General features: G+C 42.3%; 28 protein-coding genes (1 of these 28 running past the window's edge). 22 read left to right on the top strand and 6 right to left on the bottom strand.

Going from position 1 to position 40,914, the window contains the following annotated elements:
- The first annotated feature begins 368 nt into the window (after positions 1 to 368).
- The 5 genes from BUB11_RS17265 to BUB11_RS17245 all read left to right on the top strand — a co-directional run bounded on the left by BUB11_RS17265 (position 369) and on the right by BUB11_RS17245 (position 6,605).
- A complete protein-coding gene (locus BUB11_RS17265) occupies positions 369 to 752 on the top strand; it encodes a DUF302 domain-containing protein (RefSeq protein ID WP_073031001.1) in 384 nt (127 codons plus the stop codon).
- 17 nt (positions 753 to 769) lie between these two features.
- The gene (locus BUB11_RS17260; protein ID WP_073031000.1) at positions 770 to 1,342 is read left to right on the top strand and encodes a class I SAM-dependent methyltransferase; all 573 of its coding nucleotides are present in this window, start codon (positions 770 to 772) and stop codon (positions 1,340 to 1,342) included.
- Between the two features lie 544 nt (positions 1,343 to 1,886).
- Positions 1,887 to 2,438, top strand: a complete 552-nt coding sequence (locus BUB11_RS17255) for a TetR/AcrR family transcriptional regulator (protein ID WP_073030999.1) — start codon at positions 1,887 to 1,889, stop codon at positions 2,436 to 2,438.
- A 16-nt stretch (positions 2,439 to 2,454) separates the two neighbouring features.
- A complete protein-coding gene (locus BUB11_RS17250) occupies positions 2,455 to 3,540 on the top strand; it encodes an efflux RND transporter periplasmic adaptor subunit (protein WP_073030998.1) in 1,086 nt (361 codons plus the stop codon).
- Entirely contained in the window at positions 3,540 to 6,605 is a 3,066-nt protein-coding gene (locus tag BUB11_RS17245; protein ID WP_073030997.1) for an efflux RND transporter permease subunit, read from the top strand. Before BUB11_RS17250 ends, BUB11_RS17245 begins: the two co-directional genes overlap by 1 nt.
- Before the next feature lie 96 nt (positions 6,606 to 6,701).
- On the opposite strand, the gene BUB11_RS17240 is transcribed toward BUB11_RS17245, so the two are convergent.
- Positions 6,702 to 7,544 carry a patatin-like phospholipase family protein gene (locus tag BUB11_RS17240; RefSeq protein ID WP_073030996.1) on the bottom strand — a complete coding sequence of 281 codons (843 nt, stop codon included), beginning with the start codon at positions 7,542 to 7,544 and terminating at the stop codon, positions 6,702 to 6,704.
- Positions 7,545 to 8,052: 508 nt separating this feature from the next.
- Positions 8,053 to 8,823, bottom strand: a complete 771-nt coding sequence (locus BUB11_RS17235; RefSeq protein WP_073030995.1) for an IclR family transcriptional regulator — start codon at positions 8,821 to 8,823, stop codon at positions 8,053 to 8,055.
- Positions 8,824 to 9,285: 462 nt separating this feature from the next.
- On the opposite strand from BUB11_RS17235, the gene BUB11_RS17230 reads away from it, so the two are divergent.
- The 5 genes from BUB11_RS17230 to BUB11_RS28950 all read left to right on the top strand — a co-directional run bounded on the left by BUB11_RS17230 (position 9,286) and on the right by BUB11_RS28950 (position 17,844).
- Positions 9,286 to 10,155: an FAD binding domain-containing protein gene (locus tag BUB11_RS17230; protein WP_073030994.1), complete on the top strand. Its 870-nt coding sequence runs from the start codon at positions 9,286 to 9,288 to the stop codon at positions 10,153 to 10,155.
- Positions 10,156 to 10,171: 16 nt separating this feature from the next.
- Positions 10,172 to 10,696, top strand: a complete 525-nt coding sequence (locus tag BUB11_RS17225) for a (2Fe-2S)-binding protein (protein ID WP_073030993.1) — start codon at positions 10,172 to 10,174, stop codon at positions 10,694 to 10,696.
- Complete coding sequence (hcrA, locus tag BUB11_RS17220; RefSeq protein WP_073030992.1) at positions 10,689 to 12,992, top strand: 4-hydroxybenzoyl-CoA reductase subunit alpha; 2,304 nt, start codon at positions 10,689 to 10,691, stop codon at positions 12,990 to 12,992. Before BUB11_RS17225 ends, hcrA begins: the two co-directional genes overlap by 8 nt.
- Positions 12,993 to 13,225: 233 nt before the next feature.
- Complete coding sequence (locus tag BUB11_RS17215) at positions 13,226 to 15,652, top strand: cyclic nucleotide-binding domain-containing protein (RefSeq protein WP_084110362.1); 2,427 nt, start codon at positions 13,226 to 13,228, stop codon at positions 15,650 to 15,652.
- Positions 15,653 to 15,927: 275 nt separating this feature from the next.
- Complete coding sequence (locus BUB11_RS28950; RefSeq protein ID WP_073030991.1) at positions 15,928 to 17,844, top strand: cell wall-binding repeat-containing protein; 1,917 nt, start codon at positions 15,928 to 15,930, stop codon at positions 17,842 to 17,844.
- A gap of 185 nt (positions 17,845 to 18,029) precedes the next feature.
- On the opposite strand, the gene BUB11_RS17205 is transcribed toward BUB11_RS28950, so the two are convergent.
- The 4 genes from BUB11_RS17205 to BUB11_RS17190 form a co-directional block, all read right to left on the bottom strand.
- Positions 18,030 to 19,814: a carbohydrate-binding domain-containing protein gene (locus BUB11_RS17205; protein WP_073030990.1), complete on the bottom strand. Its 1,785-nt coding sequence runs from the start codon at positions 19,812 to 19,814 to the stop codon at positions 18,030 to 18,032.
- A gap of 13 nt (positions 19,815 to 19,827) precedes the next feature.
- On the bottom strand, positions 19,828 to 20,517 hold the full coding sequence (locus tag BUB11_RS17200) for a DUF4956 domain-containing protein (RefSeq protein WP_073030989.1): 690 nt from the start codon (positions 20,515 to 20,517) through the stop codon (positions 19,828 to 19,830).
- 24 nt (positions 20,518 to 20,541) lie between these two features.
- The gene (locus BUB11_RS17195; RefSeq protein ID WP_073030988.1) at positions 20,542 to 21,282 is read right to left on the bottom strand and encodes a polyphosphate polymerase domain-containing protein; all 741 of its coding nucleotides are present in this window, start codon (positions 21,280 to 21,282) and stop codon (positions 20,542 to 20,544) included.
- A gap of 338 nt (positions 21,283 to 21,620) precedes the next feature.
- Entirely contained in the window at positions 21,621 to 22,853 is a 1,233-nt protein-coding gene (locus BUB11_RS17190; RefSeq protein WP_073030987.1) for a M48 family metallopeptidase, read from the bottom strand.
- Between the two features lie 189 nt (positions 22,854 to 23,042).
- Between BUB11_RS17190 and nifJ the strand changes: the two genes are divergently transcribed.
- From nifJ to BUB11_RS17130, 12 genes are all read left to right on the top strand, one after another.
- On the top strand, positions 23,043 to 26,570 hold the full coding sequence (nifJ, locus tag BUB11_RS17185; protein WP_073030986.1) for a pyruvate:ferredoxin (flavodoxin) oxidoreductase: 3,528 nt from the start codon (positions 23,043 to 23,045) through the stop codon (positions 26,568 to 26,570).
- A 500-nt stretch (positions 26,571 to 27,070) separates the two neighbouring features.
- Positions 27,071 to 28,483 (top strand): FAD-binding oxidoreductase, encoded by a 1,413-nt coding sequence (locus BUB11_RS17180; RefSeq protein WP_073030985.1) that lies wholly within the window; start codon positions 27,071 to 27,073, stop codon positions 28,481 to 28,483.
- Positions 28,449 to 29,705, top strand: coding sequence for a (Fe-S)-binding protein (locus BUB11_RS17175; protein WP_073030984.1), 1,257 nt, complete (start codon positions 28,449 to 28,451; stop codon positions 29,703 to 29,705). Before BUB11_RS17180 ends, BUB11_RS17175 begins: the two co-directional genes overlap by 35 nt.
- Positions 29,706 to 29,984: 279 nt before the next feature.
- Entirely contained in the window at positions 29,985 to 30,896 is a 912-nt protein-coding gene (locus BUB11_RS17170; RefSeq protein WP_073030983.1) for an efflux RND transporter periplasmic adaptor subunit, read from the top strand.
- On the top strand, positions 30,893 to 31,576 hold the full coding sequence (locus BUB11_RS17165; RefSeq protein ID WP_073030982.1) for an ABC transporter ATP-binding protein: 684 nt from the start codon (positions 30,893 to 30,895) through the stop codon (positions 31,574 to 31,576). Before BUB11_RS17170 ends, BUB11_RS17165 begins: the two co-directional genes overlap by 4 nt.
- Positions 31,576 to 32,748: an ABC transporter permease gene (locus BUB11_RS17160; RefSeq protein ID WP_073030981.1), complete on the top strand. Its 1,173-nt coding sequence runs from the start codon at positions 31,576 to 31,578 to the stop codon at positions 32,746 to 32,748. The genes BUB11_RS17165 and BUB11_RS17160 overlap by 1 nt, the downstream gene beginning before the upstream one ends.
- A 146-nt stretch (positions 32,749 to 32,894) precedes the next feature.
- A complete protein-coding gene (locus tag BUB11_RS17155) occupies positions 32,895 to 34,592 on the top strand; it encodes a DNA repair helicase XPB (protein WP_073030980.1) in 1,698 nt (565 codons plus the stop codon).
- Between the two features lie 15 nt (positions 34,593 to 34,607).
- Complete coding sequence (locus BUB11_RS17150) at positions 34,608 to 36,302, top strand: helicase-associated domain-containing protein (protein ID WP_073030979.1); 1,695 nt, start codon at positions 34,608 to 34,610, stop codon at positions 36,300 to 36,302.
- A gap of 56 nt (positions 36,303 to 36,358) precedes the next feature.
- Positions 36,359 to 36,787 (top strand): acyl-CoA thioesterase, encoded by a 429-nt coding sequence (locus tag BUB11_RS17145; RefSeq protein ID WP_073030978.1) that lies wholly within the window; start codon positions 36,359 to 36,361, stop codon positions 36,785 to 36,787.
- A gap of 224 nt (positions 36,788 to 37,011) precedes the next feature.
- Positions 37,012 to 38,712, top strand: a complete 1,701-nt coding sequence (locus BUB11_RS17140) for a LytS/YhcK type 5TM receptor domain-containing protein (protein WP_073030977.1) — start codon at positions 37,012 to 37,014, stop codon at positions 38,710 to 38,712.
- Between the two features lie 12 nt (positions 38,713 to 38,724).
- The gene (locus tag BUB11_RS17135; RefSeq protein ID WP_073030976.1) at positions 38,725 to 39,516 is read left to right on the top strand and encodes a LytR/AlgR family response regulator transcription factor; all 792 of its coding nucleotides are present in this window, start codon (positions 38,725 to 38,727) and stop codon (positions 39,514 to 39,516) included.
- A 197-nt stretch (positions 39,517 to 39,713) separates the two neighbouring features.
- Positions 39,714 to 40,914, top strand: the 5' portion of a protein-coding gene (locus tag BUB11_RS17130; protein WP_073030975.1) for an L-lactate permease. It continues 461 nt past the right edge of the window; the window shows 1,201 of its 1,662 coding nt (coding positions 1–1,201); it begins with the start codon at positions 39,714 to 39,716; its stop codon lies off the right edge, out of view.

The raw sequence follows: 40,914 nt of genomic DNA, 5'->3' as shown, positions 1-40,914 counted from the left end.
CATGGTTGCAGCCTTAATTGACAGAGTAACGTTCCGATCGCACGTATTGAATATGAATGTGAAGGATTCCTATCGATTAGAACAGACACTAGCAAGAGCAACTTAAGTGATGGAACCTTGCCGTGCGCGCCTGTAAAATCTCCATTCGGGCTACGCCCTCCTTCCGATTTTACAGGCGCATATCTATACCAATAAGTGGCTCAATATTCTTCCAGCGTTTTCACCAACATGGCTCACTATTTTACTGGCGTTAGTGGATCAACTTTTTTCTGGCGAGTGGCTCACTATTTTCTTGACATTCGCATGATTGAAGGGTTTATAACGATCAATATTAGGTTATCTACTTAATGAAAGGTGTATGGTGTATTATGGAACCAATTTATTCAGTAACTACGACTAAATCGTTTGAAGAAGCGGTGAAATCAGTTGGAGAACAGACTGAGGCAAATGGATTTCGAGTATTGTATGTACACGATGTCCAGGAAACTCTTGCAGAGAAAAACTTTAAAATTCAACCTTTAAAGATATTAGAAGTATGTAATGCCAAGTTTGCATCGAATGCATTGGAAATAGATTTAGTTGTAAGTCTCTTAATGCCTTGTAAAATTAATGTTTACTCTGAAGAGGGGAAAATAATAATAAGCACAATCCGACCGACTAGCTTAGCAACCATTTTTAATAAACAGGAACTCAGAAGCTTTGCTGAAGATGTTGAAAAGGTCCTTATATCAATTATTGATCAAAGTAAATAGTTTTTGAGGAGGGCACTGTGACAGTACACAAATTTGATCCTGAAAATCGTAAAAAGCTTAATAGCAAGCAACGTCAGGCTATATTGCCGCCTACTCAGGTTTTAATGGACATTGGACTTGGATCACACGATGTATGGGCAGACATTGGTTGTGGCACAGGTTTTTTCACGATACCGCTTGCTAATGAGGTGAAGCAAGTGTACGCACTCGACATTCGTTCTGAAATGCTTAGTGATCTCAGTGAAAGTCTTAATCAACTCGAAATTCATAATGTAGAGGTCCTTCAATCCGAAGAAAGCCGCTTTCCTTTACCCAATCATTTGATAGACGGAGTTTTAACTTCGCTTGTTTTACACGAAGTGGATCAACCCATTGAATTTTTTCGTGAATTAAATAGAATTCTTCAAATGGAGGGCAGATTGGTGGTGATCGAGTGGGCCAAAGCTTCTACGAAAATGGGGCCACCCCTTGACCACCGATTGTCCATTCAACAGTTGGATGATTGGGCACTTGAAACAGGTTTTATAAAAGTAAAGTCTTGGCAGTGGTCGGAAAATTTCATTGGGATTGAGTATTGCAAAGAACGTTGAGGGACTGGACTTTTTACGGGGGCAATTGATAGTTAGCGTTCATTCTAAGCCCTTAGTACTATGAAGATACATCAATAAAAGGTACCGGATATTAGTCCGGTGCCTTTTATTAATTCCGAGACTCCCACTCTTCAAGTGGGTGTTCCTTATACTACTTCGGTGACGATAGTCTCCAGAGGAGAGTATCGCCGAGTGCCTTTCCCAATAGGAACACTTGGCACGAAGGAGGTAGACTCCACCACTGAAGTCTCGATTTTCAGCTTTAGCTGAACGAGTTCACTGATGTACCATGCATGTGAATTATGAAGTAGTGCATTTAAATAAACTTGGCCCAGCCTCTTGATCTCATAAATAATTAGTAGTAAACTCTGGATACTGATATAGTTTCCTGTGAATCCGTTAACTATCCCAGACCTACAAGTGTTATTCCAACTGTCTAAGAAGTCCCCAGAGGGGGACTAAATGAGAAGAATGTAAAAGGTTTTCTAAGTTTGCCATTTATGAAGAATCAAAGTATAAATATGGGAAATTCAGGAGGTTCACCATGCGCGAGAGAATTATTGAGGTTGCTACTGAGTTTATTAAACAATATGGATTAAGAGGGTTCACCTTGGATGACATCACCGGTGAACTGAGCATGAGTAAAAAAACTCTCTATAAGTATTTTGCCTCCAAAAACGAACTGATCTCAGAAATCGTACAAAGGGCAGCTGAAATCGAAAAACAACGTGTGTTGCAAGAAATCGATCGTTGCTCCACCTGGTTTGAAAAGCTCAATGCCATTTTGTATGTTTATTCCTTTCCGGGAATTCCCTTCCGCGTTGTCAATGAGCTGCAACGTTTTTTTCCCTCTGAACAGGAGACGATTGCAGAAATCCGCCGTTTCCGAGAACAGATAGCTATGACCGTTTTAGAGGAGGGCATAGCCAGAGGGGATATCCGGGATGACCTTGACCCGGCCATCATGCTGCTGACGTTTACTAAGACGGTTCTGTCACCCTCGGAAGACCAATTTTTAAATGCCAATGACATCACCATTAATCAACTTCTAGAACAGATGAAAAAGCTCTTGTTTTACGGCATCCTAAAACGTTGAGGAGGTATTTTAGAGAATGATCAAAATCAAACAGGTGTCTGGTGCCTTAATAACCTTACTTCTGCTTCCCGCCTTTTTAATCGGCTGCAGTTCCCAACCGACAGTCACCACCCCGATGGAGGTTGCTAAACCAGTCACGGTTTCGTCTATAACAGAGCAGTCCCAGTCAGTCCAATTGGAGTATTTAGGCATCATCGGTTCTGGTGAATTAAAGAAATACAGTTTTAAGGTCCCAGGGAAACTGGCCCACCTGAATGTACATAAAGGGGAGGCTATTCATCAGGGAGAACTGCTCGCCGACCTGGATCAGATTGATCTATCCCTTGCCCTTCGCAATTCGCAGCTCAACCTTACACAGGCTGAGCAAGTCTATCAGGATGCCCAAACTCAATATACCAAATACCAGGAACTCATCAAGGGTGGAGCCATGGCCCAGACTGATCTGGACAAGGCTAAATTAGACATGGATGTTAAAGGGTCTAATTACCAGAGAGCTCAAGTGGATCTAGAAGCCAAACAAAATGCTTTGGCTGATACCGAACTTTATTCTGATATGGCCGGTTATGTGACAGATATCCTCTATAAGGAAGGGGAAAACTTAGCCGCCGGATATCCCGTCATTGTTGTCCGTAACCAAGAACAGGTGATTGATGTCGGACTCGGTCAGACCGATGCCGCGAAGGTTAAGCCAGGGACAAAAGCTGTGGTCAAAGTCGGTGACTTTACCGGAGAGGGAGAAGTAACCCGCATCGATCAAGTACCGGATACAGAAACCCGCACTTATAATACTGAGATTAAATTGACGAAAGAAATTCCGCCTGAAGCCTATTTTATTGGTGCCACTGCGAGTGTTTCCCTGGCTTCCGGCGCAGAGAAAGGCATCTGGATCCCTATCTCTGCCGTGATGAATGATGGAGAAGATTATGTTTTCCTTGTCCAAACCGACCGAGCTGTCAAAAAGAATATTAGCCTTAAAAACACTCAGGGCTTTAATGTCCGGGTCGAAGGGCTTAATTCGGGAGACATATTGGTAACCTCCGGTATGAAAGAATTAAGTGAGGGCATGAAAGTGACTATCGCTCCGACAGCAGGAGGACAATGATGAAAAAAGGTCTAATTTATCAAGTCATCCATAATCGCCGTTTTACCCTTTTCTTCACTTTCATCGCAATCTTGCTCGGACTTTACAGTTACTATGTTATACCCAAACAGGAAAGCCCAAATGTGAATGCTCCTTTTGCCATCATTAAGACCATCTATCCTGGAGCCGAACCCGCGGATGTGGAAAAATTAGTTACCAAAGTTATCGAAGATAAAACCATCGAAGTCACAGGCTACAAAACTTCCACCTCATATTCCCGAAACAGTATTTCTATAGTTGTTTTAGAACTGCAAAATGATGCCGATGTCGATAAAGCTTGGACCGATCTGCGGCGCTATATGAACGATCTCCAAAGCAGTCTGCCCTCAGAATGCCAAAAGATTGAGATTGATACCGAATTAGCGGATACTCCCGGCATGATCCTCAGCCTTTCCGGCGATGAGTATTCTTATGAACAGCTTTCCGACTTCGCCGATCAGTATAAAAATGAATTAAGCAAAGTCGACGGCATATCTCGCTTTAAAGTGAGCGGGGTACAAGAAAAGGAAGCCCAAGTTGAAGTCAATACTGCCCGGATGAACCAATATGCTCTATCCTTGGAGGACATCGTCAATGCCTTGAAAATCCAAAATGTGGATATTCCTGCGGGCTCACTGAGTAATGGAACGACCAAAATAAATGTCAGCATCCCAGGCAGTTTCGACTCTCTCCAGGATATTGAAAATTGCGTCGTTTCCGTTTCTAGAAATACCGGAGCTATCCTGCATTTAAAAGATATCGCTAAAGTATCTTGGGAATTGGCAGATTCCACGACCCGGATTAGAGAAAACGGACATAACGCCATCTTGCTGAGCGCATTTTTTTCCGATAATAAAAATATTGTCCTAATTGGCCACGACGTCCAGACTAAACTTAATCAGCTCAAAGAGCAAATGCCGCCCGGCTTAGAAGTATACGAGGTCACTTACCAGCCGGCTAACGTTGATCAAAGTGTGACAAATTTCTTCAAAAACCTGCTTGAAGGTATAGCTCTGGTTCTGGTGGTCGTTTTCCTTGGGATGGGTCTAAAGAACGCTATTGTCGCTTCTACAGCCGTACCCATCTCTATCCTGATCGCTTTCTGCGCCATGTACCTCTTTAAGATCCGAGTGCATGAGATCTCCATCGCCGCCCTGATCATCTCTTTGGGCATGCTAGTCGATGATGCCATTGTCATCATTGATTCGATTCAGGTCCAGATCGATCAGGGAGTAGAGAAAATGTCTGCCTGTATACTCGGTACAAAGCAGGCTGTCTTACCGGTATTCACGGCAACATTAACCACTGGAGCTGCTTTTGCCCCTATGCTCTTCGTACCCGGTCCGGCCGGAGAGTTCCTGCATGCCTTGCCTGAGGTTGTGATTCTGGCTGTCGCTGCCTCGTTTATAGTTGCTATCTTTGTCACCCCGGCCTTGGCCTATATCTTTTTAGATCAACTCAAACCAGGGAAAATTCATAAGCGGTCTCCTGTGAAAAGCTTCTACTTGGGCTTTCTGGCGATTGGCATGAAATATAAGAAAATGACCCTTGTATTAGCTATGGCCTTGTTTGCTCTTACAATGCTCTTGGCCTTTAAATTACCAGTTATGTTTTTTCCCAAAGCGGACGTCAACATGTTCTATATTAATATTCATGCCGAAACCTCTGCTGACCTAGACAATACCGACCGCGTAGCTCAGCAAGTAGAAAAGCTTGTCTCTGCCCAAAAAGAAGTCCTGGCGTATACTATCTCAGTAGGGGAAGGACTTCCTAAATTCTATTTAACTGTAGAAAAATCCTCTCAGTCTCTGGATTATGCCCAAGTTCTGCTAAAAGTAGACTTGTCAAAAGGCGGCAGATTTAATTCTAACCAAGAAATGGCTGTCTATATGCAAGCGTTGTTGGACAAAAGCTTGGTCGGTGGGACAGCCCGGGCCGAGTTGTTGGAAAAGGCCTTCCCTGGAACCCCTATCGGAATTCAAGTCAATAGCAGTGATCAGCAGGCCTTGACCAAGGGTGTCAACTATATCCATGATCAATTGGCCGCCATCCCCGGCACATTGAATGTTGATGACGACCTTGACAGTGCCGAATACCAGTTTAGCGTCAATGTCGATAATGACAAAGCTTCCCAACTTGGCATTACCAAATATGATATTGAGCGCCAGATCAACATTGCTTTAAAGGGAGCAGAGGCGACAATTTTCCGCAAAGCGGGCAATGAATATCCTGTCATCGTCACCAGTGATATCCACTCCAAAGAAGCCTTGGAAAACCTGGCCATCAAAGCCTCTCTTTCCGAACAGAAAGCCCTGCTCAAACAATTAGCCACTCTAAGACTGGAAGCAGCTATTCCCACGATCCGCAAATATGATCGGGAGTTGGCCGTTACTGTATCTTCCCAAGTCAAACCAGGCTACAGTGCCATAACGATCGAAAACAACCTCAAACAAATACTCGCCCAACATCCTGACGAGTTAAAAGGGGTTACCCTCTCTTATAAAGGGGAGGCGAAAGATATCAAGGATAATTTTGGCGATCTGGGTACAGCTGCACTATTTGCACTCTTGGCTATTTATCTCATTCTCATGCTCCAGTTCCGTTCCTTCTTGCAACCCTTCGTCATTTTTATCACGATTCCGCTCTCACTTTTCGGAGTCATTATCGGTCTGCTTACTTTCGGCCAGCCCCTATCCTTTACTGCTATGGTAGGGGTTGTCAGCCTAATGGGAGTAGTGATTAAAAATGCCATCCTTCTCATTGAATTTATCAACAGCGCCCGCCAAGGGGGTATGTCGGTCACGGATGCCTGCTTCGATGCTGTCGGCAAACGCTACAGGCCAATTTTTCTAAGTGCCATGACCACGGTTATCGGCCTGGTTCCCTTAGCTCTCTCAGGCAGTGACCTGTTCGAACCGTTGTCTGTGGCGATTATGTGCGGGTTAACAGTCTCAACATTACTGACCTTAGTGATTATACCGGTAATCTATAGTCTTTGGTTTTCAGATGGAACACTTACCACTGAGAAAAATAATTTGACAATTTAGCGAGAAATCACAACAAAAGAGACCTTATGAATTTTAAACGTCATAAAGGTCTCTTTTGTCTTTAACTAATAATAGTAAAGGAAGATTCTGAGAATGTTAGATAAATTCCCTAATTCTTTCATAGGAACGTTTAGTATCCTCATATCCTTGCTGAAGCAGTCTGTGGAGCTTTTGGGGATCTTTTTCCAATCGACCGACCTCTAATTCCTTTGTAGGTCTTATGACAACCGCCTTGCCTTCCTTTTCAAGGTGGTCGATATAATCCAGAGTTTCATTATAGTTCTTATAACGGTTTAGCATGGTTTCAATTAATTGGGGGTAATTTCGATATTTCAGTTTTAGCAGAGTGTTGAATTTGCCAGGACTCTTTTTATAGCCTTTGTTTCTGGTTAAAACAATTATATTCTTGGTGTTACCATCTTTAATCGATTTTTTAATGGGTATAGAATCGGAAATACCGCCATCTAATAGTTCATGACCCTTATAGTTTATGATAGGGGATAACATTGGCAGGGAAGCGGAGGCCCTTAAAGCCTGGAATTGCTCACCTAGATCGTTCTTATTCAGATACATCGGTTGACCAGATCGGCAGTCGGTTGCTCCGACTAAAAAAACACCTGGAGAATTATAAAAGGTCTCAAAATCAAACAAAACATGCTTATTGGGAATCTCATCAAAAATAAAATTCATACCGAAGTATGATTTGCTTAAGATTAGATTTCTTAGACTCATGTATCTCCAATCCTTAACGAACCCAATAATAACCTTTTCATTTCTTCTCTGTTGCCTGGAAATATAGGAAACAGCATTGCATGCTCCGGCTGAGACTCCTATTACATAATTGAAATATAAATCGTTTTCCATGAAATACTCCAAGACACCACAGGTATATAGTCCACGCATACCTCCGCCTTCAAGTACAAGTCCTACATTTTCCATATTGAACACCCCATCATTTTATCCTCTCCTAAAGCCAAAGGAGCAGGGTAGTGAAATATAACACATATTAAAGTCATCCTCTTTGAAAGATAACATTAAACTGTGCTATTGCCTCAAGCGAAGCAGAAGCTTCGGCCAAAAATATTAGGAGCCCCGAAACCTAGAATAACTATAGCATGGCAACTTTTAACATTCAACTATAGGTTCGGTAGGAGACAAAAAGCAATACTAAAAGCACATTTAAAAATAAACCACTTAACCTAAAAAAGCAAGGTGAACGTTGTATCTACAGCGGTTGAGGCCATCTAGAACAAAACTCCCGTTGCATTACGGCAAAAGGGGAGAGTCTGAGGGTTAACAATTTACCAATGTGAACACTTAGGAAGTTCTAAAATTTGGAACAAAATATTTGGAAAAATATGAATATTTTGAAGGGTTTATCGGGTGAAATATAGAAATTATGATAGTCATAACAAATGGAGCCATTCAACAGTTTTCATATTTTTGACTAACCCACAAATTCGGTTATTTCCTTAGAGAAATTTTTGGCAACCTCTGCGGCAAGTTGCATCTTATCACCAGTGAAAGAATTACTAAATCCTACAATATATATCGATGCTAAAAATAGACCGCTTTTATCAAGCAGTGCTACACTCACAGCGTTAACCCCATGGAGATATTCTTGAAAATCAGTGGCATATCCTTGTTGGCGTACCTTTTGAAGCTCAATCAAATATTCATCAACATTAGTAATCGTTTTTTCTGTAAATTTAGGCAAGCCTCTCTCCATAATTATCCTTTTTTGAGCATCGTCCTCTAAATTTGCTAAAAAGGTCTTGGCAGATGATCCGGCAAAGAAAGGAAGTCTAGTCCCAATAGGAGCAGATATTTTTAATTCTGATGAGCTTTCAGCCTTTTCGATGATTGTTAGACCGTCCTCATCAAAACGACCTAAGAAGACCGTCTCAGCAAAATCGTGTGCCAATTGGATCATATACGGACGCGCTATGCTCCTTAAACTAACTGAAGCTAGGGATTGATTACTTAGTTGGATCAAAGCAGGCCCCAGCCTGAATTTTTTGTTTGATTCGTCTTGGCGTAAAACACCCAAATCAAGAAATGCTTGAGTAACTCCATATACGGTACTTTTATTAAAATTTAATTGCCGTGAAATATCGCTTACACCCAATGTTCCTTGGGCTTTAGCAATTTCCTTCAAAATAGCAAATGATTTATATACCATGGGTGCGCTGTAATTGTTACTCTCTTTTGGAGCCATATTTATCACCAGTTGACCTTTCGTTAGAATATTTTCGTATATTCAATACTCTGGGAGTTAGTTAAAATTCTATACAATAGGTATATATTATAATCACATAAATTACAATTAAGCAATAACTGATAACAAAAAATAGGATTACATATAAATTAATCCAATTTGGCTTAACTATTTCATATAAACAGGCTATAGCAAAATTTTTTGCGGAGTCAGGTAGGATAGAACTGAATTGAACGGTATTCAAATAAAAATCATTGTCAGAAAAGTATGATATTTTCCTTTTGGAAGGTAACTTTAAGCTGATCACCGATAAATTTCTACCGTTCGGCGCGGTCTGCTTTTTTAAAATCTGACTGCATGATAAAATTAAACCACTATAGGAAATGGTGTTTCTCATGGGAAACGAAGATTTTTTAGTCATCAAAGGCCTAATACTAATCTTTATTTGAGGAGGGGATTAATATGTATCTACCTGATTTTGACTATTATGCGCCAGATAGTTTAGCGGAGACCTGTGAAGCGCTTGAACGTTTTGGTGCCAAAGCCAAGGTCCTATCCGGCGGTACCGACATAATTGCAAAAATGAAAAGTGGACTTTTAAGCCCTGGAGTTCTAATTTCCCTAAAAAAATTAGAGGATCTTAAAAAGATCGACTACGTTAGTGGGAAAGGTGTTGTTATCGGGGCTCTATCAACGCACAATGATTTAGTTAATTCTAAAATATTAAATGATAAATATCTGTCTGTTTCCGAAGCTGCACATAATATGGCCTCTAACCAGATTCGAAATATAGGGACTGTAGGAGGTAATCTTTGCAATGCAGTTCCTTCAGCAGATCTTCCCCCAATTCTTATAGCTTTGGGAGCTACAATTAAGCTCGTTGGAACCAAAGGTGAAAGAGTGATGTTATTAGAGGATTTGTTTACTGGTCCTATGAAGACTGTAATCGCCGAAAATGAAATTTTAACAGAAATCGTTATACCTGATCAATTGTCAACTGGGAGTAACTACATCAAGTTCGGACTCCGTCGGTCGGGAGCACTGGCGGTAGTTGGTATTGCAGTGGCAGTAACCGTAAACGGAGGAACAATTACGGAAGCTAAGATTGCAATTGGCGCTGCAGCTCCAACACCTATTCGGGCCCGTGAAGCAGAAAAATTCTTGCAGGGAAAAACTATTAGTGATGATCTGTTGGCCGAGGCAGGGGTGATTGCTTCCGGCGAAAGCAAACCTATTTCAGATATCAGGGGTTCAGCTGAATATCGACGTGACTTGATTCGAGTGCTTACCAGGCGGGCATTGCACAAGGCTATTAACGAGGGGCATGTATAAGGAAGGGGGGAGAAAAATGTCACAGGTAATAACCGACAAACATGGTATTCAACACTATATGATTACAATTAACGTCAACGGGGATGATTATACACGGGTCGTTAAAGCGAACACTTTGCTTGTTAATGTTTTACGAGATGAGTTAGATCTTACAGGGACAAAAAAAGGGTGCGAACTTGGTGATTGCGGCTCATGTACTATTTTGTTAGAGAATAAACCGGTAGATTCATGCATGATTTTAGCCATTGAAGCTGATGGGAAAAAAATCACGACCATTGAAGGAATTGCCGAGAGTTCTGAGTTGGATAAAGTCCAAGAAGCGTTTATTAATAATGGTGCTATACAGTGCGGATATTGTACACCAGGGATGATTATTTCAGCCAAGGCTTTGTTAACCAGAAATCCCCATCCTAATGAGAAGGAGGTTCGTGAAGCCATTGCCGGTAATTTATGCAGGTGTACTGGATTTGTGAACATTGTCAAGGCCGTCCTCAAAGTGTCAGAAGAGACTAACGATAAAGAGGTGATAAGCAATGAGTAAGGATTATGCAGTAATTGGCAAAAATGTCCCGAAAATTGATGGTCGAGAAAAAGCAACTGGTGCTGCAAAATATGCGGGTGACTTAAAATTTCCCAATATGCTTTTTGGTAAAATTTTAACTAGTCCCCATGCTCATGCTAAGATCTTGAGTATCGACACGTCGGAGGCGGAAAAGCTTCCTGGTGTAAAAGCCGTAATTACCCATAAGGACGTACCCGCTCTCAAATATGGCATTAGTCCAGCCCGATGGGATGAAAATATCTTTTGCATTGATAAGGTTCGTTTTGTCGGTGACAAAGTGGCTGCCGTAGCATGTATCGATGAAGAAACTTGTTATAAGGCCTTAAAATTGATTAAAGTTGAGTACGAGGTTCTTCCTGCGGTGCTTGATGCACTTCATGCCATGGACGAAGGGGCTCCTCAAGTTCACGATGAATATCCTCGCAATATTAACACTGAGATTCATCAAAACTTCGGCGATTTGGATAAAGCTATGGCTGAGGCACACTATATCCGAAAGGATTACTTTGTGGGACAGCGCACTTACCAGTCGCCCATTGAACCTCATTCTGCTGTTTCTATCTGGAAAGATAATAAGCTGACAATTTATTCGAGCACCCAGTCTCCCCATTATTTTCAATATTACATTGCTCGGGAGTTTGGGCTAAAAATGGGTGACGTCCGGATTATTAAACCTTTCGTAGGCGGCGGTTTTGGAGGTAAGCTAGAACCTACCGGACTGGAATTTGCGGGGTCTGTGCTCTCTAAACTAACTGGTCGTCCAGTCAGAACCTTCTATGACAGGCATGAAATGTTTGCCCATAATCGTGGCCGCCATAAGGTGTACATGGAACTGACAACTGGGGTTGACAAAGAAGGTAAAATTCTTGGCGTTCATGCCAACTTCGTTTCAGACGGCGGGGCTTACACCAGCTTAGGGGTAGCTACCTCTTACTATGCCGGTGGACTCCTTACCCTGACTTATGAATTCGAAAATTATAAGTTTGACATGATTAGAGTTTATACTAACTTACCAGCCTGCGGAGCCCAGCGCGGTCATGGAGCTCCCCAACCCAAGTACGCCTTTGAAAGTCATTTGGATAACATTGCCAAAGATCTGGGAATAGATCCTTTGGAGATACGACTTCGCAACGCCCGTCAGCCTAATACAGTTACTATTAACGATTTTGGCATAAATTCTTGTGAGCTAACAGCGTGTTTGGAAAAAGCGGCCGATATATCAGGTTGGCGTGAGAAAAAAGGTAATCTCCCTAAGGGTAGGGGTATCGGAATTGCCACTGGAAGTTTTGTCTCGGGGGCAGGCTACCCCATTTATCGAAATGACCTGCCTCAATCCGCTGCGATGATTAAAGTGCATGAGGATGGGACGGCTGCTACTCTTTATACAGGTGCAGTTGATATCGGACAAGGCTCAGATACTGCTCTCTGTCAAATGGCAGCAGAAGCTATGGGTTACCGATATGAAAACATGAAAATAATCGCTGCCGACACAGAAACAACTCCCCATGATTTTGGTGCGTATTCCAGTCGTCAGACCTTAATGTCTGGTTCAGCATGTAAGCAGGCTGGTGAGGAAATCAAAAAACAGATTCTTGATATCGCTTCCACTATTATGAGCTTGCCCCCTGATGATTTAGATTGTCGTTTGGGAATTATTTTCTCTAAATCCCGTCCTACAGCCAAAACGATTACCTTTGAGGAAGCGGCCCGTCGTTTCTTTGTCCTGCGTGGCCCGCTTTTGGGACGTGGAGTTTACCATGTTCCCCGCCTTGGTGGAACTTTTAAAGGAGCAGCTGTTGCTACTTCGCCGGCTTATAGCTTCTGTGCTCAGATTAGTGAGGTTCAAATCGACGAGGAAACAGGTGAAGTCGATGTTTGCGAAGTTTGGGATGTCCACGATTGCGGGCAGGTGATCAACCCCATGCAGCTTCACGGTCAAGTACACGGAGCACTGTATATGGGTGTGGGAGAAGCCATTTGGGAAGAAGTTCTGTTTGATGATCAAGGAAAGATCCTAAATCCAAATCTAGGTGGATACATGTTACCGACCGCCCTCGACATGCCAATAGTTCATTCTGAGCTAGTTGAAAGCTATGAACCAGCTGGTCCATGGGGAGTGAAGGAGGTTGGTGAAGGAGCAACCAATCCGACGATGGGGTGCTTCAACAACGCGATTTATGACGCTATGGGGGTAAGGATCGATAGTTTACCACTCACTTATGAAAAAGTATGGCGTGCTATGAAAGAAAAACGTGAGGGAAAAAAGGAAGTCTAAGCTAGCACTCACCCAGAAAAATAAGGCCTCTGTTGAAATCTCAGCAGAGGTCTTTGCTATTTTCTGGATATCGCCAAAATCATTTGCTTAGGCGATTTTTCTAACCTTTGCACACAAACGTTTTAATTTCTGAAGATGGAAAGAATTTTGTATTGTCAGAAAGATTCGGATAAGTTATAGTTTATGGACTAAAACTATTTTAGGTTAGTCATTTAAAACATGATGGAGGACGTATGATTGACGATAAAGCTTATAGTCTATCAAATGTTGAGTTACTTTCAGATTTATCATCTGGCGAATTAGCAGAGCTGGCTAGCGAGTTTCAATGGGAGAACTATGCTTTGGGCTCTGAGATTATTAAGCAGGGTCAAGAAGAACATGCCTTTTATATTCTGATCAAGGGAAAAGCGGATATTATGATTAGAAAAGAAGGACATCGCATGAGGCGTGTCAGATCACTGAGTCCAGGAGATACCTTTGGTGAATTCTCGTTGCTTAACGGCATGGCCGCCGCATCGACAATTCTTTGCTTAGAAGAATGCCAGGTTTTAGCGCTGGATTCGGAAGGATTTGCACGTATGCTTTTGCGATGGCCGAAGCTTTACCAAACGTTTATCGGCCGCTTAACTCAAAATCTGAATGAAGCAAACCTCACCTTATCTGAAGCAAATTATAAGGAGATTCTACGTTCTGCTTTGCAACTTAACCAATATAAAGATAAATTTTATGGACTTTGGGGAGGTGCCCGAACGACTGCTGAGGTCGAACGCAAACTGGAAGAACTTGCTCAACCCAAAGGGCACTTGCTATTAACCGGAGAACGGGGTACCGGTCGCCAGATGATGGCGTGGTATGTTCATCAACGCCAATCCGGTACAGAAGCCCCTTTTGTGGTTGTGGACGGACGACGTTTCGATCAACAGTGGAAGGACCTAATCATGGAGCCCGCCAGTCAAGAGGAGTCCTCAGTCGTTTATAATTCCAATCTTTTTGATATTGCTGAGGGCGGAACCTTGTTCATACGAGAAATAAACCTAATTTCCCCCCATACTCAGCTTAAACTCGCCCAGTCCATAAATTCCCAAAGAAATAAATGTTTCATTATTGGCGGTTTGGACTCGGAACCGGATGATTTAGAAAGAATTATTATTCCAGAACTGAGGAAATGTTTTGCTCATACGTATGAAATAACTCCTTTGCGTAAGCGGAAACGAGATATTCCTATATTGGCTCAAGGTTTTCTGGAGAAACTGGCCCAGAAGAACCAGCGAAATGTCCCTGTTCTGAATCAGGAAGCGACTCAATTATTGCTCTCCCATCATTACCAACAGGGAAATGTCTCAGAATTAATCCAAGTCATCGAAAGAGCTTTTTATATTGCGGAACAGGATGTTATTGGCTTAGAACAGATCTTTTTTGGTCCTACAGCGGAACAAAACGGGCATACGATTAACCTTTTAGCCTCACCGACGTTAAAAGGGCTGCTGAAGAAGGGAGAGTTGATTAGCTGGATAAGGCGGGTAGCTGCAGCTCTGTTTATCGGTTTGGTCTTATTGTTGCTTTTTAATCCTCAAGTTGCAGTTTCCACCAAGGTCTTTGCATTAGTTTGGGGATTATGGTGGCCAGCTCTGGCTCTAATTTCTCCTTTCTTAGGCAGACTATGGTGTACGGTCTGTCCGTTTTCAACAATCATGGAATTTGTGCAGAAAAGGGTCCATATGAACCGGGCGATTCCCGAGTTTGTCATAAAATATGATTACATTCTTGTTAGTTTTCTATTTCTGACAATCTTCTGGGTCGAAGTGATTACCGACATGCGCTTTAACCCAAGTTACACGGCTGTCTTGTTAATATCTATCCAAGTTTGTGCGATTATTATCGCGGTCCTCTATCCACGCCATACCTGGTGTAAGCACTTTTGCCCGTTGGGAGGATTTATTGGTACTGCTTCCGTAGGCTCGATGTTGGAGGTACGCGCGGATCCCTCAGTTTGCCTGAATAAGTGCACTACGTTTGAATGCTATGTCGGAACGGAAAACGTTCCAGGCTGTCCAATGTCACAACATCTTCCGTTCTTGGATAATAATTTAGATTGTAAACTGTGCTTCAACTGTGTGCGAAATTGTCCGAATGGTTCTGTACAGGTTAATTTAAGGCTTGTAGGCCGAGAGGTGTGGCATTTGGTTCGCGTTAACCAGGGATTTGCAGTGTTTATTGGGGTGATGTTGGGTATTTTAGTTCCTCTCTACTACCTTGCATCGTTCCAGAGAATAGAGGTTTCCACTTCATGGAAAGTCTGGTTTAGTCTGTTCTATTGGGGCGCAGGTTTAACAGGGGGAATGCTCGCTTGGATGATCGTCAAACCCTTTAAAACAAAAGCAGCTTCCTTGCGTGTCAAGCTGATTTTTGCATTTACTCCCTTAGTTTTGGCTGGGCATATTATGTATCAAGCAGCTTATATCCCAGGCATTAGCTCGCTTTTTTTGGGGATAGGCTATAATGCGCAGTCGGGCCTGCAATCCTTTTATATTCCCGCCACAGCTTTAGCTAATGGTATTGCGATAACGTTTGGTTTAGTGTTAACAGGGATAACTATTGCTCTTGTCTTATTGCGCACTAAAGAAAAACGAGTTGCCCGTTCTGATAAGTTAGTACGCTAAAAACTCTAAGGGATAATAGCATTACTTTGGCAAAAGTAATGGGGATATGAAAATTAGTAAGTCTATCAGCAATGATACGAAAAGCCCTCACCAGACTTCACGTCTTCTCAGGTGAGGGCTTTTTCCTAAAAAATAAAAGGAAAATGAACAATGCCAGCGAATTTTATTTAGGACGACCAATACAACTCGCAAGAAATAAGTCTATTGGCTAGCTTAGATAGACAATGACATAACAATTATCCAGAGGAGAGCCAAGAGAGGGGAGAATACAGAACATGAGAACTAAAAAATTATTTGCTTCTTTAACTATAGTTGGTATGGCATTGACTATGGTCCCTTTAAATGCATTTGCTGCAGGGACTGTCCCAACTCGTTTAGCAGGTATAACCGCTGAACAAACCGCAATAAAAATTGCCGATCAAACAGGCTGGACCGGAACCGCAATTCTTGCTTCCTCAGCTTCATATGGTATGGTTGATGCACTGACATCCGGTCCGCTCGCTTCCTATCTGAAAGCTCCTATCCTTCTGACCGGGCCAGGAAAAGTCCTTGACCCTGCCACTAGAGAGGAACTTGTTAAACTAGCAGTTACCAAGGTTTATGTCACCAGCGGAACTGCTGTTATTAGCCAAGGAGTCCTCGATGAATTAGCCGCTATGAAGATTACTGTTGTTTCCCTTGGTGGAGTTGATCGCTTTGAAACATCGGTTAATATTGCTGAACAAATGGTTACACTTGGAGCGTCGGTCAGCAAAGTTGCAGTTGCCTATGGCTGGCTGATCCAAGATGCGCTCTCAATTGCCTCCATTGCTTCCCAGGCGAGTGAACCAATTCTCTTAACTGACAGCACAGGACTTTCTTCGAGTGCGCAATCATTTTTGCAAGCAAACCCTGGCATTACAGCTTCGGATGTTATTGGTGGTACAGGGGTCATATACGATTCAGTATTAGCTCAACTTCCAACCCCAACTCGCCATTTTGGAATGACAGCTTATGATACGAATGATAAAGTTATTAAAGACTTCGCTACTTCCCTCGAATTTAACCAAGTCTACTTGGCTAATGGCGTGACGGGTATTGATGCGCTCTCCGGTGCACCGCTTGCAGCTCAAACTAAGTCTGCAATTGTACTCACAGACGGTGTTACGTCTCCTGTAGCAGGTGCCTTCGTGAAGGGCAACATGTCGGCTGCCAGTGTTGTAACAGCACTTGGCGGTGAAGCGGTAGTTTCTGAGAGCCAACGTAATTTGGGCGTTGGTGCAGTTGATGCAAGTGAACAAACAGCAATTGTTGGTAAAAAAATTGAGGATATGGCCAATAAATTTGATATTCCTCCCGTATTACTCAAAGCCATTGCTCATTTGGAGAGCGGGTGGAAACAATATGAGCTGGATCCAACGACTGGTTTGCCTTTAACAGATCAACCGTTTATATCCAAAGATGGTGGCATTGGAATTATGCAAATCTCTCCAGCCAATTACCCCGAATATGACGTAGAGAAACTGAAAAGTGATCTTGATTATAACCTTGAAGTGGGTTGCCGTATCCTTAATAATAAATGGCGAGCCTACCCTAAGATTGGAGACGGGAACCGCAACGTTTTAGAAAATTGGTATTTTGCAGTATGGGGATATAATGCTTGGACCAAAGAGAATAACCCAAATTATTATACTGGCGAGGATGCCTATCAGGATAAAGTGTTTGGCCTTATGGGAAGGAAATACAACAGCGCAATTACGTTTGCCCCGGGTGCAACAAACCTTGCGAAATCCCTTTTGCCTTCTGAGAATCCTCCCACCCTCTCTAGTTGCTGGAGTACTCCTGTTCCCGTGCATGTTGGAGATCTGGCGTTTGATCTAGAATCCTTGATTTTTAACGGTGATTACTGGTACGAATATCAGATCGATCAACAACCTAGAGGTGATTTTTACGTACAAGGCTTAGGATTTTATATTACCGCTTATAATAATCCGTTGGTGACGGTTGCAGATAGGGCGACCGTTTCGCAGAAAATCCTTAGTTCCTATGACAAACTATTAGATGAAGCAGATGCTTTGGTCCTTGAGGATAAAGATACTTCGTATGCGATTGCGGCAAAATACTACTGGACTGTTCTGCAAGGGCCGAACTTAGATCCCGAGATCAGAGACCGAGCTAATACTGGCTATCAGAGTGCGTTAGCTAAACAATAGTAGAAAAGCTGCCCTAACTGCGCCTTCCGAAGGTGGAGTTAATTAGTAAATTGCAAGCTATGAAGTAAAAGGAAGTGGAAAAAAGGCCTCCGAGACACGGAGGCCTTTTTTGACCAAAGTATGAGCAAAATGTTTCTCTTAGTAAGTTTTCCATCCAGGTGGTCCTTCCAGAACGGTACTCTTGATTATTGTGGGCGGTTGCCACCAGGGCCTTTGCCTCCGCCACCACCGGGTCCTGCATTTTGCGGTTTAGTGGTGACACCCGATTCAGAAAGATAGGTTAGAGAGTCCGAAAGTGTAACATCAACTAGCTTGGTGTTTCCGCTATAAAGCGTATAGGTAGAGCCTACTGATAATTTGGGAGAAGAAATTGCAACCGAGTTATATTGTTTTGATGGCGTATAGGTTACAACACTTGTTCCATCTTGATCTTTAAGCGCTATTGTACTTCCTGCCGCTTGCGCAGAGCTGTAATACATAAGGATTGACGGTTGGGTATTGGTGCTTGGAGCTTGAGCCATTCCAGAGCTGCCAGATGCTGCTAGTGTTCCCCCGCTTATGGTAAAGCTGCCGTCATAATCAAGAGAAGCATTATTGTTAGATGCTGGACCATCAACATAGACAGTACCGCCTGTCATGTTTATGCTCCCATTGGAGTCCAGCCCGTCACCATTTGCGTTTAAAGTAACTTCGCCACCGGTTATATTCAAAACGCCTTGGTTGTTATTAACATTAATTCCGTCATCGGTAGAGGAGGCGTTAATTTTCCCGCCATTTACAGTTATATTTGAACCCTCTAAACTCTCATACGAGTTCTTTATGGTAATTTCTCCATTGTCTATGAATATATTATTGTCGGCGTGCAACCCATCATCCCCGCTTTGCAAGGTCAGAATTCCACCCTTTATGGCAACATTATTGTTGCTGTGTATTGAATCCTCATAGGATGAAACATTGATATTACCGCCGTTTACAAGAATACCTTGCCCTGCCTTTAAGCCTTTTTTGCTTTCTTCCTCATCAGTACTCTCTGAAGTGGAGGTGGCATTTTGATCGGGGTGACCACCAAAATCATTGTTTTCGCTACTGATACTCTTGCCGGGATAACCACCGCCAGAGTTAAGATTGAAGTTTCCATCGTCAATTTGTACGAGCTTTGCTGCTTGTATAGCATCGTTTGCAGCAGTAATAGTGAACTGTCCGTTTTCTACAACTACATTTCCCTTGCCCTCATCTGTTTCGTTTGTAGATCGTAGACCGTCTTTACCGGCAGTGATGGAAATGTTTCCGTCTTTAACAATTAGACTGTCCTTCCCTACCATTCCGTCAGCCTTTGCGTTTATAATCAACGTACCGTCAGTTATTTTTAAGTCATCCTTGCTTGTAATTCCGTCATTATAATCTGCTGTAACCGCTAATGTGCCGGCGCCGGTTATTGTAAGGTCGGCCTTGCTGAAAATAGCAGCGGATGGTTCATCATCGGCATTTATAATGTAGTCACTTCCGTCAGCAACTGAGTTTTCAGTGTCATTTTCAAGGATTATTACAGCCTTTTTGGTGCCTTTAATATTGATAGGAGCACTTGTTTGACTTTCAATAGTTGCTCCATTTAACACAAGAAATACCGTTCCGTCATCGGTGTCCTTATTGACATCGACAATAATACTCCCGTCTGTTAAAGTGCCGGCAATTTCATATACACCTGACGCGGAGATCGTAACAACCGAGTCTTGCACGGCTAAGCCGTCTCCTTTTACGGAGGCCGAGCTTCCGTTTAACCCGATGGTCTTATAATCGCTATTTTTCCAATCAAAATAGTAATCATCATTATCATAGTTTACAGAAACCGCATCGATAGAGGTGGCGGTGCTTGTGCTTTCCACATTGGAGCTTTCTTTCGCAGCGGCACACCCTATTGTGCCTGTTAATAAAAGAGTAAGGGATAAAATAATCCCAAGTGTTTTTTTCATGATATTTCTCCTTTTAAGCGTAAATTTTATCTTCATATTCTTTTGAGGTTAAGGCAATGTTGAGATTGCCATTGCGACATCTTAATTCGTCCAGGAAGTCCTTTTGATTGATCGACTGCTTTAAATTAAGGTTATAGACCACTTCAAAAAGGGTCCCGAAATTACTGGTTTTAACACGTTTTACATTCCAAGAATTAGCATAGGTGTTGAGGATATCATCAAACAGTCCTTGAAAGTTTAGATTTTCTGGAACGGTAATTTTCAAGTTCATGGCATTCGACCTTGGGTTGGGAAAGTTTGTGTAATAAAGCAGGATCATGACCGAACATAAGATTACGGCAAACAGGGCAGCATAGAGGATATAACCCATTCCGCACGCTAACCCTACTGCCAAGGTGAAGAAGACATAGGCAATATCCTTCGGTTCACCGGGAGCACTTCTGAAACGAATCAGGCTAAAGGCACCGGCCAGACTAAAGGCTCTGGCCACGTTATCCCCAATCAACAAAATGATGACGGAAATGATGGCCGGTAACATGATCAAGGTGATAGTGAAACCTGCAGAATAACCCTCTTTTTTATGGGTCTGGAGATAAACGAGGCTGATGAACAGACCTATGGCTAAGGCTGAACATAAAACTGCCAGAGAACTCATTAACGTAAGGGAATCTCCACTGGTGGAGGCTAGTATTGTTTCTAACATTAGGTTGGCTCCTTTCAAACACATTTAATAATTGACACATTGGCTTGGATAAAGGTGGGGGCAGGCGTTTTGGTATTCTTGGCCATATTTTGAAAAGCCGGTGCGGTAGATGAATAGATCCGATAAAATTTTAGATAACCACATTGGTACAGCACTGGAGATTTTAACTTCCATTAAATACTTCCCTTTGTCAAAGAGCTGCTCCCCATAACTAGCTTTTTCCAAACTCAACTCAGTTCTGCGGGTCGTAATGTCGTAATCAAAGGTTACTCGAAAATCCTTATCCGCTTTTCCGAAAAACGCCAGTCGTTTATAGCTAATGTAAACCGCTGGAGCAACGTCATTGTGACTTAAAAAATACTCTATTTCATTGACGACCTGTTGGGTCATAGTGTTCATTGTAACAGGACGTTTTCCGAAGTTTATAAAATCATCGGCTTCTTTTAACGTTAGGACAGCACGTCTCTTATTGACGATGCCACCGATTTTCTTTTTTAGTTCTAAAAACACCTTGTCATTGGATGATGTTGGGACGAAGTAGCTTCTCAAACGAAGTTTTTCTTTATAATAGGGTTTGGAAAGAGAATGCCGAATTAAATTGTGATCACTAGTATCGTAATAAAGATTGTAAATGCTGTACTCCTTTCCGTTTTGGCAATGATCATCAGGGTTCATGTACTCTAACAGTTTGGGAATCAGAGTATCTAACTGTGCTTGTGTAAGCATAAATTTCATTTCGTAGCGTTTAAAAGCAGTTATCGCCATTTTGTTCACGTTCTCCTTTTTTGAATCTCTTGGCGTTTCCGAGGAAACAATTTTTAGATCTGTAGTAAGTATATAAAGCCTTGCTGAAATATGGCTGAAGGCTAACTGAATAAATGCTTAATCTTTTTTATTAGGAAAAGGGCAATAATCCAAGAAGCAACCCGTCAAGCGGTAATTGATTTCTGCAGGGAAAGAAGCAGGGAGTATCGCTGACTACATTTTTAAAAGTAGTCAGCGACACTCCCATTTCTTTTAGCATTAAAAACAGTTACCTAATCCGAAAGTTATTGACCTTTTTGGATCTCCCCACCGTCATGGTTGTTAGGCAGTGTGAATCCTTATTCATCTTCTAAGGCGTTTATTCTGACTAGCGCTGGTGGATGGCTGTAGCTGAACCAGACGATAAAGCGGGGAGGAGATAAATCGGATAAACTCGTGCGGGCCAAGTTTTGTTGCAACTGGATTTCTGCATTGAGGTCTCCCGTGAGTTCGAGAGAAAAACGATCCGCACTTTCTTCCATTTCTCTTGATATTGCATTTTGGAGAGGACTGCTTACAAAGAGAAGAAGGAGAAGAGCCAGTTGTAACGCTACCCAGAGTTGAGGAGGTTTTGTGCTGTTTTTTGGCAACCACGGTTTTAACAGGGCAGCTAATAAACCGAAGACAATGAAACCTCCAATGATTCCGTAGAAAAGCCCATAGATGATATCGTTATGTCGCCAATGTCCCATCTCGTGAGCAATAACGGCTTTGACCTCAGGTAAAGAATAATTATCTAAGAGGGTATCGTATATGACAATTCGTTTAGTAGTTCCCACTCCGGCAAAATAAGCATTAGCTAAGGTTGTCTGCTTGCTGGCGTCCATTACCAGAACCTCACTAATGTCCAGTCCAGCCTGTTGGGCCAGATCATCTACCATGGTAACGACAGCGGAATCGGGTAAGGGTTCAAAATGGTTGAAGAGCGGAGATATAACTATTGGCCAACAAAGATGCGCTATAACGAGCCAGAGACTAAATAGAGCAGCACAGACCAGCCACCAATAGCGTGTTAACCTGTTGACCAACCAGAAAAAAATGAGCCCTCCCGCAATCGAAATAAGGAGCTCGATTCCGGAATTTTTAAAATAGTCAATCCACCAAGCACTCTGATTTTGAGTACTGAAACCCCAGACTTTTTGCCAGTGGTACCCGGCATAATATGAAAAAGGCAGGGATGAAATTTTGATCAGAGTCCAAATACTCAGTATGGATAATGTAGAAACTAACCAATAATTCCTGCTAATCTTCCGAAGGCGCTCAAAGAAAGTCTGTCCCACTGAACTAAAGAGCAGATAAAATAAAAGGATGGTCTGGAAGGAGAACTTTATTATATAGAGGATACGCGGTGTTGAATTGTATATTCTAGCCTTATTAGCTATTTCTAGTGAAAAAAACTCACTCACTGAAGGATCTATAGGTCCTGGAAAGATGGCTGACCAAAGATATAAAAAGGCAAAAGTCGCTGCTAATCCGATAAGGAGAAACCAGCCGATTATAGCTTGCCGTGCGTTGCTCTTAAGATCAATCATTCTAGAATTCTCCACCTTTAAATGTAAAACTTCTTTTTCTTATTATAATCCTATTTAAGTACATGAGGTGATCGGTATACTTATTTTTAAAAACTTTTATATTTTTATTAAAAAAATGTATGAGAGTCATCCAGTTACGAATACTAATTCAAGCTTACGATTTAAAGTTTATTTGAGGAGGTTCTTAGTGTGGCCAAGAAAATGAAAACAATGGATGGGAACCAGGCCGCAGCAGAAGCATCTTATGCTCTGACTGAAGTTGCAACCATCTTCCCGATTACGCCTTCTTCTCCGATGGCTGAGGGAGTCGACGAATGGGCAGCACATGGTAAAATGAATTTATTCGACCAACCGGTAAGAGTTGTAGAGATGCAATCCGAGTCTGGAGCTTCAGCCGCACTGCACGGCTCACTCCAAGCTGGAGCCTTAACCACAACCTATACGGCTTCCCAAGGCTTACTGCTTATGATTCCTGAAATGTATAAATTAGTTGGAAATTTAGTGCCGGCAGTATTCCATGTCACAGCCAGGGCTTTATCAACACATGCCTTGTCAATTTTTGGGGATCATCAAGATATCAATGCTGCTCGGCAAACTGGTTTTACGATGATTTGCGCCAATAATGTTCAAGAAGCGATGGACTTAGGTTTTGTTTCACACCTTTCTGCTATTAAGTCACGGGTTCCAGTTTTACACTTTTTTGATGGGTTCAGAACCTCACATGAAGTACAAAAAATCGAGACGACAAGCTATGATGAAATTGCTAAGCTGGTGGACTATGAAAAAATTCAGGAATTTAGGGACAGGGCTTTAAATCCAAACCATCCAGTACTCAGAGGTACTGCCCAAAATCCAGACATTTATTTTCAAGGGCGAGAAGTTTCAAACCCCTTCTTTGACGCTGTACCAGATATCGTCGAAGACTACTTCAAAGAGATTAAGAAAATTACCGGACGCGAGTACCATCCCTTCCAGTACTATGGTGACCCTGAGGCCGAAAACATCATTGTAGCTATGGGTTCTGTTTGTAATACTATCGAAGAAACGATTGACTTCATGGCGCAAAGGGGAGAAAAGGTTGGCCTGATTAAAGTTCATCTATATCGGCCATTTTCTAAAAAATACTTCTTTGATGTCCTGCCTAAATCTGTTAAGAAGATCTCGGTCCTTGACCGAACGAAGGAACCTGGCTCGACAGGTGAACCTTTATATCTTGATGTTTTACAAATGTTTAACCATGAGACTACAAGGCCAATCATCGTAGGGGGACGGTATGGCTTAGGTTCTAGAGATACTACTCCCTCCCAAATTCTGGCCACTTACCAAAATCTGAAGAAGGCTCAGCCCAAAGATCACTTTACTGTCGGCATTGTTGATGACGTAAGCCACACTTCCTTACCAATAGAGGAGACCATCGACGCTTCGCCAGAAGGGACAATTCGATGTAAGTTCTGGGGACTTGGCTCTGATGGTACGGTTGGTGCGAATAAAAGCGCGATAAAAATTATCGGAGATAATACTGACCTTAATGTTCAAGGTTACTTTGAATATGACAGTAAGAAATCCGGCGGGACTACCATATCACACCTGCGTTTTGGCAAGCAACCCATTAAATCCTCTTATCTGGTCTTTGATGCGGATTATATAGCTTGCCATAATAAGTCGTTTATTTATCACTATGATCTTCTGAGAGGCCTGAAAAAAGGCGGAACCTTTGTTCTGAACTGTCCTTGGCGAGCTGATGAACTGGAAGATCATCTGCCAGCTTCACTAAAACGTCAAATTGCAAAAAATAATATCAGTTTCTATATCATTGATGCCATTTCCATTGCAGGGGAAATCGGGCTCGGCGGACGCATCAACATGGTCATGCAGGCGGCTTTCTTTAAGTTAGCGAAGGTGATTCCTGTCGAGGATGCAATTCGATACCTTAAAGACTCTATTCAGAAAGTCTACGGCAAGAAGGGGTCAAATATTGTAGAGATGAATCATAAGGCTGTCGACCGTGGAATTAACGCCTTACATAAAGTTGAGGTTCCAGCTTCATGGGCTGAGGTTCCTGATGAGGATATGCCAATTAAGAGCGAGCCAGACTTTATTAAAAACATTCAACGGCCTATGGCTCGTCATGAGGGAGAAGACCTGCCGACCAGTGCTTTTGTTGGTGTTGAAGATGGCACTTTCCCGTTGAGCACAACTCGATATGAAAAACGGGGGATTGCAGTTTATATACCTGAATGGCAAATCGATAAATGTATTCAGTGTAACCAGTGTTCCTATGTCTGTCCCCATGCCACCATTCGGCCCTTCCTCTTGGATGACAGGGAGCTTGAAAAAGCACCTGATACCTTCAAAACAAAGAAGCCAATTGGCAAAGGGCTGGAAGGTTACCACTATCGAATTCAGGTTACACCCCTTGATTGTACAGGGTGTTCAAACTGTGCCGACGTTTGTCCTGCACCAGGGAAAGCGATTATCATGAAACCTGCTGATCAGGAGATTGAAATGGAATCAGAGAACTGGGAATATGCAATTAAAAACGTGACTGAAAAACGCCATCTCATGGATGTCAAGACCTTAAAAGGAAGTCAATTTGCCCAGCCCTTGCTTGAGTTTAATGGTGCTTGTCCAGGGTGTGGTGAGACACCTTATGCCCGGCTTATTACTCAGTTGTATGGTGACCGTATGGTCATTGCCAACGCCACGGGTTGTTCCTCCATCTGGGGCGGAAGCGCTCCTTCTATTCCATATACGGTTAATGCTGAAGGGAAAGGACCCGCCTGGATGAGTCCGCTCTTTGAGGATAATGCTGAGTTCGGCTATGGAATATATCTTGGCTCGAAGCAAATTCGAGCAAAAATAGCTCAGCTGATGCAACAAGGCTTAGAGAGTCCTCTTAACGAAAACATTAAAGAAACCTTCCGGGAATGGCTGGAAAATATGGAGGATGGAGAAGGTTCAAAGAGAGCATCGAACCGAGTACTTGAAGCGATGAAAAACGAAGATGTCGCTGGCAATCCTCTTCTTCGCGAAATCAAGGAGAAGAAGGATTATCTCATCAAACCTTCTGTTTGGATTTTTGGCGGGGATGGCTTTGCTTATGATATTGGTTACAATGGAATAGACCATGTCATAGCGAGCGGGGATGATGTTAATATCCTAATAATGGATACTGAAGTTTACTCCAATACGGGGGGACAAGCCTCAAAGGCAACTCAGACGGCAGCCATCGCAAAATTTGCAGCTTCAGGGAAAAAGGTTCGTAAAAAGGATCTTGGACTAATGGCTACGACCTATGGGTATGTCTATGTTGCTCAAATTGCTATGGGAGCCAATATGAATCAAACGATTAAGGCGATTGCAGAAGCAGAAAGTTATCGCGGACCGTCTATCATAATTGCCTATGCTACTTGTGTCAACCACGGGGTCAAATCCGGTATGGGCACGAGTATCTTTGAACAGAAAAAGGCAGTTGAAGCAGGATACTGGCATCTTTGGAGACATGACCCTCGTCTTAAAGATCAAGGCAAGAATCCGTTTGTTCTTGACTCGAAAGAACCCACTGCTTCTTTCCAAGATTTCTTAAAAGGCGAAATCCGTTACTCTTCTCTCATGAACGTATTCCCAGATGTCGCTCAAGAGATGTTCGATGCAGCTGAAGGGCACGCTCGAGAAAAATATCAGACCTTAAAGCGTTTTTCGGAAATGCAATATTGATTAAACCTCTCTTAGAGGTTTATCTGATAGCAGGTATGAAGCATGTCAATCTAAAGTTGGCATGCTTTTATACCTTTATACCTTCAAACGCGCACTCCTGTTATGCGGGAGTGCCTTTTTGGTGTATATGCCACAAAACTATTGACAAATTTGCATGCCGCCTCCTTGGGGTAAGTAGAGCGTGGTTAAAACGGTTTTTTGTTTTACTTACTAGTCGTTTTATTATAAAATTAAAACTATTCAAATAATACGTAAGAATTTTGATTAGTTGTCCTCTGTTATGAAAACATTCTTTGCTAAAATAAGTAAGCTTATCTAATAAGTTTCTAATATAACAGTGCCATCATTCTATCTGTTAATGCTCTTCAAAAGTGGTGCTATTGCAATGATTCTCGTAATTTATAGAAATATAGTTTCGAAGTGGATGTTCTTGCTCTCGCGTGTATGATGTACGAGATACAGGAGCGTTTTTGGGTCAGGAAGAGTGGGGAGGTTTAAGAATGTCAGAAATTGTTCAGGCCTTGACGAAGATTGTGGATTCGGAAAATTTACTTCTCGAGTTGGAGGACCGGATGTGTTACTCCTATGACGGCACCTTCCGAACCTTTTTGCCGGATTATATCGCCAGGCCAAAAAATACCCAGGAGATTCAAGAAATTGTAAAAGTGGCGGTGGCTTTTAAGACGCCCCTTTACACAAGAGGAACGGGTACTGGATTAAGTGGAGGCTCCGTTCCCGTAAAGGGGGGGATTGTCATGGATCTTACCCGGTTAAATAGGATTTTAGAGATTGATGCCAAAAATTTGGTGGCGATTGTTGAGCCAGGAGTCATCACTGGCGACCTCCATAAAGCTGTTGAAGCCTTAGGCTTATATTATCCCCCCGATCCTGCGAGCTTAAAAACTTGTACTATGGGTGGCAATGTGGCCGAAGGAGCGGGTGGTCCCAGGGCCATTAAATACGGGGTCACTCGGGATTATGTGATGGGCTTAGAAGTGGTTACTGCTGCAGGGGAATTAATCCGCGTCGGAGGTCGGACGGTTAAAAATGTCTCGGGTTATGACTTGACCCGGCTCTTTGTTGGTTCTGAGGGGACGCTCGGGGTGATTACCCAGATTATTGTAAAGCTCATTCCTAAACCAGAAGCCAAAAAGACGATTATGAGCATGTTTCCTAAGCTCGATGGGGCAGCAGATACAGTTCCTCAAATTATTGCCAAAGGGATCATTCCAGCTGCTTTGGAAATCATGGATGATTTGGCTATTAACTGTGTAGAAAATCACTTGCATATGGGACTTCCCAGGGATTCAGAGGCAGTCCTTTTGATCGAATTGGATGGAGACAAAGAGGTCGTTGAAAAACAAGCACCGATCATTGCCCAGATCTGTCAAGACAATGGTGCCTCCGAGGTAAGAGTAGCTCAAAACGATGCAGAATCTGAAGATCTCTGGAAAGCTCGCCGCGCAGTTTCGGCCGCAATCGTCCAATTGAACCCGACCAAAGTCGCGGAAGATGCTACGGTTCCCCGGACAATGATCCCGGAAATGATTCGACGCTTAAAAAAGATTGCGGCTAAGTATAACTTGCCTATGCCGATTTATGGGCATGCAGGGGATGGAAATTTGCATCCTAATATCCTAACCGATCGTCACAATCCAGAGGAAATGGAGCGAGTTGAAAAGGCGGTAGAAGAAATTTTCAAAACTACGGTGGAACTAGGGGGGACTCTGTCTGGAGAGCATGGAATCGGGCTGATGAAAGCTCCTTTTATGAAACTCCAATTTACACCAGAAGAAATCCACTATTTCCGAGAAATCAAGAAAGTATTTGACCCACAAAATATTCTCAATCCGGGAAAGATTTTCGGAGGTGAGGAAAGTGAAAGATTATTCACATCTCAAGAAGGAAATTGATCACTGTAGTAAATGTGGGGGATGTTTGGCGGTTTGCCCTATTTATGGAGAACTGGGTATAGAAACGATGGGTTCAAGGGGAAGAGTATTTCTTTTTAGTCAATACTTAGAAGGAAATTTGGAACTGAGCAAAAAATTTGCAGAGATCATGTCTCTATGTTTATTATGTAAAAATTGTTCGGCGACTTGCCCGAATGGTGTAGCCACAGATCAACTCGTTTTGGCTGCTCGCAAAGAGCTTGTTGGTAAGAATGGATTACCTCTCATTAAAAAGACAGTATTTCATCATTTGCTCAAGTCCAATGGCCGCTTGAACCTAGTCGCCCGGTTTTTAGCGATCTACCAGCGTACTGGACTGCGGTGGCTGGTACGAAAGTCCCGTATCTTAAAACCTTTCCCATCCAACTTAGAAGCTAAAGAGAAGCTTCTGCCGGATATTCAAGGAGGACACCCTTTTCGTCAAGAGGTTTCCCAGAGAATTCCCGTGGAGAATCCGCAAAGACGTATTGCTTATTTTACAGGGTGTATGACAAATTACGTTTTTCAAAACACAGGAAGATCTGTTCTCAACGTGCTTAAAGAAAACAATGTGGAAGTCTTTATTCCAGAGCAGGTGTGTTGTGGGGTGCCCGCGGAGGCCAGTGGGGATGAAGAGACAATGTTGCATCTGGCTGCAGAAAATGTTAAAAATTTAACAAAATTACAGGTTGACGCGATTATTACGGATTGTCCAAGTTGCGGGGTGGCGCTTCAAGAGTATGGGGAAAAATTAGGGACTGAAGAAGCCAAAGCATTTAGTTCTAGAGTCAAAGATATTACTCAATTCCTCATACAAGATATTAAACTTAAGATCCCCAAAAATAATGTCCCGGTTACAGTAACTTATCATGATCCCTGCCATGCCATTAGGGGACTAAAGATCCAAAAAGAACCGCGTGAACTGCTTAAAAAGATCCCGGGTCTTTCACTTAAAGAAATGAACGGAACGAACCAATGTTGTGGTTCTGCAGGTTCCTTCAATTTATCTTATTATCAGCTCTCGATGCAGATCCTTGATAAGAAACTTAATAATATCAGAGATACGGGGGCTGAAGTGGTGGCAACTGCTTGTCCCGCCTGTGAAATGCAGATTGGGCATGGAGTTCGAAAAAATCAACTGACGCAAAAAGTAATCCACCCGATTGAGCTGCTTAGTCAGGCTTACTTAGCTGGGGATAAATAAAAATATTAATCTATTGAGGAGGTATTTAAGTATGTCATTTAATTAAACGGGATTTATGCTCCAATTCCAACACCTGTATTAAAAGGCTCACAAAATAAATCAGAACTCTATAGAGACAGTTTCCATGAATGGGCAATTGGCAGAAATGATTCGGAATCCTCACCTATTAGGTGGGGATTTTTTATATTGCGTTTGATTGAACTATTATGGATAGGGGTATATTACCACAATTAATAGGTAAACTGCTAAAAAAGCAATGTGAAAGATGAGGTAAGTTTGATGAAAAACAAAAAAACGGGCAATAGAAAAGTCATTATATGGTCAATTATAGGGGTATTAGTTTTGGCTTTAGCTATTGCCTTATATCTTAGGCCCAAAAAAACAGACTATACTGAGGTCAGACCGACGACCGGTAATTTAGCCACTAATTACAGCTTCTCAGGCAGCATTGAAGCTAAAAATAGACAGACTGTTTTTGCGGATAAGGCGATGCAAGTTAAAGAGATTAAGGTTAAAGAGGAGGAAGAAGTTACAACTGGTACTGTATTAATGACGACAGTTGGGGGCGGAGAAATGAAGTCTAAGATCGCGGGAGAAGTCTCTGGCATTTATGCGGAAGAAAATGCACAGCTTATGCCTGGCGCAAAGTTGATTGATATTGTGGACTATACAGATTTGCAGCTGAAAGTACAAGTTGATGAGTACGACCTGTCAGCTGTTTCCAAGGACAAGGATGCCGCCGTTACCATTCATTCATTAAAGAAAGATATTAGCGGAAAGATTACGGATGTATCTAAGGAAGGGGAATATGCAAACGGGGTTACAAATTTTACAGCGACTATTTCACTCGCTAAGGATAACAACCTCCGTACAGGTATGTCGGCAGAGGCCAAGGTTATCAATCAAAGTGTTACTAATGTCGTGCTTCTGCCAATGTCTGCAATACAGTTTGACGCTCAAAACAGCCCTTATGTGTTGATAAAAGACAGCAATAACTTGCCGAAAACTGTTCAGTTGACCCTTGGTATTAATGATGGCGTACTTGCAGAAATTAAAAGTGGAGTAACTGCCAATGATATTGTATTAGTCCCGCCAACTGCTAAGTCTGCTGATTTTGGTCCGGGCGCACAAATGGGGCAAGACAGGGACGAATCGACTAAAGGCGGTGTTGAAGGTGGTATGGGTCAATGAGTGAAATCTTAAATATGCTGGACATTGTCAAATGCTACTTCCTAGATGCTGAAGAGCTTGTGGTACTTAATAAAATTAACCTAAAAATCAATGAAGGAGAGTTTGTATCTATTCTAGGGCCCTCCGGGTCCGGCAAATCTACCTTAATGAATATTATTGGTTGTCTTGACGTTCCTACCAGTGGAAAGTATATTTTGGCCAATAACGATGTTGAAGATTTAGACGAAAAGGAATTGGCACGAATACGCAATCGAGAAATAGGTTTTGTCTTTCAGAGCTTTCAGCTTCTGCAAAGATTGACTGCCCTTGAAAACGTAGAGCTGCCGATGATTTATGCTGGAGTATCTCCGGAAAATCGCCATAAAAGGGCGGCTGAAATCCTTGGACGTGTAGGTCTGGCGGATAAAATGAACAATTACCCCAACCAGCTTTCAGGCGGACAACAACAGCGTGTTGCTATTGCCCGTTCTGTAGTGACTGAACCGACGATCCTGCTTGCAGACGAGCCGACCGGTGCACTTGACCAGAAAACTGGACAGCAGATAATGCAGCTCTTTAAAGAACTAAATGATGAGGGAAGAACGATTATTATGATTACTCATGATACCAACATCGCAAGATACTCCAAAAGAATCGTAAATATCCTTGACGGATGCTTAAATGAGGGGGCTGTGAGCTAATGTTAAAAGAATCTATGAAAATGGCTTGGAGCAATATAATTCATAATAAGATGCGTTCCTTTTTAACCGTACTGGGTGTGTTAATAGGGGTCTCCTCAATCATTGCGTTGATTACCATAGTACAGGGGGCAACAGGTAGCATTACAAGCCAGATATCATCGTTGGGTGCTGATAAAATTACCATTCAAGCCATGGGAACACGTTTAAAGCAAGGGCTGAATGAAAACGATTTAGTGCAGCTTTCACGGGTTAATAATGTCAGTGGGGTTTCGCCAACTGTTTCGGGTAAGACCTCGCTTGTATATGACCGTAATGTTAAAACAGGGGTTTCAGTGGAAGGTAAAAATGAAGTTTACTTCAAAAAAGAATCGGATATTTTAGCAAGGGGCAGAGGGGTAAATATCCTTGATGTTAATAACAAAAATTCAATTGCAGTAATAGGCTACGATCTCGCAAAAGAGCTGTTTTTCGGGACTGAGCCTGTTGGTCAACAAATATTGATCAATGGTAACACGGTTACCCTGGTTGGAGTTTTAAATGAATCTAGCGGTTCGATCTTGGGTTCAACCAACAATACGGTCATTATGCCATACACCTCGGCGATGAAAACACTGGGAGTGAGAAACATTACAAGTGTTGATGTGTATATGAGCGATGCCAACGAGTCAGAGAGTATTACCAATGATCTGACTACAATTTTAAATTCTGCTTTTAACTACCGCGAAAACACTTTCAGTGTGCTTAATATGCAGAATATAATTGATGTTATCGGTAATATAACAGGTATGCTGACGCTTTTGCTTGCTGGTATCGCCTCAATTTCCTTGCTTGTAGGCGGAATTGGAATTATGAACATGATGTTAGTATCCGTTACTGAACGCACCACGGAAATTGGACTCAGGAAGGCCCTAGGGGCAGAACCTGCCCAAATTCAATTGCAGTTTCTCATTGAGTCCATCTTTATTTCCTTATTTGGCGGTATACTAGGATTGATCCTAGGGATAATAATCGCCTTATCCGCAGCTGTTATAATGGACTTTACGTTTACTATTACAGCATGGACAATTATACTTGCAGTAGGTTTTTCCGCAGCGGTAGGGACTATCTTTGGCTTGGCTCCGGCAAGAAAAGCCAGCAGATTGAATCCAATAGATGCACTTAGACACGTTTAGGCTTCAAAATAAGGAGTACTGCCTAATATGTTAGAGCGCAGTAAAAGGAAAGACTGTATGAACTGGCATTTGTAAAAGAGCACTCTTTGCAGTGCTCTTTTTTATGCTATAATTATGACGAATTTAATCGGAAGAAGGAGACCCTGATGTCATCTGCAACCAACCCTGTGATCATCCAAAGCGATCGATCGGTTCTGTTGGAAGTACATAATCCTCTATATGAAGAAGCTCGCGATACATTAGCCATCTTTGCAGAATTGGAAAAAAGCCCGGAGTATATCCATACTTACCGGATTACTCCGTTATCGTTATGGAACGCAGCCTCTAGCGGGGTTTCAGTTGCCGATGTATTAAATGGTCTGGAGCGCTACAGTAAATTCCCTCTGCCTGACTCGGTACGTACAGAAATTCAGCAGCTTATGGGTCGCTACGGCTTAGTAAAACTTGTTCGAGAGGATAATAAGCTATTTCTGACTGCGGAGGACCCTTTGATCATCTTGGAAATCGTCCGTCATAAAGAGGTCAAGCCCTTGCTTGGGGACGATGACAGGAATGACGATTCCCAAAGTTCCTCTACCCGTGCAGAGATCAACCCAGAAGCACGCGGGCAATTGAAACAACTCCTGATGAAGCTTTTTTATCCAGTCGAAGACTTAGCGGGTTATATGGCAGGTACCCCTTTGCCGATGGCCTGGCGTACCGACAATTCTGAGAGTGAACCCTTTGCCCTGCGGTCATACCAGCAAGAAGCCGTCGCAACCTTTCATCAGCAAGGTTCGGTGCATGGTGGAAGTGGAGTTTTAGTGTTGCCATGCGGTGCGGGTAAGACTGTCATCGGCATGGGTGTGATGATGGAATTGCAGTGTGAGACTCTGATCTTGACGACAAATACGAGTGCTGTCAAGCAATGGCTGCGCGAATTGACGGATAAAACCACCCTGGATATTTCGCAGATAGGGGAATATACAGGTGGGAAAAAAGAGATCTGCCCGGTCACTGTAGCTACGTACCAAATTCTTACCCATCGCTCTCGTGTTGACGGGAACTTTAGTCACTTTCATGTATTTAATGAAAAGAACTGGGGACTGATTATCTATGATGAGGTGCATCTGTTACCTGCACCAGTCTTTCGTGCCACAGCCGATTTGCAGGCCAAGCGACGCCTAGGTTTGACAGCAACCTTAGTGCGGGAAGATGGCAAGGAGGATGAAGTTTTTACTTTGATAGGTCCTAAGAAAATGGATGTCCCCTGGAAGATCTTAGAATCACAAGGGTGGATTGCCACGGCTGAGTGCATGGAGTGGAGAATCCCAATGAGTAAAGCTCGCCGGATGGACTATGCCTTAGCGGAGGAAAAAGAGAAATTCCGGTTGGCGGCGGAGAATCCTCTCAAGTCGGACAAGGTGTCTGAGTTGATAGAGCGACATCGTGATGATTTAGTGTTGGTGATTGGACAGTATGTCCGGCAGCTGGAAATGCTGGCCTGTGAGCTGGATGCACCCTTAATTACGGGTAAAACTCCGCAACGGGAACGTGACCGTCTCTATGAAGAATTTCGAAGCGGCCGCCTGCGTCGTTTAGTGGTATCTAAAGTGGCCAATTTTGCCATCGATTTACCGGATGCCAATGTAGCCATTCAAGTCTCCGGTACCTTTGGATCCCGGCAGGAAGAGGCGCAAAGGTTAGGCCGAATATTGCGGCCTAAGCAAGGAGAGAGTAAAGCTTATTTCTACAGCTTGGTTACAAAGGATACCAAGGAACAGGAATTTGCTATGCACCGTCAGCTTTTTCTCACCGAACAAGGGTATGCATATAAGATCATGATCGAAGAAAATCTTGAATGAGGAGGATTTTGAACCATGTCTAAAACTCCCAAATGGCGGCCAGTTTTTGGAGAAAAATTGCCTCCTGGTTTTAAGCCGCCTACTCATGAAGAGGATCAGCCTTCAGTAAACAATTCTTCTACGAACGCGGTTTCGAGCAGGCCCTTGGAGCCGAGCAATAAACATAACTCTAAAACAAGCATCAAATCAGCGGCTAAACCTAATGCAGTTCCTCAAAAGAAGCTTAAGCCAGAGTCTTGGCCCGACTATTTTGCCAAGATGGATCCGATGGAGCGAATTCTACTTGCCTTCACGGTCTATAGGCAACCTAAGGACGTGAGTATTGACCAGTTCTACAGTTATAACTATGATAGCTTTCGTTATTTAGACAGGGATCTTTTGGGTCCTGATTATCCTGAAGCGATCAGGATAATCAGCAAATGGAAGAAAGCCGGTCTCATGGTTGAAGGACGTTATTCGAATTTACTTTCTCTTGAAAAAGGCGTAACTGAAGCGTTTTGGCAGTTTATCAATGATCAAGTTTACCCGGAGTTACTTAAGCTCGAGCCCTTGCGATCCTATGCTGCCGACCTGTCAGGTACTTTAGATAACATTTTTAATTTCCTAGTGATGGTTGAGCAAGGCGAAGTTTCGATCACACGTGCTCGTGAGGTCAACAAAAACTCTTTAAAGCGTGTGCTGGCCGCTTTGACTGAGCCTGCCCGGCCTGATAAACTTTTTACTATGGAGAGTTATTTTTTCTGGCTTTTAGGAGTGGTGAATTTTTTTAAATTGATTTCGGCAAAAGGAGATCGGTTAGCGCTGACTGCATTGGGAAGAGAATTAACAGAGCAGATTATAGTAGAAGATTTGCTTTGCCAGATCTTTCCGTTCCACTTGAATACTATTCCTAATAAAGGATTTTTTCTGATGTTGCCGTTATTGGTCAACTGTACTGAATGGACAAGCTGGACTCAAAAGGCGAGTAAGTTGATTCCAGCCGACTTTTCACGTGCCTTGTTTCCAAGGGATAGAGTAATTAGCTTGTTGGACCCAATGCGTTTCCTTGGTTTACTGGATTGGGGCGAATATCAGGAAGATATTTTAGTGAGGCTTACTCCATTGGGACAGTTTATTATCCCTAAATTATTAAAAATGCAAAAGGTAGAAGACTATGTTTCTGAGATCAAGTGTCTCATTGATCAGGTCTATCCAACGACTGGTCCTGATACGGCATATGTCCAACCGAACTTTGAAATATTACTGCCCCGCTCTGCATCTTGGTCGACTCGTTGGCAGCTAAGTCAATTCGCCCTTCTAGAACAGCAGGACCAGATGCTTAAATACCGCTTAGATAAAAATTATCTCATGAACGCTCTGAAACGAGGGGTGCCTGCCTCTGAAGTGCTGGCCTTGCTTACAAAACTAAGCGCATATCCTTTGCCCGAAAACCTTGTCCTCACTCTCCAACAATGGGTTGAGTCCTTTGGTCAAGTCACCTTCGTTCAACTTAGCCTCTTGGAATGCACCACACCGGAACAAGCGGCATCTATCGCTTCGTCTCGTAAATACCGGGAGTATGTGCTCGGATTATACAGTCCCACCGTCGTGATTGTTCGTGATACAGAAAAACTGCGCAAGCTCTTGGAGAAACAGGGCATCTTTCCTCTGCCGGGTGTTCTGGATGGAAAAGGTGTTGCTGAACGTTTAAGGTCTTCTGACGAAGTTTGAGAGTTTGTTTCAAACGCAGAACCAGTTTTTGGAAGAAAGGTGGCCTCTTTGGTAAGATGGATTTGCATGATTTTCCCGTTCATTTGAAAATGTCCATTGCATGGGGTGAAATGGACGCCCAAGGTCATATAAATAACATTAACTACTTTAGATACTTTGAAAATGCACGAATTCAGTATTTTCAAGAAATTGGGCTAATGCAAATGAGAAATATAACTGGTACAGGGACTGTATTGGCTGAGACTACTTGTAAATATCTAAAATCGTTGAGATTTCCGGATCAGATAGTCGTAGGCGCAAGAGTAAAATCGATGAGTCAGTCAAGCTTTGTCATGGAGTATTTAATAGTGAGTGAAAAACTCGGAGAAGTGGCTTTTGGGGAAGGAGTTCTTGTCATGTACAATAATCAGAAATCTGAAACAGAACTAATACCCTTAGTAATTCGAGAGGCAATAAAAAGAATTGAGGATAATCCAGATTTATAAAGAATCTAAAGGCAGTTATCATCTTATGGATAACTGCCTTTAGATTCTTTATGTTTATTCCTGAAACAGAACTATTTAAACCAGAGCGAGACTTCCTCTTCTAAAGGTGTAATTTGGTAAGAGTATTGGCTTGATATTTTATACTATAAGCTATAGGATTGATATTAAATTTTCTTTTTGATTAAATTGATTTAGTGAATTGTTACACAAAGGAGATACAGAAGATGAATTCCAGTCTTTTTAAACAACTAGCGTTTGATACGAGTTTACTAGTCACTATTGCCTATTTATTAAGTTTGACGCCGCTATTTAAAAGAACCATGCGAGGAATGATAAATACACGAGAAAGACTTCTTCTTATTATAATATTTGGAAGTATAGGGATTGTTGGAACGTATATGAGTTTGCCAACAAATGGTGCATTAGCTAATTCCAGAGTTGTAGGCGTAGTAGCTGGAGGACTTTTAGGCGGGCCGGTCATAGGTTTGGGGGCAGGGATCATTGCGGGTGGGCATCGATTGCTCTTAGGAGGAGCAACTGCCTTGAGTTGTGGTATTGCCACGGCCTTAAATGGTTTCTTGGCTGGCATGCTTGCTAAATATTCTTCTAACAAACTATTTAGTTGGAAACAGACTGCATTAATTGGATTTGGATCAGAAATATTAGAGATGGCTATGATTTTGGTAACTCTGCCAGCACCCAATGGTTGGGATATTGTCAAAACGATGGGACCACCAATGATTGTTATGAATGGTATAGGAATTGCGATTTTTTATGGAATTGCCCAAAATTCCATTCTTGAAGAAGAACGAATCGGTGCCCTTCAGGCCCAAAAAGCCTTATATATTGCTAACTTAACGTTGCCCATTTTACGCTTGGGCCTAAATCAAGAGACTGCTAAAAAAGTGTGTGAGATAATTTTTGAACGTGCTGATTTTGCCGCGGTATCTATTACGGGGGATCATTTAGTTTTAGCTCACGTAGGAAAGGGGTCGGACCATCACACCGCTGGCTTAGAGATCCAGACAAGAGCAACTATGGAGTCAATAAGCACAGGTGAAATAAAGGTAGCGTTGAATAGAGAAGAAATCGGTTGCTTAGATAGTACTTGCTGTTTAGGGTCTGCTCTAATTGTACCTTTACATTTCGAGCACACAGTGGTTGGTACACTTAAAATATACAGACAGGGGAAACGGAGTTTAACTAAAGTTGATCGAGAATTTGCAACAGGACTGGGGCAACTTTTTTCGACCCAATTGGAACTTGCTGCCTTGGAAACAAAAGCACGTTTAGTAAGTAAGGCGGAACTAAAAGCACTCCAAGCCCAAATTAATCCTCACTTTCTTTTTAACGCTATTAATACGATTGTGTCCTTTTGCAGAACGAATCCGAATAGGGCTAGGGATCTACTATTAGAATTAGGGGATTTTTTTAGAAAGAATCTCCAAAGTGGTGATCGCTTTGTTTCGTTGCGTGAAGAATGTGATCATATACGTGCCTATTTAGCGATTGAGCAAGCGCGCTTTTCAGATCGGTTAAATGTTATTGAACAAATATCTGAAGAGGTCTTGAATTGGCAACTTCCAGGGTTGACACTTCAACCATTAATAGAAAATGCTATTAAACATGGGATTTATCCTCTAAATTCAGGGGGGCAGGTGATTATTTCTGCAGTAAAGGAGGAAGGATTCCTGATTATTAGAATTGTCGATAATGGAATAGGTATACCTGAAGAAAAACTGAAATTATTGCAATCAGGGGTAACTGTTCCTAGTAAAGGGTTGGGTATTGGTCTTAAAAATATTGAACAAAGATTGAAATATGCATACCATGGGCAGGCGGAATTTGCAATTACTAGTAATTCTGGACAAGGAACTGTGGTAACTTTAAAAATTCCAGAAACGCCTCAGTTGGAAATAGCATAAGGAGTGGAATGGATGAGAGTTGTCGTAGCGGATGATGAACGACCGGCACGGGATGAATTAATTTATTTATTAAGTAAAATGCAAGAAATCGAGATAATTGGAGAAGCCTCAACCAATGAGGAAGTTCTGAAACAAGTAAGTGAATTAAAGCCTGACGTTGTTTTTTTGGATATAGAAATGCCCGATGGTTCTGGCATAGATACGGCAATGAAAATTTCAAGAGATATGGAAATTGCGATAAAGCCAGCCGTCGTTTTTGCCACAGCTTACAATCATTATGCAGTTCAGGCTTTTGATTTAAACGCCACAGATTATTTATTAAAACCATTCAAAGAAGAAAGGTTAGAGGAAACTGTTCAGAGATTAAAAACGCGCCTGGAAAAGCAAAATAATTTACAAGAACAAGAAGATGGACTTATAGCAAACGAATTTATGGATAAGTTAGATCGAATCTACTCAATTCTCCAGCCCAATAATGGAAGGTCTAAACTCAAAGTTGAAGACAATGAGAAGATATATCTGATTCCTTTTGAAGAAATCCTTTATGCAACTATTGAAGAAAGATCGGTTCGGGTCTTTACAGATAAGAGGAACTACTTAACGAACTATACCTTGAACGAACTTGAGAGTGTTTTAGGAGATTCGTTTTTAAGAGTGCATAAAAGTTATATTGCGAACCTGAATAAGGTTGATGCTGTTGTTCCTTGGTTTAATAACACTTTTAATTTGACAATGCAAGATGGCTCGGAAATCCCAGTTAGTAGAACACATGTTAAATCGCTAAGATATCGTTTGAAACTATAGGAATCCTTTCAAACAGGATTTATGGCTTTTCAGTCATGAAATCCTGTTTTTTTTGTCGAATCTTAAAATAATATTAGTAATGTTTTGTACAATCATAATTGAAATTCAAATATATTTTAAAATATTTATCAAAAGGTGGTGTACTAATAGGTTTACACATCTCATGCTGTTATTTGAAATGAAGGGAGAAAAAGCAAATGCCATGGAATCAAAATTATGCTGCACTTAACAATAGCATAGGGCTCACAGCGCTAGTAGTTTCTATTCCGATTTTTTTCTTGTTTTGGGCACTGGCTGTCAAACGAATGAAGGGTTATATTGCAGGGTTAATGACCTTGGCAATAACCTTGATTGACGTAGTACTTGTTTATAAAATGCCTGTCGGAACTGCTCTTTCGGCAAGTGCCTTAGGAATTATTAATGGATTATTTCCAATTGCTTGGATAGTTATTGCCGCTGTTTTTTTGTATAACTTAACCGTTGAATCAGGACACTTTGAAATTATTAAAAGTTCTATTGCCTCGATTTCCGATGATCGCCGGATTCAAGCCTTGCTGGTCGCTTTTTGCTTCGGCGCGTTTTTAGAGGGCGCGGCAGGTTTTGGTGCCCCAGTCGCAATTTCTGGTGCCATTCTTATTGGTTTGGGTTTTGAACCCTTGTATGCTGCAGGATTGTGTTTAATCGCCAATACTGCTCCAGTTGCCTTTGGTGCGATTGGAAGTCCTATTATTGCCGCTGGAGCGGTAACGGGTTTAGGTGACTTTGTTATTTCGCAAGCGGTGGGGCGACAACTGCCATTTCTATCAGTCGTGATTCCGCTCTATCTAATTGTTCTCATGGCAGGCTGGAAAGCCGCCAGAGAAGTGTTGCCTGCGATTCTGGTAACGGGCATATCCTTTGCCGTTGCGCAGTGGTGGTCTTCTAACTATTTGGGCGCTTATCTGCCGGATATTATTTCCTCACTAACTTCTTTAGTGGCTACCACAGTTTTTTTAAGGTTTTGGAAGCCCAAAACAATCTGGCGTTTTCCAAGTGAGAAAAAGGAGAACGAATTTAAACCCACGAAACATACTGCCGGACAGGTCGTTAAAGCTTGGTCTCCATTTGCCATCTTAACGGTCATGGTAGCCATCTGGGGTACTCCGGCATTCAAAAATTGGGTAACCCAAGACTTAAAATGGTTCATCAATATTCCCCATTGGCCAGGTCTTGATGGGTTAGTATATAAAATGGCTCCCATTGTACCAAGTTCTTCGGTTTATGGGGCTTCATACAAATGGGAGTTCTTTTCAGCCGGAGGTACCGCAATTCTTATAACTGCCATGATCTCCATGTTAGTTCTGCGAGTTGCTCCATCAAAAGGTATGGAGGTCTTTGGACGGACATTAAAGCAACTCA

Source organism: Desulfosporosinus lacus DSM 15449, from assembly GCF_900129935.1.
GTDB classification, from domain to species: domain Bacteria; phylum Bacillota; class Desulfitobacteriia; order Desulfitobacteriales; family Desulfitobacteriaceae; genus Desulfosporosinus; species Desulfosporosinus lacus.
Note: the sequence above shows the minus strand (reverse complement) of the source record. Positions and strands in the feature narration are given on the sequence as shown.

Bases quoted from the DNA above. Each gene is read 5' to 3' on its own strand.
- BUB11_RS17265 (WP_073031001.1), top strand. From the start codon at position 369: ATGGAACCAATTTATTCAGTAACTACGACTAAATCGTTTGAAGAAGCG.
- BUB11_RS17255 (WP_073030999.1), top strand. From the start codon at position 1,887: ATGCGCGAGAGAATTATTGAGGTTGCTACTGAGTTTATTAAACAATAT.
- BUB11_RS17250 (WP_073030998.1), top strand. From the start codon at position 2,455: ATGATCAAAATCAAACAGGTGTCTGGTGCCTTAATAACCTTACTTCTG.
- BUB11_RS17245 (WP_073030997.1), top strand. From the start codon at position 3,540: ATGAAAAAAGGTCTAATTTATCAAGTCATCCATAATCGCCGTTTTACC.
- BUB11_RS17240 (WP_073030996.1), bottom strand. From the start codon at position 7,544: ATGGAAAATGTAGGACTTGTACTTGAAGGCGGAGGTATGCGTGGACTA.
- BUB11_RS17235 (WP_073030995.1), bottom strand. From the start codon at position 8,823: ATGGCTCCAAAAGAGAGTAACAATTACAGCGCACCCATGGTATATAAA.
- BUB11_RS17230 (WP_073030994.1), top strand. From the start codon at position 9,286: ATGTATCTACCTGATTTTGACTATTATGCGCCAGATAGTTTAGCGGAG.
- BUB11_RS17225 (WP_073030993.1), top strand. From the start codon at position 10,172: ATGTCACAGGTAATAACCGACAAACATGGTATTCAACACTATATGATT.
- hcrA (WP_073030992.1), top strand. From the start codon at position 10,689: ATGAGTAAGGATTATGCAGTAATTGGCAAAAATGTCCCGAAAATTGAT.
- BUB11_RS17215 (WP_084110362.1), top strand. From the start codon at position 13,226: ATGATTGACGATAAAGCTTATAGTCTATCAAATGTTGAGTTACTTTCA.
- BUB11_RS28950 (WP_073030991.1), top strand. From the start codon at position 15,928: ATGAGAACTAAAAAATTATTTGCTTCTTTAACTATAGTTGGTATGGCA.
- BUB11_RS17205 (WP_073030990.1), bottom strand. From the start codon at position 19,814: ATGAAAAAAACACTTGGGATTATTTTATCCCTTACTCTTTTATTAACA.
- BUB11_RS17200 (WP_073030989.1), bottom strand. From the start codon at position 20,517: ATGTTAGAAACAATACTAGCCTCCACCAGTGGAGATTCCCTTACGTTA.
- BUB11_RS17195 (WP_073030988.1), bottom strand. From the start codon at position 21,282: ATGGCGATAACTGCTTTTAAACGCTACGAAATGAAATTTATGCTTACA.
- BUB11_RS17190 (WP_073030987.1), bottom strand. From the start codon at position 22,853: ATGATTGATCTTAAGAGCAACGCACGGCAAGCTATAATCGGCTGGTTT.
- BUB11_RS17180 (WP_073030985.1), top strand. From the start codon at position 27,071: ATGTCAGAAATTGTTCAGGCCTTGACGAAGATTGTGGATTCGGAAAAT.
- BUB11_RS17170 (WP_073030983.1), top strand. From the start codon at position 29,985: ATGAAAAACAAAAAAACGGGCAATAGAAAAGTCATTATATGGTCAATT.
- BUB11_RS17165 (WP_073030982.1), top strand. From the start codon at position 30,893: ATGAGTGAAATCTTAAATATGCTGGACATTGTCAAATGCTACTTCCTA.
- BUB11_RS17160 (WP_073030981.1), top strand. From the start codon at position 31,576: ATGTTAAAAGAATCTATGAAAATGGCTTGGAGCAATATAATTCATAAT.
- BUB11_RS17155 (WP_073030980.1), top strand. From the start codon at position 32,895: ATGTCATCTGCAACCAACCCTGTGATCATCCAAAGCGATCGATCGGTT.
- BUB11_RS17150 (WP_073030979.1), top strand. From the start codon at position 34,608: ATGTCTAAAACTCCCAAATGGCGGCCAGTTTTTGGAGAAAAATTGCCT.
- BUB11_RS17145 (WP_073030978.1), top strand. From the start codon at position 36,359: ATGGATTTGCATGATTTTCCCGTTCATTTGAAAATGTCCATTGCATGG.
- BUB11_RS17140 (WP_073030977.1), top strand. From the start codon at position 37,012: ATGAATTCCAGTCTTTTTAAACAACTAGCGTTTGATACGAGTTTACTA.
- BUB11_RS17135 (WP_073030976.1), top strand. From the start codon at position 38,725: ATGAGAGTTGTCGTAGCGGATGATGAACGACCGGCACGGGATGAATTA.